General features: G+C 38.4%; 50 protein-coding genes and 1 pseudogene (2 of these 51 running past the window's edge). 31 read left to right on the top strand and 20 right to left on the bottom strand.

The window, feature by feature from the left end:
* A protein-coding gene (locus BOD01S_RS16665; RefSeq protein WP_036152932.1) for an N-acetylmuramoyl-L-alanine amidase crosses the window boundary here: on the top strand, nt 1-376 show its 3' portion. 221 nt of this gene lie to the left of the window's left edge; the window shows 376 of its 597 coding nt (coding positions 222-597); the start codon falls outside the window, past its left edge; it ends in the stop codon at nt 374-376.
* 57 nt (nt 377-433) lie between these two features.
* Here the strand turns inward: BOD01S_RS16665 and BOD01S_RS16660 are convergent, their stop codons facing one another.
* Nucleotides 434-937: a hypothetical protein gene (locus BOD01S_RS16660; protein WP_036152930.1), complete on the bottom strand. Its 504-nt coding sequence runs from the start codon at nt 935-937 to the stop codon at nt 434-436.
* Between the two features lie 291 nt (nt 938-1,228).
* On the opposite strand from BOD01S_RS16660, the gene BOD01S_RS16655 reads away from it, so the two are divergent.
* The 7 genes from BOD01S_RS16655 (at nt 1,229) to BOD01S_RS16630 (ending at nt 5,763) form a co-directional block, all read left to right on the top strand.
* Nucleotides 1,229-1,771 carry a sigma factor-like helix-turn-helix DNA-binding protein gene (locus tag BOD01S_RS16655; protein WP_036152928.1) on the top strand — a complete coding sequence of 181 codons (543 nt, stop codon included), beginning with the start codon at nt 1,229-1,231 and terminating at the stop codon, nt 1,769-1,771.
* Entirely contained in the window at nt 1,768-1,923 is a 156-nt protein-coding gene (locus tag BOD01S_RS22675) for a YvrJ family protein (protein WP_081977905.1), read from the top strand. Before BOD01S_RS16655 ends, BOD01S_RS22675 begins: the two co-directional genes overlap by 4 nt.
* 11 nt (nt 1,924-1,934) lie before the next feature.
* Nucleotides 1,935-2,150, top strand: coding sequence for a hypothetical protein (locus BOD01S_RS16650; protein WP_036152926.1), 216 nt, complete (start codon nt 1,935-1,937; stop codon nt 2,148-2,150).
* A gap of 379 nt (nt 2,151-2,529) precedes the next feature.
* Nucleotides 2,530-2,961 carry an NUDIX hydrolase gene (locus tag BOD01S_RS16645; protein WP_036152924.1) on the top strand — a complete coding sequence of 144 codons (432 nt, stop codon included), beginning with the start codon at nt 2,530-2,532 and terminating at the stop codon, nt 2,959-2,961.
* Nucleotides 2,962-3,111: 150 nt separating this feature from the next.
* Nucleotides 3,112-3,621, top strand: coding sequence for a YfiT family bacillithiol transferase (locus BOD01S_RS16640; RefSeq protein WP_036152922.1), 510 nt, complete (start codon nt 3,112-3,114; stop codon nt 3,619-3,621).
* A 331-nt stretch (nt 3,622-3,952) separates the two neighbouring features.
* Entirely contained in the window at nt 3,953-4,819 is an 867-nt protein-coding gene (locus BOD01S_RS16635) for a hypothetical protein (RefSeq protein WP_036152920.1), read from the top strand.
* Between the two features lie 275 nt (nt 4,820-5,094).
* A complete protein-coding gene (locus BOD01S_RS16630) occupies nt 5,095-5,763 on the top strand; it encodes a class A sortase (protein WP_036152917.1) in 669 nt (222 codons plus the stop codon).
* 51 nt (nt 5,764-5,814) lie between these two features.
* On the opposite strand, the gene BOD01S_RS16625 is transcribed toward BOD01S_RS16630, so the two are convergent.
* Complete coding sequence (locus BOD01S_RS16625) at nt 5,815-11,649, bottom strand: collagen binding domain-containing protein (protein ID WP_143815062.1); 5,835 nt, start codon at nt 11,647-11,649, stop codon at nt 5,815-5,817.
* Nucleotides 11,650-12,351: 702 nt separating this feature from the next.
* Here BOD01S_RS16625 and BOD01S_RS16620 point away from each other — a divergent pair.
* From BOD01S_RS16620 to BOD01S_RS16605, 4 genes are all read left to right on the top strand, one after another.
* The gene (locus BOD01S_RS16620; protein WP_052124774.1) at nt 12,352-17,364 is read left to right on the top strand and encodes an S-layer homology domain-containing protein; all 5,013 of its coding nucleotides are present in this window, start codon (nt 12,352-12,354) and stop codon (nt 17,362-17,364) included.
* A gap of 267 nt (nt 17,365-17,631) precedes the next feature.
* On the top strand, nt 17,632-20,700 hold the full coding sequence (locus BOD01S_RS16615; RefSeq protein WP_036152913.1) for an ATP-binding protein: 3,069 nt from the start codon (nt 17,632-17,634) through the stop codon (nt 20,698-20,700).
* On the top strand, nt 20,681-21,787 hold the full coding sequence (locus BOD01S_RS16610) for a response regulator (protein WP_036152910.1): 1,107 nt from the start codon (nt 20,681-20,683) through the stop codon (nt 21,785-21,787). Before BOD01S_RS16615 ends, BOD01S_RS16610 begins: the two co-directional genes overlap by 20 nt.
* A 369-nt stretch (nt 21,788-22,156) precedes the next feature.
* Entirely contained in the window at nt 22,157-22,618 is a 462-nt protein-coding gene (locus BOD01S_RS16605; protein WP_036152907.1) for an acyl-CoA thioesterase, read from the top strand.
* 98 nt (nt 22,619-22,716) lie between these two features.
* Here the strand turns inward: BOD01S_RS16605 and BOD01S_RS16600 are convergent, their stop codons facing one another.
* The 3 genes from BOD01S_RS16600 to BOD01S_RS16590 all read right to left on the bottom strand — a co-directional run bounded on the left by BOD01S_RS16600 (nt 22,717) and on the right by BOD01S_RS16590 (nt 23,940).
* Complete coding sequence (locus tag BOD01S_RS16600; protein ID WP_036152904.1) at nt 22,717-23,418, bottom strand: Dph6-related ATP pyrophosphatase; 702 nt, start codon at nt 23,416-23,418, stop codon at nt 22,717-22,719.
* Nucleotides 23,419-23,548: 130 nt separating this feature from the next.
* Entirely contained in the window at nt 23,549-23,746 is a 198-nt protein-coding gene (locus BOD01S_RS16595; RefSeq protein WP_036152900.1) for a YwbE family protein, read from the bottom strand.
* Entirely contained in the window at nt 23,746-23,940 is a 195-nt protein-coding gene (locus tag BOD01S_RS16590; RefSeq protein WP_036152897.1) for a hypothetical protein, read from the bottom strand. The genes BOD01S_RS16595 and BOD01S_RS16590 overlap by 1 nt, the downstream gene beginning before the upstream one ends.
* A 207-nt stretch (nt 23,941-24,147) precedes the next feature.
* Here BOD01S_RS16590 and BOD01S_RS16585 point away from each other — a divergent pair, with 207 nt between their 5' ends.
* The 5 genes from BOD01S_RS16585 (at nt 24,148) to BOD01S_RS16565 (ending at nt 31,481) form a co-directional block, all read left to right on the top strand.
* Nucleotides 24,148-25,008 carry an AraC family transcriptional regulator gene (locus BOD01S_RS16585; protein ID WP_036152894.1) on the top strand — a complete coding sequence of 287 codons (861 nt, stop codon included), beginning with the start codon at nt 24,148-24,150 and terminating at the stop codon, nt 25,006-25,008.
* Nucleotides 25,009-25,588: 580 nt separating this feature from the next.
* Nucleotides 25,589-26,944 carry a TraB/GumN family protein gene (locus BOD01S_RS16580; protein ID WP_036152891.1) on the top strand — a complete coding sequence of 452 codons (1,356 nt, stop codon included), beginning with the start codon at nt 25,589-25,591 and terminating at the stop codon, nt 26,942-26,944.
* A 386-nt stretch (nt 26,945-27,330) separates the two neighbouring features.
* Nucleotides 27,331-28,116 (top strand): ABC transporter ATP-binding protein, encoded by a 786-nt coding sequence (locus BOD01S_RS16575; RefSeq protein WP_036152888.1) that lies wholly within the window; start codon nt 27,331-27,333, stop codon nt 28,114-28,116.
* Complete coding sequence (locus BOD01S_RS16570; RefSeq protein ID WP_036152885.1) at nt 28,116-29,747, top strand: hypothetical protein; 1,632 nt, start codon at nt 28,116-28,118, stop codon at nt 29,745-29,747. The genes BOD01S_RS16575 and BOD01S_RS16570 overlap by 1 nt, the downstream gene beginning before the upstream one ends.
* Before the next feature lie 189 nt (nt 29,748-29,936).
* A complete protein-coding gene (locus tag BOD01S_RS16565) occupies nt 29,937-31,481 on the top strand; it encodes a histidine kinase N-terminal 7TM domain-containing diguanylate cyclase (protein WP_036152881.1) in 1,545 nt (514 codons plus the stop codon).
* A 108-nt stretch (nt 31,482-31,589) separates the two neighbouring features.
* On the opposite strand, the gene BOD01S_RS16560 is transcribed toward BOD01S_RS16565, so the two are convergent.
* The 3 genes from BOD01S_RS16560 to BOD01S_RS16550 all read right to left on the bottom strand — a co-directional run bounded on the left by BOD01S_RS16560 (nt 31,590) and on the right by BOD01S_RS16550 (nt 36,042).
* A complete protein-coding gene (locus tag BOD01S_RS16560; RefSeq protein ID WP_036152878.1) occupies nt 31,590-32,705 on the bottom strand; it encodes an S-layer homology domain-containing protein in 1,116 nt (371 codons plus the stop codon).
* Nucleotides 32,706-33,103: 398 nt separating this feature from the next.
* Nucleotides 33,104-35,014 (bottom strand): iron ABC transporter permease, encoded by a 1,911-nt coding sequence (locus tag BOD01S_RS16555; protein ID WP_244887326.1) that lies wholly within the window; start codon nt 35,012-35,014, stop codon nt 33,104-33,106.
* A gap of 44 nt (nt 35,015-35,058) precedes the next feature.
* Complete coding sequence (locus BOD01S_RS16550) at nt 35,059-36,042, bottom strand: ABC transporter substrate-binding protein (protein WP_052124773.1); 984 nt, start codon at nt 36,040-36,042, stop codon at nt 35,059-35,061.
* 119 nt (nt 36,043-36,161) lie between these two features.
* Between BOD01S_RS16550 and BOD01S_RS16545 the strand changes: the two genes are divergently transcribed.
* The 5 genes and pseudogenes from BOD01S_RS16545 (at nt 36,162) to BOD01S_RS16525 (ending at nt 40,130) form a co-directional block, all read left to right on the top strand.
* On the top strand, nt 36,162-36,986 hold the full coding sequence (locus BOD01S_RS16545; RefSeq protein ID WP_036152872.1) for an ABC transporter ATP-binding protein: 825 nt from the start codon (nt 36,162-36,164) through the stop codon (nt 36,984-36,986).
* 254 nt (nt 36,987-37,240) lie between these two features.
* Nucleotides 37,241-37,720: a DUF2975 domain-containing protein gene (locus BOD01S_RS16540; RefSeq protein WP_036152870.1), complete on the top strand. Its 480-nt coding sequence runs from the start codon at nt 37,241-37,243 to the stop codon at nt 37,718-37,720.
* A gap of 9 nt (nt 37,721-37,729) precedes the next feature.
* Entirely contained in the window at nt 37,730-37,945 is a 216-nt protein-coding gene (locus BOD01S_RS16535) for a helix-turn-helix domain-containing protein (RefSeq protein ID WP_036152867.1), read from the top strand.
* Nucleotides 37,946-38,156: 211 nt separating this feature from the next.
* Nucleotides 38,157-38,555 (top strand): annotated as a pseudogene (locus tag BOD01S_RS16530) (enoyl-CoA hydratase).
* 528 nt (nt 38,556-39,083) lie between these two features.
* Nucleotides 39,084-40,130: an S-layer homology domain-containing protein gene (locus tag BOD01S_RS16525; protein WP_052124772.1), complete on the top strand. Its 1,047-nt coding sequence runs from the start codon at nt 39,084-39,086 to the stop codon at nt 40,128-40,130.
* 183 nt (nt 40,131-40,313) lie between these two features.
* Here BOD01S_RS16525 and BOD01S_RS16520 read toward each other — a convergent pair whose 3' ends face one another.
* The 4 genes from BOD01S_RS16520 to BOD01S_RS16505 all read right to left on the bottom strand — a co-directional run bounded on the left by BOD01S_RS16520 (nt 40,314) and on the right by BOD01S_RS16505 (nt 43,202).
* A complete protein-coding gene (locus BOD01S_RS16520) occupies nt 40,314-41,450 on the bottom strand; it encodes a zinc-dependent alcohol dehydrogenase (RefSeq protein ID WP_036152864.1) in 1,137 nt (378 codons plus the stop codon).
* Nucleotides 41,451-41,472: 22 nt separating this feature from the next.
* Complete coding sequence (locus BOD01S_RS16515; protein WP_036152861.1) at nt 41,473-41,835, bottom strand: spore coat protein; 363 nt, start codon at nt 41,833-41,835, stop codon at nt 41,473-41,475.
* Between the two features lie 14 nt (nt 41,836-41,849).
* Nucleotides 41,850-42,059: a hypothetical protein gene (locus BOD01S_RS16510; RefSeq protein ID WP_036152858.1), complete on the bottom strand. Its 210-nt coding sequence runs from the start codon at nt 42,057-42,059 to the stop codon at nt 41,850-41,852.
* Between the two features lie 222 nt (nt 42,060-42,281).
* Entirely contained in the window at nt 42,282-43,202 is a 921-nt protein-coding gene (locus BOD01S_RS16505; protein WP_036152855.1) for an EamA family transporter, read from the bottom strand.
* A gap of 124 nt (nt 43,203-43,326) precedes the next feature.
* On the opposite strand from BOD01S_RS16505, the gene BOD01S_RS16500 reads away from it, so the two are divergent.
* The 4 genes from BOD01S_RS16500 to BOD01S_RS16490 all read left to right on the top strand — a co-directional run bounded on the left by BOD01S_RS16500 (nt 43,327) and on the right by BOD01S_RS16490 (nt 45,926).
* The gene (locus BOD01S_RS16500) at nt 43,327-44,019 is read left to right on the top strand and encodes a Crp/Fnr family transcriptional regulator (protein ID WP_036152852.1); all 693 of its coding nucleotides are present in this window, start codon (nt 43,327-43,329) and stop codon (nt 44,017-44,019) included.
* A 978-nt stretch (nt 44,020-44,997) separates the two neighbouring features.
* On the top strand, nt 44,998-45,564 hold the full coding sequence (locus BOD01S_RS16495; protein WP_036152849.1) for a sigma-70 family RNA polymerase sigma factor: 567 nt from the start codon (nt 44,998-45,000) through the stop codon (nt 45,562-45,564).
* Nucleotides 45,551-45,718 carry a YvrJ family protein gene (locus tag BOD01S_RS22670; RefSeq protein WP_081977903.1) on the top strand — a complete coding sequence of 56 codons (168 nt, stop codon included), beginning with the start codon at nt 45,551-45,553 and terminating at the stop codon, nt 45,716-45,718. The genes BOD01S_RS16495 and BOD01S_RS22670 overlap by 14 nt, the downstream gene beginning before the upstream one ends.
* A 4-nt stretch (nt 45,719-45,722) precedes the next feature.
* The gene (locus BOD01S_RS16490) at nt 45,723-45,926 is read left to right on the top strand and encodes a hypothetical protein (protein WP_036152847.1); all 204 of its coding nucleotides are present in this window, start codon (nt 45,723-45,725) and stop codon (nt 45,924-45,926) included.
* A gap of 570 nt (nt 45,927-46,496) precedes the next feature.
* Here the strand turns inward: BOD01S_RS16490 and BOD01S_RS16485 are convergent.
* The 7 genes from BOD01S_RS16485 to BOD01S_RS16455 all read right to left on the bottom strand — a co-directional run bounded on the left by BOD01S_RS16485 (nt 46,497) and on the right by BOD01S_RS16455 (nt 52,682).
* Nucleotides 46,497-47,096 carry an NADPH-dependent FMN reductase gene (locus BOD01S_RS16485; protein ID WP_052124770.1) on the bottom strand — a complete coding sequence of 200 codons (600 nt, stop codon included), beginning with the start codon at nt 47,094-47,096 and terminating at the stop codon, nt 46,497-46,499.
* Nucleotides 47,097-47,108: 12 nt separating this feature from the next.
* Nucleotides 47,109-48,092, bottom strand: coding sequence for a ring-cleaving dioxygenase (locus tag BOD01S_RS16480; RefSeq protein ID WP_036152844.1), 984 nt, complete (start codon nt 48,090-48,092; stop codon nt 47,109-47,111).
* Nucleotides 48,093-48,370: 278 nt separating this feature from the next.
* Nucleotides 48,371-48,811 (bottom strand): Hsp20/alpha crystallin family protein, encoded by a 441-nt coding sequence (locus BOD01S_RS16475; protein WP_036152841.1) that lies wholly within the window; start codon nt 48,809-48,811, stop codon nt 48,371-48,373.
* A 304-nt stretch (nt 48,812-49,115) separates the two neighbouring features.
* A complete protein-coding gene (locus BOD01S_RS16470) occupies nt 49,116-49,700 on the bottom strand; it encodes a YdhK family protein (RefSeq protein WP_036152839.1) in 585 nt (194 codons plus the stop codon).
* A 117-nt stretch (nt 49,701-49,817) separates the two neighbouring features.
* On the bottom strand, nt 49,818-50,552 hold the full coding sequence (locus BOD01S_RS16465; RefSeq protein WP_036152837.1) for an urease accessory protein UreH domain-containing protein: 735 nt from the start codon (nt 50,550-50,552) through the stop codon (nt 49,818-49,820).
* 79 nt (nt 50,553-50,631) lie between these two features.
* On the bottom strand, nt 50,632-51,309 hold the full coding sequence (locus BOD01S_RS16460; protein ID WP_036152835.1) for a response regulator transcription factor: 678 nt from the start codon (nt 51,307-51,309) through the stop codon (nt 50,632-50,634).
* Between the two features lie 17 nt (nt 51,310-51,326).
* Nucleotides 51,327-52,682: a sensor histidine kinase gene (locus BOD01S_RS16455; RefSeq protein ID WP_244887324.1), complete on the bottom strand. Its 1,356-nt coding sequence runs from the start codon at nt 52,680-52,682 to the stop codon at nt 51,327-51,329.
* Between the two features lie 316 nt (nt 52,683-52,998).
* On the opposite strand from BOD01S_RS16455, the gene BOD01S_RS16450 reads away from it, so the two are divergent.
* The 3 genes from BOD01S_RS16450 (at nt 52,999) to BOD01S_RS16440 (ending at nt 55,157) form a co-directional block, all read left to right on the top strand.
* Complete coding sequence (locus tag BOD01S_RS16450; protein WP_036152833.1) at nt 52,999-53,496, top strand: GNAT family N-acetyltransferase; 498 nt, start codon at nt 52,999-53,001, stop codon at nt 53,494-53,496.
* Nucleotides 53,497-53,676: 180 nt separating this feature from the next.
* Entirely contained in the window at nt 53,677-54,294 is a 618-nt protein-coding gene (locus BOD01S_RS16445; protein WP_036152831.1) for an HD domain-containing protein, read from the top strand.
* A 110-nt stretch (nt 54,295-54,404) separates the two neighbouring features.
* Nucleotides 54,405-55,157, top strand: a complete 753-nt coding sequence (locus tag BOD01S_RS16440; RefSeq protein ID WP_052124775.1) for a hypothetical protein — start codon at nt 54,405-54,407, stop codon at nt 55,155-55,157.
* Between the two features lie 224 nt (nt 55,158-55,381).
* On the opposite strand, the gene BOD01S_RS16435 is transcribed toward BOD01S_RS16440, so the two are convergent.
* Nucleotides 55,382-55,819 carry a YiaA/YiaB family inner membrane protein gene (locus BOD01S_RS16435; protein ID WP_036152829.1) on the bottom strand — a complete coding sequence of 146 codons (438 nt, stop codon included), beginning with the start codon at nt 55,817-55,819 and terminating at the stop codon, nt 55,382-55,384.
* Between the two features lie 372 nt (nt 55,820-56,191).
* Between BOD01S_RS16435 and BOD01S_RS16430 the strand changes: the two genes are divergently transcribed.
* Together BOD01S_RS16430 and BOD01S_RS16425 are read left to right on the top strand one after the other, a co-directional pair.
* A complete protein-coding gene (locus BOD01S_RS16430) occupies nt 56,192-57,019 on the top strand; it encodes a manganese catalase family protein (RefSeq protein ID WP_036152825.1) in 828 nt (275 codons plus the stop codon).
* An 84-nt stretch (nt 57,020-57,103) separates the two neighbouring features.
* Nucleotides 57,104-57,671, top strand: the 5' portion of a protein-coding gene (locus BOD01S_RS16425; protein ID WP_036152823.1) for a glycosyltransferase. 644 nt of this gene lie beyond the right edge of the window; 568 of the gene's 1,212 nt are visible here — the first part of the coding sequence; the start codon lies at nt 57,104-57,106; its stop codon lies beyond the right edge, outside the window.

The raw sequence follows: 57,671 nt of genomic DNA, 5'->3' as shown, positions 1-57,671 counted from the left end.
TAACGGATCTAATTCTTTTGGGGCTAATGTCTTCGTAAGTATTCACAACAACTCTGCTACGAGTACGTCGGCTAACGGAGTAGAGACACTTGTTCATCCAGAAGCAAGCAGCCACAATAAAGCCCTAGCTGCAAAGGTTAACCAAATTGTAGCGTCACGTACAGGAATGAATCAACGCTCAACACCAGTTGTAGATCGAGATAATTTACGAGTCCTATACCGGGATAATAAAGCTTGGGCCATTCTAGTAGAAGTTGGATTTTTAAGCAATACTGCGGATGCTGGCAAATTAAATACCGATGCTAAATGCACTACAGCTGGAAAGGCTATTGCAGAAGGTATTAAAAACTATGTAGATAGCCTGCCTTTAATGTAATAAAACCTAAAACACCGAGTATTAGCTGTAATCTAATACTCGGTGTTTTCTTATTTACTAAACGTCTCCCACATAGATATATTGGAAGTTTCCGTCCAGGTCATATACAAAAGTAATTAAAAATCTTTCATCACTGTTTAGGTCGTCTAAATAATATCCAATTTCTACATTTTCAGGTTGGACGTTAAAGTTTGAAATTGACATAGGGAAATTCGATTGCTCCAAAGGAAATCCAGCGCTATTTACATTCTCAGGTGCAGTAAATATTATTTCTCCATCTTTTATTTCGAATTCAGCGTTATAATCTGTTTTCAATTGATCATAGTTTTCTTCATTTATCAACCTCATCATATCCCGTGAGGTCTTATCAGCGTGCTGTAGATAAACACTGTAGTCGCTGTTCAATTTTTGAATTTCTTCTTTCAATTGCTCATTTTCTGTTTGAAGTTCATCAATTTGGGCTTCGTAATCCTTTATTGAAGAACTATTATCCTCATTATTTGAACAGCCAATTAAAAATAATGAGAAACAGATAATTACAGTAAAAATCATTTTTTTCATATTATTCCTCCTTAATATAAATATAGAATATCATTAATTATTTATAAATCCAAATTAAATTCAGACATTTTATAATATTTGAAACTTAGGATTTTAGAGGTATAGAATAATTTTCTTAATACGTTAAAATTAAATTACCTCACAAAAATTGCTGAATAAGTTGTGCTTTATTTACTTATTTTCCCTTATAAAATAGGAGGGAATAAAATTATCCAGAGAATTTCCTTTCTTTTTTTTAAATTCGAATAGAACATATGTTCCTTTTTGTTTTATTGTTAAGGGAGGGTAATTATGTATCAATTGAACAAATCCATTCTCAATAGTTCAATTTTTGAATCATTTGTTGCGGCTGAAGAAAATGAAAAAATTTATATGACTTTTATAAATGAACCTACGCTAGCCAATAAGGAGAAACTTGAAGCAGCTTTTACAACTCACACTAAGCTGATCCTAGCAATTAGTTACTTAAAAAAGGTTATTTATTTTGAATCACGCCGCTTTGATAAAAAAAGGCGGGAACTTGAAAATAAACAGCCTGTGATATTAAACGCTCCGACAGAGGAAAATATTACTTTACTCGATATGATTGCAGATGAAAATGCTGAATACCATTTCGACCTAGCCCTTGAAGTAAATATAGAGGAGGTTATTACGGATGGTTTGCTCATAAAGGCTGTACGGGGATTATCAGATAGACAAAAGGAGATTCTCTACTATCGTTACGTACTCAACTGTAACGATACGATGATTGCAGAAAAATACAATGTTTCACAACAAGCAATAACAAAAAGCCATAGGAAGGCTTTACAAAAGTTAAGGGAGGCATTGGAATGATGGATCAGGAATTCATACAAATTATAGGCAATTTTGGATTTCCGGTAGCGATTACAATATACTTGTTAGTTCGCTTTGAAAATCGGCTAGAGTTATTACGGGTCTCGATTGATAATTTAACAAAAATTATTGGAAACCTAGAAAAGAAATGAGGGGATGACAATTGAACCAAACTGGAGATTTTACTGAAAAGGAAATTCAGCAATTAATAAAAAAGATTGAACCAATCATTTATTACTCGTTGTTTCAAACAAAACCCGAATTACGTGATGATTTAAAACAGCATTTATATGAATTATCATTAAATACTTTGAAGAATGTTCGATTTAAGGAACCGAAAAGTCTCTTCTGCACAAATGAAGAGGAGCATGCAATATAAAAAGGACATGCAAGATTATGTTAAGCAGCTATATAACAGTAAAATGTTGATGTGGTGGATTACCTTTTTAAAGTAATTCACCACTATTTATTATGCCCTTACAAGGAGAAAAACAGAGACGGTTTCATAGGGTAATCAGTAGATTTCCCGCACTAGAAGAATTAATAGGGATACAGTTAAAAATGATTTTTGAAATACATAATTATTGAATGGGTGATTACAGGAAAGGTGTCTTTAGATGGGCACTACCCCTCCATTTTGTCTAATGGACGGATACCGCTTTCGAAGAAGGAAAAGCACTTTATTTGTTGAACTTATAATAATAGGGTAGATGTATAAAGCAGCAGGTTTGTATTTGAACAAATGGGGAGGGGGCTTATTGGAGCAAGGTACTCAAGCGGTTTATACACCACCAAAGCATATTGTTTCAGCAGCAACCATTGTACTAAATGATAAAAAGGAAATTCTGCTAATCAAGGGACCTTTAAGAGGCTGGGAGATGCCGGGCGGGCAGGTTGAAGAAGGAGAATCTCTAAAAGAGGCAGCCATTAGGGAAACAAAAGAGGAAACGGGGATAGATGTTGAAATCGTAAAATTTTGCGGGATATTCCAAAATGTAAAAAAATCAATTTGTAATACGCTTTTCCTGGCGAAGCCTATTGGAGGAAAACCGGCTACTTCGATAGAAAGTCTTGAAGTGGGTTATTTCCCCATTGAGGAGGCTTTGGTAATGGTGACGGCGGGGAATTTCCGCCAAAGAATCGAATACTGTCTGGATCAAAGCCTTCACCCGTTTTATATAGCCTTTTAGACTGATCATTTCTTAGCGGATTACTTCAATGTGAAAAACTTATTGCCGCATACTTAATACTTGCTAGTAGTAGTTTTCCATGCTGGAGTTTACAAGATTGATGTCCGGCAGGTAATACTCAAATAAAGGATAAGGAAGAGGGATTTGAAAATGGATGTAAAATACCCAATTGGCGAATTGCAGGTTCCTGAAAAAGTAACATTAGAAAATGTTCAGGACTGGCTGAAGAAAATCGAAACGTACACAACTCGATTAAGAGAGATAGTCGGATCATTAAGCGATGAGGAATTAAGCAAAACATATCGTGACGGCAGCTGGACCGTGCGTCAGCTTGTTCATCATATTATGGATTCCCAACTGAATATGTATTTGCGCCTTAAGATTGCTTTAACGGATGAAAATCCGACAGCACCAGCTTTTGATCAGGATAAATGGGCAGTTCTACCGGATACAGAGCTTCCCGTAGAGCCTTCTATAAAGATACTGGAAGGTATAAATGAGCATATCGTAGCTCTAGGGCATGCTTTAACTGAAGAACAATTAAAGCGAACTTTTATTCATCAGGTTAATGGTGAAATTACCGTAGCAGCTAAAGTGGCAAAATTAGCTTGGCATGAAGAGCATCACTTAGCCCACATAAAAATTGCCCTATCAAAGTAGGATTTTAAAAACATTTGGATAACGCTGACATGAATTTCATTGGTTTTAAACTAAAGAGCTTTAGATAATGAACCGCACTCTGATCATTAGATAGGGAATCTAATAATCAGGGTGTATTTTTTACGGCGAAATTACAGCTAAGCGGTCATTTTACTGCTGTAGTCTCACTTGGGAGCTGGTTGCAAATGAAGAGAAAATACGTAATAGCAAGGCTCCTTCTGTGCAGCAGTCTATGAGTAATAAATTTCATATGTTTAAAAAAACTGTACTTGATTAATATGATAGTCTGAAAAGAGAGTAACCAACTTGCAGCTGAACAGGGGGTGCAAAAATGAGGAAAATCAGCGGTATCGTTCTCATTATCTTTAGTTTGATAATAGCCTTTAGCTGTGCTTTGTCCTTTGGAGAGGATCTTATCTTTGCCAATATCATATTATGGATTATTGGTATTCCTCTTTATGTTTGGGGACAAATAAGCAGAACTTCAAAAACAGAATTTAAGCATCATGGGAAGCGTTGGGTAGCTATCTATATATTTTTCTTTTTTATCCTTCCTTTATTAATCTATTTGCATGGATATTATAACGATTTAAAGGAAAATACGTTTATAGATGAACAGTATATTATGTATGAGCCAGCATCAGGTATGCTGGGAGATTTGTCACTTGGTATTTTTATGCTGCTGGTCTTATTATGTGCTGGTCGTTTTCTTAATCCAGGATTAAAACGAAAAGGGTTATTAAATGCAGCAATTATTGGAACCATTATTATATTAATTGGATTCAATTATCTTATGTTTTCTGATTATAGAGGCATACATAAAGAAAGAGGATTGGTCTCAAGCAATTGGAAAGGGGAAAAGCATATTATTTCATATGAGGATATTGAAAGTGTGTATGTAAAACCCTATGTCCATTATGCAAGTTTGTCCAACACCTCTGATGAGACAAGGTTTGTTTGGAAAGTGATCTTTCAACTTAGCAATTCAAACAATGAAGTCGTCTATCATTTCTCGATGGTGACGAAGTCTAATTTGGAACGGACAATGGATATTAAGAAAATAGCGACGGAGAACGATCTGCCTTTTATTGTAGAAGAAATAGACCAAAAAATATTGAAATGGTTTGATCTTGATTTAGAACTAGAGGGGCTTGATAAAGACTGTTATTATAAGCTTTTCCAAGTAAAGAAAAAATGATAAAGCACAGGGCTGGCTGTGTTTGGTGAAACAGAAACGTATATTTATTGAAAAAGTCTTCTTCGACAGTTTTTGCCCGCTGCGAATTAGGGAGGAAGATTTGGAAACTGTAGTAAAAAGAGAATAAACGCCGATAAAAGGTATATAAGAGGATGTGGTAACTAAACGAATATACGAGTGTAAATAAATTGCATAAAAGGGTAAAAAATTACATAATGTAGCTTACCATATTGAACAGAGAACCTCATTTTCACTACTGGGATGTGATATATGAAATGAATAAACTTAAACTAATTTTAATTATTTGTGTGCTTCTTATTGGCCTTTTACTTATTTTTATAAATCCTATTCAAAATGCTATCATTGCTCATTTGAGTGACCAGTTAAACACTGCCGAATACAGTATAGAGGACATTGAAAAGAACAACCAGGCTAATACTGATTTTGAATTTGACGCTGTGCAATCTCTTTCGATTGCAGAGGTATTAAAAGCGCAAACAGTTACAGATGAAATTCCTGTTATAGGCAGTATTGCTGTGCCAAGTGTAGATATGCAGCTGCCCATCGTCAAAGGGGTTGGAAATACTGCCCTTGCTGTTGGAGCAGGTACAATGAAACCAACCCAGAAAATGGGGCAAGGAAACTATGCCCTGGCTGGTCATTATTTCGAAGAGAAAGATATTTTATTTAGTCCGTTGTATAAAACGAAAATCGGTGACACGATTTATATAACGGATATGACAACTATTTATGAATACAAATTAATAGCCAAAAATATCATTGCCCCAACGGATGTCTATATTATTGATGATATTCCGAATAAAACGTTGTTAACTCTTATTACTTGTGCTAGTAATGGAACAAAAAGGCTCGCTCTTCAAGCGGATTTTATCGCCCAATATCCATTCGATAATGCGCCGACAAAGCTTTTAAATGCCTTTTAAAAAAGAAGAAACCCCAAGATACCTTAGGTTCTTGGGGTTATCTTATTGCAACTATTTGAAAGACTCACGGCGGCGTAACGAGTAACATGCGACGAGAACAAGAATTACACCAAATAGTGTAAGAGCGGTTTGATCAGCTCCGTCTGTCTGTGGCAATTTTCCTGCTTGTTTCAACTGTGATTCTAACTGCTTAGCTGTTGCTTTAATCTTATCGATATCTAAAGACTTTGCTACTTCCGCATGTTCCTCTTTTGTTAGGGAATTAAATTTATCCAGGAAATCCTTATAAACATCTAGCGTATCTTTCGTTGCTGTAGAAGGATTATATGGAGGTAAATTTTTGCCTAGATCAATGATGTCATTAACAGATGGTTTAGTAGTCTCTGTTTTTCCAGGGTTTGTTGGGTTATTAGAGCCCGTAGTTGGTTTTTCTGAATTACCTGGTACTTCCGGTGTCGTCGATGGGTTTGTTGGATCCACTGGTTTCTCTGGGTCAGGAATCGGTTTGTTCGGATCTACCGGTTTTTCCGGATCAGGAGTTGGTTTGTTTGGATCTATCGGTTTTTCCGGATCAGGAGTTGGTTTGTTTGGATCTACCGGTTTTTCCGGATCAGGAGTTGGTTTGTTTGGATCTACTGGTTTTTCCGGATCAGGAGTTGGTTTATTTGGATCTACTGGTTTTTCCGGATCAGGGGTCCATCCACCGCCGCCACCTGAGTAAGAAGGCTTAGCCAATGCTGAACATCCGTCCGTTACAATAATTGTTGCTATTAATATATTTCCTTCATACACATAGTAAGCATCAGGTTTAACCGTATAAGGAATTGTCGCAATACCCTGTTCATTTGTTTTACCAGCAGCAATCGTGTTATTTTGTAAATCTTTAATCATGAATTCTACATGCGGACGATTAATACCGTATATATCTTGGATTGTCAGCGTGAAGATTGGACAAGCTTTATATGGAATTTGTACTGCTGCGCCGCAAATATTATCCACATAGCTTACCGTAATATCACCTAATTTAATGCCTGCCTCGTTATATACTGTATAACTTTGTCCTTGCTGAAGCTTGGTCTTATCTTCAAATGCAACTTTGCCTTCTGCATTTGTTAAACCAGACGTAACAACTTCTCCGGCTTGATTTTGAATTGTTACTTTGACATTTTTGCCAACTGGTTTTAAGTTATTGTCATTCACCGTTAAAGTATAAATTGGACAAGCATTTTTCTGAACCTCACCTTTACAATTATCTGTATAAGTGATTTTCACTTCTCCAATCTTATCACCTTTTGTATCACTATCTATTACCTCATAAACAGTGTACATACCTGGTTCCTGATTTTTTGGCAAATGAATCTCGCCATTCTCATCTGTCTGACCAGTAGTTGTCACGGCAGTTCCATTGCTGTCTACGATGATTACCTTTGTATTTTGTTTCAGGCTGCCATCTGAATCTTTTACGGTGATTGTGAAAATATCACATGCCCGTGGTTTTTCAACTATGTCAGCACATGAATTTGAATAGGTTACATTAAATTCACCAAGGGACTTTCCAGAAGCTGTAATACTAACTTCGTACTTTCCTGAAGGTGTTGTTGATGGGAATGTTACTTCACCGTTTTCGCCAACTTTGGCTGTAAACGAACTATCTGTGTCTGTATTCGTAACGGTTACTTCTGTTCCTGCTGGTAAAATACCATCCTCATCTTTCACTGTCAGCATGAATACTGAACATGCTGGTAATGGCTGAACCGTTGCTTCACAGTCAGTATCAACTATGAAATCACCGATTTTCTTATTGTTTTCATATACTTCATATTCACCTGGCGGAAGGTTAGTAATCGCTACTTTACCATCTGCATCAGTTACACCAGTAGGTTGTGGAACAGCAGCATCTGGCTTGTTTTTATCTTTAATTTCTACCATTACACCTTGATTCGGCTTGCCATCTACATTATTCACAGTTAATGTAAATGCCTCACATGTTGGCGCCTGTATAATTTCAGCATTACAATTTTCATTTTGATAGGTTACAGTTACAGTTCCCAAGAAAATTGTACCTTCATAAAGTTTATACGTACCTGCTGGAGGTGGTGTTGTCATCGTAAACACACCATCATTGTCTGTTTTTCCTGTAGCAATTTCAGTGTTGCTTGCGTTTTTTAATGTTACTATTACATTTGGCCGCGGATCTTTATTCTCATCCTTCACGGTAATAGTAAATACGGAGCAAGAATTTGTTGGTTGGATTTCATCATGACATTCATTTTGACCATATTTCACGATAACAGTACCTAATGTGTTACCATCGGCATCCAGCACTGTATACTCACCAGCTTGAACCGATGTACCTGGACCATTTGTGCCCGGACGTTTAATGTCTGATACTTTTCCTGAAGCATTTGTCGTACCTGAGTATGTTGGGACACCGTTGCTATCCACTAATGTAATTGCTTTATTAGCGACTGCATTGCCGTCAATGTCTTTCACTGTTAATATGAAATTTGGGCAGGCGTTTGCTGTATCAACTTGTTCATTATTCACAAGTTCAATGACTTTAGCAGTATTGGCATCCAACTTTGTATCAGTCGTTGCATCTAACTTAATTGCATAGTTCGTCATTAGTTCATAACCTGTCGGTGCAGCTTTTTCTCTCACAAGATAGTTCGCATAATTAACGTCCTCGAATAGTACATTACCATCTGTGTCAGATGTTGCTGTTGCTACAATATAAGGTGATCCCTTTACCATTTTGACTAATTCAAATTCTACATTTGCTAATGGTTGTTTAGCAGCCGTTAACGTATTTAGGCCAACCTTATTAAATTTCATATTTCCTTTTGTTAACGAGAAATCCGCATCTGATGCACTAAAGCTAAACTTGCCGTTATATTTTGCTTCTTTTTCTTGATTGTCAGCAGTTTCGAAACCAAAGTGAATTTTAGCTTCGTTATTATAAGGGTCACCCACTTTACCAAGTACTAATGTTTGGTATTGGATTTGATAGCCCTCTTTGTTCAACTCCCCAAAGTCGATTTCAAAACCGCCTGTTGCTGGAAACGTTACGGTAAATCCTAAATCAGCGGGATCTACCCATGCTCCACCAGGAACAGATGGACCATTACTTGCATTCACAGTATATTTTTTCACTTTAATTGTATCTTTTAATAATAGTTGATTTTCTGAAGGTACATCGCTGACTTTAGCAGCACCCAGTGTAGAAAGTGAATAATTAATATTCAGCGTCCATGTTAATCTCTCTGTAGTGGGGTTACTATTTGGAGCACCTTTTGTAATTAATTCGTTTGCATGACTTAGTGTCACAGGTGTGGCAGGTAAATTGTAAACTTTCGAGCTTCCACCTACATTTGTTGTAAATGTCGCCGTATTAGTATACGGTTTATTCTTGTCAGCTTTCGTAGTAGATTCAATCCCAACGATGTTGTCAGAATCCTTCGTTTGATATTTAACAATATATACTTTATTATTCGCAGTCCCTAAATCATCTGCAAATGTAACAGTAAAGCTTTTATTATCTGCCGCAATAGTTAATGTGTATAAACTAGAATCTAAAACGGCACCTTCAGTCCCGATTTCATCATCATTTGGTGTAGTTAATGTGAATTCTTTTATCTCGAAGGTATCCGGCACAATTTCATGACCTTCTCCAATTGTATCTTCTAAGACGGCATTATTAATATTTTGCTTGTTAATATTGACCTTAATATCCCAGTTGAAAACTTGATCAATGTAATCGTACGTCCCTTTTTTTCGTCCATTATTAACAGAGTTACTCTCTGGATGATAGTTGGCTGTTTTCGTAATAGAATATGATTTATCAGTCGTCCAGCTGGCTGCAGCTGTATTACCGTAGCCTTGCTCATAGATCGAGCCATCCGGCAGGATTTCGTACGCTGTCTTATAGGTAATAACCGCTGTTTGTCCTTTTGCCACTGTACCACCAGTAAGCGTAAAGCCATTAGCATCAATAGAAATAGTCTGCCCTGTCATATTCGCTACATTGATATCAGCAGCATCTATTGTACCGTCATTATTTGTATCTACTAATTCATGCGGCGCATTATAAGACTTATCTGCAAATATATCCTCAATTTTTAAGTCCTTGATATCTGTTCCAGTAATCGTCCCATTGTCTGCTCTTACAGTAATTGACCATGTAATCTCTTTTTTATCTGTGTCTACTGTTCGGGATTTTGATAAGATGCCTTCTGTCAATGTGTGTGTTGCTGTTTTTGCGGTTGATACAGTGCCGCTGATAACAGAGTTTGTCATTGTCTCTGAAGAGTTACTGTAAAAGTCACTCGGCAGCTTTGCATCATACGTAATGCGATATGCTTTAGTAATATCATTATTAAACGTTAATTTAAAGCCATTTTCTACATCAACGACACTATAGTCCGCCACATTAACCTCGGTACCGGCCCCTGTTGCTATGCCAGTATCATTCACCGTCATTTCATATACTTTAATAGTAGATGTATCAATGATATGGCCAGTTGGCAATGTATCTTCTATCCAAGCATCTGCTTGGTCAATAGCTGCTTGATTATAGTTGTAGCGGACTTCCCATGAAGATACATAGTTATTACTTATTTTTGAGCTGTCCTTACTTTTTTCTAATGCCTTACCATACGTAGTAGTAGCTGTTTTACTATCAGAGGACCCATAAGCAGGGTCAATTAATGTGAGGGTATTCGTAAATGTTTTTTGCCCTTCCTGCTCAGCGATTGGTAAGTTAACTTTTGTCTGATATGTGATTTTGTACGCATTTTTACCGTTGAGATTAATCTCTTCGAAGTTTAGACCAGATTGTGTGTCTATAGCGGTTGCTATTACACCATTTAAGCCAACTTCATATGTCTCAAGAGTAACAGAATTTGACACAATATCGTGTCCATTACTTGGTGTATCCTGTACTTTTGCATTTTCAAGATTTTTACCAGCTCTATTGATCCATACTTCCCAATCAATAATACGCTCACCATCATCTATTGTTACACCTTTACTTTCTTTGGAAACCATCTTCTCCCCGCTAGAAGACGGCAGGAATGTAAGCTTCACAGTGTCTGTTCCATTTCCGACAGTTGGAATTACTAGGTCCTGCTCTAAACTATTGCCATACAGGTTGAAACCTGATGTGAAATTCATTTCAAATCCAACATCGGTAGAACCAGCAATATCAGGAGAAGGATCTTCCGTTATCGTGACCGTTACTAAGTTTCCGACAGTGCTCCAACTAAATGCTGGAGAAGCCGGAGTTGAATCTTTTTGCCCATTAAATGCATTATTAAAATCAATTAATGAAGCTGGTAGTGAATAGGTGAAAAAGTCTCCTGCTTTCACATCCTCTGGTAAATCAGCTTTAAACACAAACTTTCCTTGTGCTTGCTGACTTTGTTCCAACTCTTTTTCAAATGCTGGGGGTACTACATCGATACCATTAATCTTTAATTCGAATAAATCTAATCGTATCGAAGGAGATAAATCCGTAGGAGGTAATGTGGATGTTATTATTGGCTCTGTTTTATCTTCCGAAGCCGGTACTTTATCTGAATTATCTGTCGTGCCTCCTGTATCTTCGTCCCCGTCACTAGTATCATTTTCCCCTTCTTCAGGTGCAGCTGGTGGTGTTCCAGGTGACTCATCCCCATCATCTGAACCGGTTCCTGCACTATCTTCAGGGATAGCTGGTGGTGAAGGTTCACCTGCATCACCAGGATTAGTCGTAGTTCCAGCATCGTCACTAGCTTCAGTTGAAGGCAGAGATATAGGATCGGCCACGTCTGCAAAAACTGAAATCGGCGATAAGATAGTTTGGAATACGAGTAGCAATGTAATAATTGCTAGATTGAATTTCTTCATGTTTCTCTCCTTTTCTAAGTCCAGAGAGATACCTAATGCTGTTTGCTGACGACGATTGCATCCTTTAAAGACTAAAGAAAGGAATGCTGCAAACAATCGGTTGCTCTCTCTTTCTTTCTATTGGCTTGTCGTCATAAGGGATACAAATGAGTGATACTCTACGATAGGTAATTAGAATTTCCTATAAAAGAATTTCTTCATTCAAATGTATCTTTGCTGCTTCCTAACTCTATGAATAATAGACCCACTCCTTTCAAATTTTAGCTTTATTATAATTTTCAGAACTGAACAAAATCTAAACAATTATATTATCTTTCTAAAAAAACCTTAAAATACCATTTATATGTATATAAAAACAAATAAAGAACTAAAAAGTCTCTCAAAGGGATGAGCTATTCTAAAATCCAACAAATTTAATTTTATTCCGGGGTAACCTTTGGGTAGCCAATTCATAATTCAATAGTCGGTGGAAGCGCTGACTATACAACAGCTCACTTCAAGAGAAGATGAAGTCTCATTTAGTTAAAGTTAGCCAAGTCACTGCTGATAGATTAAAGAGGCTTAGTAGTTAGTGAGATGAAAGAAAGTTGTATGTATAACATAAGAGATAGCGGATTTGTTCAGATTTTGTTTAGTCGCTATTTGTTAAGCTGTGTAAGGAATTTACTAAACCAATCTACCAAAAAGAGGAGAAAATACTAGATGGTAAAGAACACAGCACATTACGAAAAAGTATTTAAAACAGCGATGGCTACGGCAATGGCAGCGAGTGCAATTGCTGTTGTAGCACCCGAATCGACAAAAGCAAGTATAAGCGAGGGAGATTTTACGGATGTTAAAGCCTCTTCTGATTATTACGAATATGTGAATGAATTATTTGAGCGTGGCTTTGTTAGTGGGTATAAAGATGGTTCTTTCAAACCAACTGGATTATTAACACGGGCACAAGCCTCAAAAATTTTAGCACTTAATTTAGGGTTAGATGTCAATAAAACATTTAATCATACATTTACGGATGTTCCGAAGAGTGACTGGGCCTACCCATATATAGCAGCATTAAAGGAAGCAGGCATTATTGATGGATATCAGGATGGTACATTTAAGCCTGGCTCACCTATTACACGCAATCAAATGGCGAAAATTCTTGTAAATGGATATGGACTGGAGCCGGCAACTGACATTACTTTACCATTTACAGATGCGCAGAAAGACAATTGGGCAGCGCCATATATTCAAACATTATTCGATTTAGGTATTACAATAGGTCAAACGGCAACAACGTATGGTGGGAATTCAACAGTAACCCGGGCTAATATGGCCGCTTTTGCCATTCGTTCAGAAATCAAAACAGATTACCGTGAAAACCGTCGACCAGATGAAAATGTTATTTCATCCATTAATGACAATACAATTACCCTTGATGGCAAAGTCTATTATATTAAGAAAGAGTTGCAGCCGTTACTTCATAAACGGAATCTAGATGTATTAAATGAAGCCAATTTAGATTTCATCAAAATAGGTACAAAGATTGTAGGAATTCGTAATCTTGAGTTACTTAATGATGGAACGGCAGATAAACAATTGACATTAGATTTAGCGGGCGGCACTGTTGATGCAAACATTACGATTGCCGGTGACTATATCAAGATAGTGAATGCAAATATAACAGGCGATATTACGATTAAAAAAGGAAATCAAAAAGACATTGAGCTAAGCGGTCTTGATTTGAATGGCCGTCTAATTGTTGAAGGGGAAGCCAAACGTGACCAGGAATCGGCTATCAAGCTAACTGACACAAATGTCGACGAAATTGTTGTAAACCGTGATAAAACAAAAATCATTACAAATCATGCGACACCAGCTATTAAGGTAGGAAGCAATGTGTCGGGAATTGAAATTGATGGAAAAATTAATTCGATTGATTTCATTGGTAATCAAGATGTACTTGTTAGAGGTGTACTAGAAACAAATGAATTAACTATCGAAACGCCAATTAAAGTAACACTTGAAAATAAGGCACATTTACCGGTAGTAGAGACACAACAATATGGAAGTCAACTAATTGTCCCGAATGATAGCACAATTGGGACGCTGATTAAGCCAAATAATATAAAAAAAGAAGAGGCTGTGAAATTCCCAAATGGTGGTCAGCCTAGTATCGGAAATATAAAGGATACATCAGATGTTGATCGGCCAACAGTTCCTCCAACAACTCCACCTTCAACAGGTGGTGGATCAACAGGTGGAGGGAATTCTGGCGGTATTACCAATCCATTTGTATCACAAACACTAACGGCGAATAATACCGAGGATGCGGATCATAAGGATCCACTTGCTGTAGGTATGATTGGTACAACAGTTACATCCAGTAATCTAAATGTTGCAACAGCTACAATAACGGATGGAAAAATTAGCATTACATCAAAAGGACCAGGTACAGCCATTATTTCGATAAAAGAAGCTGCTCCATCCTTAAAAGAAGCACAAATCATTGTAACGGTGGATGCCTATGGCAAAATGAAACATACAATTAAACGCCCTGTTGAGGTAGCACAAGAGAAAATCACTGCCACTCCAGCACCAGATGCGGCTGATTTAGTAAAGCTATTTGAAGGCATTGATATTAAGGGTATTACCCCGGAAAATGTCACAGATGTAACGGCCGCGGTGAAAAAAGCCATCACAGACAAAGGAACACCTTTAACAGGAGAAGAGTTAAAGTTAGTAGTCGATACGGCATTGCTCCCAACGCTTATTAAAAATGACAACCCAAGCTTAGAGCAGGTGTCAACACCACTTGACTTAGTTACAGCGGGTCCTAATGGCACAAGCTTTGAATGGAAGTCGGTAACAAAAGTGGGCGACCATAACGCAAGCATCGATCTTTCAACAGGTAATGTAACGCAAGATGATGCAGATGATGAAAATGATAAATTTATGTTAAATGTTACAGCAACAAATGGTACCTCAATAAAAGCTAAAACAATTGAAACAACCATTTTAGAATCGAGAAATCCATACTTAGTAAGTGCCGTCCTAAATGACTTAGATGGTGATGGAGATACATCTGCTAATGACACTATTACATTTACGTTTAGTGAGCCGATTGTATACACAGGAAATCCGGAAGATATTGCCGAACAATATTTTGGGAATCCGAACGCATTTGGAAATGAGCCAATTGAGGTAATATGGTCTGAAGATAAAACAAAATTAACTGTCAAAATTGGCGGCGGTGACCTTTCAAATGCCTTTAAGCTTGACTCTGACATCACGTTAATTGCAAATGCCGTAAAAGATTCAAATGGCGTAACAAATGAGGCAAAGACAATAAAATTACAGCAAGCACTATATGACTATGAAATTATTCAAAATAATTTAACAGGCGACTTCATTTGGCAGAACAATACAGTTATAAGTGAAGCTGCTGGAAAAATTAAAGATTCGATCACTTTCTCACGTAATGGGAAACAAGTAGAGGATGTAGACATCTCATATACAGCTGAAGATATTTTAATAGATAGCGGCAGCATTGAATCGGGGACATTTAAGTTAAAGTCAGTAAACGTAATGAAAAATGGAAAAACGGAAAAAGTGACCTTTAAAAATGGGGAAACACTCAATGTTACCACTTTATCTGTATTACGTGTGAAAAATACTAATGAGTTTATTAATAGTGTAAATAATCAATATGTAGTAGATAAGAGAGTAAAGACGGTAAAAGTAGATAGCACTATTACCACACCAATCGAACTTACATCATACATTGATATTAAGTATCCTGTTAGTATCGATGGACAAAATCAACTAGTGCTACAAGGGGTACAAATTTCTGCTAATGATGAAAAGGTTAAACTTGAGAAATTAAGAGTAGAAGGTGCCTATACTAATTCAAGCTATCGTAGTTCGGTATTAGTTTGGGGAAATGCGAAAGTTGAACTTGATGAAGTTGAAATTAACCAGATTAATACAGGTGGCTATTCCTATGCTGGTGTTCTGTTACGAAATGATAATGCAGAACTCGATGTCAACAACTCAAAAATTCTAGCAACCTTAGTACGTAGTGGCAGCAATGGGCAACATGGTTCAGGAATTAGAGCAGATGGTGCCAATGTAATGATTAATATAAAGAATTCAACAGTTTCAGGAAAAACTAAAAAGCAAATTCTCAATAATGGCAATCTTGATTATGGGTATAATGCTTTTGGGATACAGACAAAGGAAAATGCAATAGTAAATATTGAAAATAGTACAGTGACTGCAGGAGCAGAAGAGGAAGTAGTGAATACAATTAAATCATATGGTATTTACTTAGGCCAAGGCTCTAGTTTAACAATGACAGGAACTAATAAAATTCATGTGATTGGACCAAATTCAAACGCTTATGGTATTGGTAATAATGACAAATACAATAAGCTTGATGTATCAACTGACTTCGAAGCAGATAGAGAAGCATATCCTGAAACGATAAAGGAATTGTATGAATATGATATTAATACTGTAGTAGCACTTAATAGTGCATGGTCAAAAATTGATGAAAATTTAATTAAAGCCAATAATCCATCCATACAGGAAGTAACAGAGAGTTTAAATCTACCAGTTGAGGTAGGTGGTGTTTCAGTTTCATGGGCTGCTGATACAGTTGATGGTGCCACAGTTAATACCAATGGTACAGTTACTAGGAGCAGCAATGATGATGAAGATGATGTAGTGACATTAACAGCAACACTTACACATAATGGGATGACAAAAACGAAAGAATTCCAAGTAGCTATTAAGGAAAATAAAGTACCGGAAATTGCTTCAGCAACATTAATAGATGGCAATGCCGATGGAAAAGCTACTATGGGCGAAAGTGTTGAGCTGGCATTTAGTGAACCAGTAACATTCGGTCAATTATTTATTGGTGACCAAGAAATCAGTACAGAAATGGGATTTTGGTCAGAAGACAAGAAGAAGTTAACTGTTACTTTACAAGATGACATTACAGCAGCTGATACAATAAATGTGAAGGTTAATAAATTAAAAGATGCAGCCAACAATTCTATAGTTGAAAGGACAGTAGAATTAACAGTGCCAAGTGCAACCGAAGCATTTAAAATTTCTAATGTGAATATTACACAAAATGGTGCTGAGCCCGTAACAATAACACAACAAGGAATTTATAAATTCTCTGTTGATATAAACCTTACTACAGATGGAGAGGGATTTACTGTAGGAGGCGTAGATGTTGCTAAGGTAAGTGGCCAAGTTATAAAGAAAATTGAAACTGAAAAATATGATGTTACCTTAGAACTTGGTGGAAATCCATATACGGTTGTAACGGCAACGGAAAAGATTGCAAGTGGAGAAAATCCAAAATTAACAACTTATATACGCTATCCAGGAAATACGTATAAAGCGGAAGTAATTCAGCCAAGTCTAATCCCATCACCAGGTTCAGAGCAAATTGCATCCTTTACGGTATCTGATGCTATCCAGTTGGCAGGAGAAAATACACGCAATCAAACCGTTGCAATTACTATCGGTGAAGAGGAAGTTGAAAAAGAAATCACATTATCAAGTGAAACAACGAATTCAACTCTTGCTGCAGCTATTGCTACAGCCTTTGCAGATGTATTTTCAGACTATACGATCACGGCTGAAAATAATAAAGTAATTATTGCTGCCAACACAAAAGCTCGAAATTTGACAATTTCAGCGAGATTAAAATAATAACTTGATTTAAGTATGAAGAAAAATTAATAGATAAATATTGGCTGTATCAAGCAGCTGCCAAATTAAGAATGCCTCGTTAAGGTCAGTATGTTCCTTTACGGGGTGTTTTTGATGGATAGGGTTTTTTAGGGAAATGTGCTACCCGTTCAAGGTTTATTCCCGTTCTTAACATGGTGTTCCAATCGGAGTTGCCATAAGGAAAGGAAAGAAATAAGATAAAACCATAAAAATAACAATAAAGTTGGGAAAATGGGAGGCATGATAATGAAAAAGAGCATATTAATCATCATAGGTATTATCATGCTATTTATCGCTGTCTTCTTTTTAGGGAACTGGCAATATCTTTCGAATGCAAACCCTGAAATTGTAGAAAATGGATCTGTAAGCGTTAATAGCAGGCAATTGGAGAAGCCAGTCAAGCTAGATGGGAAGTGGGCCTTTTATCCAAATGTGCTGATTCCTGCAGAGGAATCATTAGATGAATATAAAGATAAAAGGGTGACCATCGACGTTCCATCGATTTGGCATGAATATGTTGAGCCAAATGAAGAAAAGCTTTATGTGGGGACTTATCATGTGAATGTTCGAGTACCTGTAGAAGGAACATACGGGTTATATATTCGAACAATTCGTCAAGCAAACCGTGTTTTTATTAACGGTGTTGAAGTGGGCGCAAAAGGGAATCCAAGTTCTACTCTAAGGGATTATGGTTCTGAAAATGATGATAAATACACAGTATTTGCAAGAAGTGAAAATAAAGAGCTGAACATTGTTATTCATGTTACTAATTACAATTATCCGCAGGCGGGAATTATTTACCCTGTCGAGTTTGGCACAATGGAGACTATTCAGCATCATTATCGTTGGAAAGTGTTTATTGAGGCCTTTGTAAGTATTGGATATATTGTTTTCGGCGCAATATATGTACTAGCATATGCACAAAACCGTAGAAGCAAGGAAGAACTGTTCTTTGGCCTTTTTGCAATATTCCTAGGACTTTATATATCTTTCGTAAATCATAAAGTATTTTTCCTATTATTCCCTAACATTCCTCCTGTGCATCAACTCCGTTTACAAATAGGGATAATACCGCTCGCAATTATGTGTTTAACACTTTTTATTTATGCTATGTACCCGCAATTCCAGAAAAAAAGAACGATCTATTTCATTATGATTTTATTAAGTGTCGTTTTCGTTCTCTACGGTATTTATAATCCCATTACACAAAATCAGAGAGCCTCATCTATGCTTATGACTGTTGTTAGGAAGGTAACTTATATAAGTGTTACAGCTCCCGTAATTTTATATAATGTATGGATTCTTATACGTGTTACATTGAAGCGGTTCGAGGAAACTCGTTATATCTTAATAATTTTAGCAGCTGTTTGCTGTTATGGATTTTTGTTAAGCGTTAACTTTTTAATAGAAGTACCGATTGATTATGTTGGATTTGTCTTATTTTTATTTATGTTATTAGGTTTTACTTCATTATTAAATTACCGGTCCAATGAAGCCTTCGTAAAAATTCAGATGTTATCAGAAGAATTAATTATACACAACCAAATGAAGGATGAATTCCTAATCAAAACTGCCCATGAATTACGTACGCCCTTAAATGGCATTCTCAATTTATCGCGAGCACTAATGGAAGGCGCACAGGAACCGTTAAAACGGACACAGCAAGAACATGTTATTTTAATCCATAATGTCTCACAACGCCTAAGTCATTTAGTGGAAGATTTATTATTTTCATCGAATCAAATGACACGAGAAATAAGAGTCTCACCGCGTGCGGTATCGATAGGTATTATAAATGATGTAGTAGCAGAAATTCATAGTCTGATAAATACAAACAGTCCTGTACGTTTAATTTCAAAAGTGGACTTATCCATGCCGCCTATGTTTACAGATGAATTAAGGTTTAAGCAAGTTCTCTATAATTTATTGAACAATGCTATACAACATACAGAAACAGGGGAAATTATCGTTGAGGCCACTATTCAAGATGAATATATGGTTATTCAATTAAGTGATACAGGCACTGGTATTCCTTCACAGGACTTAGATCGTATCTTCAATGCTTTTTATCAAGTAAATTATCATTCTAAAAAGGAAGGGCTCGGTTTAGGTTTGAGTATTGCTAAAAATATTGTAGAAAAATTAAATGGCGAAATCTATGTTAAAAGTTCACTAGGGGAAGGAACGACATTTACATTTACAATGCCGCTTGCAACAGAAGAACAGTTGAGCAATGAACCGTCATTACAAATTGCTGCAGACTCAACTATAGAAGAAGTAAGACTTGATTTACCACTCATCCATAAAAGAGATGGTAAAAGGATACTTGTAGTGGATGATAACCACATTAATATTAAAGTTCTAGCTGACGCATTAGCGCTAAAGGAGTATACAGTAATAGCTGTTGATAATGGTTATGATGCAGTAGATTATATTAAAAATAATCAAGTGGATTGTATGCTAATTGATTTAATGATGAATGGTATGTCAGGGTATGAATTATGCAAGCAGGTGCGTAAACAATATGACATGCTGGAAATGCCGATTATTGTTTTAACTGCAATTATGAAGCATTCGGATTTAATACTATCATTGCAGGTGGGTGCTAATGATTATTTACAAAAGCCGATTGACATGGATGAATTGCTTTTGCGTATCGAATCCCTTTTAGCAGTTCGTCAATCTTCCATAGATGCCATTGAAGTTGAAATGAATTATCTGTATTCACAGGTAACACCTCATTTTGTCTATAATACTCTTAATACGATTATTGGGTTGAGCTATACAGATATGGACAATACAAGAGAGGCGCTTTACTGCCTGGCTACATATTTCCGAGCAAAACTGAATGTTCATTACCGGAACAGCATGGTTCCCATTGAAGAAGAGATGGAACTAGTAAAGGCATATCTTTATATTGAAAAAATGCGTTTTGCTGATCGATTAACTATTAAATATGACATTGATGAATCGATACAGCTAATGATCCCGGCACTTTCGATACAGCCATTTGTAGAAAATGCTGTTTTCCATGGGATTTCAAAAAAGCAGGAAGGCGGCACGATTGAAGTAAGTGTTCAGCGGGAGGGACAGTTCGTTCGTATCAAAATACATGATAATGGTGTAGGGATAGCAGAAGAAAAACTTCAACAACTGCTAAACGAAGAAAGTTCTCGCATTGGATTTACAAATCCTTTAAAGAAGTTCAAACTAATGAAAAATGCTAGTCTGCGTTTATATAGTAAGGAAGGAAAGGGGACAACCGTTCTAATACTACTGCCGGAGGAGGGGGAGTATGAATATAATCATAGTTGATGATGAAAAGATGGCTATAGACGTTTTAAGTATGATGTTAAAGCGACTGACACAATTTCAGATTGCTATTAAGGGGGCATTTACGAATGCAGCAGATGCTCTCATCTTTCTAAAAGAAGAAGATGTAGATTTAATTTTCTTAGATTTTGAAATGATTGATATGCATGGTTTACAAGTAGCAAAAGAATTATCAAAAAGTCGGCCATCCTTACAGATTATCTTTGTGACGGCACATGCTCAATTTGCGGTAGATGCATTTGAAGTAGAAGCAACGGATTATTTATTAAAGCCAGTCCATGAAAAAAGGCTCGTGAAGGCCTTGGCAAAAGCACAGCAAAAATTATTATTAGAAGCACCTAAACAAAAGAAAGAAAATCACTTATACGCGCACACATTAGGCAGCTTTTATTTACTCGATGCTCACCAAGAAGTCGTGAAATGGCGTACCAGAAAGGTAAGAGAACTTTTTTTATATTTATGGCTTCATCAAAAAAAGCCCATGTTAAATGCTGTTATAATAGAGGAGCTGTGGCCGGATCTGGATGTTGAGAAGGCGACAAGTAACTTACACACAACCGTTTATCAATTACGAAAACTTCTTAAAGAAAACAGTATTAAGGATCCGATACAGTTAATGAATAACCACTATCAATTAAATATAGAAATTAGTAGTGATTTTAATGAGCTCAATCAACTATTACATCAGGAACAGCATGATGAAACGTCCATTCAGCGGCTATTAAATTGCTACGTAGGTGACTTTTTAGCAGAAGAGGAATATCTTTGGGCCATTCAAATAAGGCTGCGCTTGAAGCAGAGCGTTTTACACGTTTTGGAGAAATACATTGCAAATAATCCTTTAAGTAATTCTTTGTTAAAGTATAACTGTCTGCAAAAGCTGCTGGAACTAGATGAGTTCAATGAACAATACATGCTTTTATTATTAGAGTTTTTAATTAAAAAAAATAATAAACAAAAAAGTATAGAACACTTTGAATACATAGAGGCAAAATTGCGGGAAATAGATATGCCAGTACCAGACAAGATTCAAAATATGTATAACGATTATATAATCGGTTCTACTTAGTTTATTAATGATAAGGTTTCTGAAAGTATGTAGCCGTTGTTATTACAGATCCGTTTAAAGCAAATGATATAAGCCCTTCCTCATTAAGGAAGGGCTTAAACTTATTTCAAGGGTTTTTTGTAAGTTTATTAAAATTGCTGAAAAACAAATAGGACTATTTGAAAATTGGCATCTTTTATTCAGCAGGCCTTTATTATCGGAATCAGGAGAGGTAAAGATGTATGTGACTGCACCAGATGGGGCATGATGAGAAGCATATTGGCGTATTGGAAAACGAAATGGTTAGAAAGTGATGGATTGGGTAAATATCAGAGCGAGAAAGAAGAATAAGTTAGTGTTAGTGAACATAAAAACCAAACAGGAGGAACTATGAAAACAGTTCAGCATTCAAAGACGATTCAATCACATTTGATTTTGCCCCCTGATACGAATCATCATGGTTCGATTTTTGGTGGGACAGTACTGGCTTATATCGATGAAATGGCAGCCATTACTTCCATGAAGCATGCGGGTTATAATACGGTAACGGCATCCATCGATTCTGTTGATTTTCTGTCACCAGCCCGGGTAGGTGATGTTTTGGAACTGGAAAGCATTGTTGTTTATACAGGCAGAACATCCATTACAGTGTTTGTACGGGTTACTTCTTTTCGAGTAAAGACAGGGGAACGGACATTAACGACAGAATCGTTTGTGACGATGGTGGCTGTTGATGAAAATGGACAACCACAACCGGTACCTCCAATTGTCTTAGAAACTGATGAAGAAAAAGCCCTTCATGAACAAGTAAAGCTTCGCCGGGAGCTGCATGCAAAACATAAGAAGAAATAATAAAATTATTAATGGAAATGAAAAGCTTAAATAATGAGGGAAACTGCCCGCGAATGGCGTTACTTGTGTAAGTAACTGCCATGTGGAGGGCAGTTTTCTTATTGATTAGAATCTGTATCAAGCACTAGAGGAAGGAAGGCATATTCACCGTCTTGGATGATGTCCAGCGAGCGTACACGGATTGGTGAGGTAAAGAGCGGTCCATCAATGACGGTTGTATGGAACTCGCCGCCTTCTCCGCAAGGATCAATGCCTCGTGCTTCCAGGCCTTTTATGTAGTCAGGTGTTAATATTTTTCCTAAGTCATCCGTTCGCATGCCTAATGTTAAATTAACAGTGACGATCATAGTTATGAAACCTAAACTCATAAATTCCTCCACAATGCCATGGTGGTTCTCTTCCCATAGAGGCATACAAAGCTGGAGTCCGGCTTTTTTCGTTATTTTATCATGCCAGCAGCCATGTTCAGGCATATCTAAATCGCCTGTAACCAATACTTCGGCACCTGCCATTTTCGCCTTTTCTAAAAGTCCTATAAACTCCTCCTCATAATTAGACCAGCTTGAAGCGGCTGTATAGACAGGAAGTCCGATGGAGGCTGCCTGCGCTTGAATCAGTTCCGGCGGCATGCCGTGAGAGCGGGAGCGTTTGCCTTCTTCTTCAAGCATGACAAGTAAGCCCACTGCTTCACCTAATTGCTTTGCTTTGTATAAGGCAAGCACACTGTCTTTCCCGCCGCTAAAAGAGGCAATAAACTTTCGATTGTATGCGTTATGTTTCCAGTTGTTTGATTCACTCATATATATTTGCCCCTTCGTAAACGATGCTACCTTTACCGTACAGATTTTTTACATAGATTTCAATTGGCTTTATTGATTCGGAATTAATAAAAGTAAAAGAAGTACCATAGCCGGTACTTCTTTCTCGATTCTATGGAGTATGAATTTCCTTTACCCGTCCTATCTGACCATCCGTTAACCTTACTTTAATGCCGTGAGGATGAGTACCTGATTTCGTAAGGATATCCTTCACGATCCCTCTTGTAAGCTTCCCTGTTTTTTGATCCTTCTTTAAAACAATATCCACTGTCGTACCTGGTACTACATGTTTTCGATTCTGTCCGTCCATCACACACCCATTTTTCTGCGTGTATTGCTTGTTTTTTTCGCTTGCTGACTTTTCATTTTTTGAGGTGAAAGGTCGGCCTTCATTTTGCCATTGCCAGCAGAAGCTTTGTTTTTCTTGTTTTCAAGCTGCTGTTTTACAGCCTCCTGCAGACTCATTTTTTTCTTCGGTGTTTCTGATTGGTGATTATCCGTCATGGAAAATTCCTCCTTTTGAAGATGGTAGTGAGTCCAGTATAATCTATTTTTACTTGTTTGGGAAAGAATCCAATAAATTTATCGATATCAAAGTTAATTTGTCCGGTGTAAAATTAATAATAATGGTGACCTGTCACAAAAGAGCACGGATTAACAGGAATGACTAAAGCGATGTTGTTAGACTGAGTGCAGAGAGGAGAGTTTTATATGGAGGGACTTCAACGGATGCTAGGTGCTATTGATTATATAGAAAGAAATCTGGATAATAATCTTTTCATCGAAGATATTGCGGATGTTGCCTGTATGTCTAAATTTCATTTTCAGCGGATGTTCAGTATGCTGACCGGCTATACAGTGAGTGAATATATCCGCAATCGTCGAATTACACTAGCGGCACAAGAATTAGTCAATTCAAAGTTAAAGGTAATTGATGTTGCTATGAAGTACGGTTATGAAAGTCCGGAGTCCTTTACAAAAGCATTTCGAAAGATTCATGGAATCAGTCCGTCAGCTGCAAAGAAAAACAGCCAATCCTTGAAGGCTTATCCAAAGCTCTCCTTTCAAATTCAATTAAAGGGTGATGTAGAAATGGATTATAAGATTGTAGAAAAGGAAGCATTTCAGGTTGTTGGTAAAAGTATACGTACAACGACGATGGAAGGAGAAAACAATCGAAAGATCGCCGCTTTCTGGAATGAAGTAAATCATAATGGGTTTGCAGGAGAACTTGCGAAAAACAGCGGACCACTTGGATTATTGGGGATCTGCATGGACTTTGATAAAGAACAGGAACATTTAACGTATTTAATTGGTGCTGAAAAGAATATCAAGAAAATCCCAAATGATTGGGAGGAAAGGGAGATTCCAGCAGCGACTTGGGCGACTTTCCCGGTACGCGGTGCGATGCCTGATGCAATGCCTAAAGTGTGGGACCGGATTTTCTCAGAGTGGTTTCCGGCAACTGGCTATGAGCATGCAGGCGGACCAGAGATGGAAGTTTACCTAAGTAATGCTGATCCATCTTCAGAAGACTATTATTGTGAGATATGGATACCGATAAAAAAGTAATGGCGCTGCCTGTGAACTAATCAATGGGAATATCGCTTTCATCACAGCTTTGTGGTGAAAGTGATATTGGCGCCTTGCCCCTTTAAAATCATCGGTGTAGTTGCCTGCTGTCATTTAATTTAATTAAATTAAATCTTTAGCTTTACAAGTACTTTACTCTATTATTTCTGTTAGACTCCCCCGATTCATATTTCTCTTCCTTTCAAAAGTCTTAATAATTTCCGGCATAAAAAGCTTTCCGCCCTACCCAAATAAATTTCACTCAGTGCCTCATCTAAACTACATAAGACCAATCAATTGGACAAGTTGATAACTTCTGAAGTTTCAAGAGTAACTTACATTAAAAAACAAAATAACCATTTATATGGTATAATTATCGGGTTGTTTTACCTTATATAGAATGGAAATGACTTGATCCATTATGTTTTTTAATATGCATGATGGATATTCCGTTTTTGGGTGATGGAGGAGGAGTAGAGCGGATGAAGCCTGCTGAATACGGGCATTCCTTCGTACTTTTATTTTCTCCTTAACTTGTTTCAAAAATTTTACTTTTTTAAAGTGAGAAGGAGAGTGTAGAATGAAAAACATATGGAAACGGACAGGTGCTATACTGCTTGGCGCATCACTGATGCTGACAACGGTAGTACCGGCGATCCAGGCAGAAGAACAAGCACCATTAATGCCATCGATTAGCGAATGGGCTGTTGGGACATTAAACGAGGGCGAAAAATATGGCATCTATCCGGTGGAATGGTATTATGATGGCTTTTTAGAAGAAATCCCGGTAGAGAAAGCGAATGAACTGCTGACGTTAACGGAAAAGAAAATTGCAGCACTAGGTCTGGCTGAAAATAAAACATATAAGCCGGTGAAGGTAAAAAACGACAACACACGCGGTGATATCGTAAAACGTCTTTATAACATTGCAGCACGTTATGATCTGCCTGTTGGCAAAGATCCCGTTAAGTACATGCAGGAGCGCCATATATTACAGGGCTCTTCAAAGGGATTACAGTTAGAGAAAAAGGCAACAACGCAACAGGCTGTTTTACTTGCCGTTCGATTCATCAAGGATACATATGCACTTGCACAGCAAGGAGCGAAGGGATTGGCCTGGGTAGTGGAGGATGAGGATACAACTGTTTATTTATTGGGCTCCATTCACGTAGGAACACCTGATTTATATCCGTTCGATGAAAAGCTTACTACAGCCTTTGATGAGTCGGATGCGCTCGTAGTAGAGGCAAATGTTCTGGATATGGAAGGGCTTGAATATTATACAGAAAAGGCAATGTATGCGGATGGCATTACAGTGAAGGATGCTGTGGCACAGGAAACATATGCGAAGCTTGAGCAAGTAGCAAATCTATATGATCTTCCAATGGAGCAGCTTGAACTGCAAAAGCCTTGGATGTTGTCCAACACGCTGTCATTGCTTGGAATGGAAGGTTCTTTTGAGATCGCTCCAGAAGTAATGGCGATGCACGGGATTGATAATTACTTCCTGGTAAGTGCGCTGTTGCAAGAAAAGCCGGTTATTGAACTAGAAGGTACAAAGGCACAGGTTGATATGTTTGAAGCGTTATCAAAAGAAGCACAGGAACAGGGGCTAGTTGATGTACTGGACAGCATTCTTCAACCTTCCGGGGAAAATGAGCATGATATGATGCAAGAATGGTTTGCAAGCTGGAAGCAAGGGGATGCCGAGGCATTTACAAAAAGCTATCTAGCACAGGCGGCAGATCCATCAGAATTCAATCAAATGTTATTTGGTGTACGGGATGAAAAAATGGCAAAGAAAATTGTAAATATGCTTGAAGAGAAAGAAGGAACGTACTTTGTTGTTGTAGGTGCGGGCCACTTTACAGTTGATAAAAATATTCGCTACCATTTAGAGCAAAACGGGTATGATGTAGAGCCATTTTATCAATAAGAAAGCTTGTAATAAAGTTATACTGCGCTGAAAAAGTTTAATCGTTTATAAAAACATAAACCGGAATTTCCTAGCTTTATAAAGAAGGTGTTTCGGTTTTCGTGTGGATTAATAATATTCTCCAATTTATTAGCTGCAGTAAACGTGTTTAATTGCTGAGTAATACTATTAGAAAATGAGCAAACCCTATTCTAAGCCACACTGAAGCCAGTTCATTATGAACTGGCTTTTTCAATTTCCAGCAAAAAAGGCATCTCTAAAAGTGATTGTGTCATTAAATACATTCCTTGATTTGGAAATTACTTGCCATTATTTACCCTGAAATTGGAACTATTTCATTTCCTATCCGTATAAGAGATAGATAGAAATTAAAGGAGGGAGCCAAAATGAATGAGCGGGAATTGTTAACAATTGCAAACCTAACGAAAAGCTATGGCAATAAGGAAATATTAAAAGGGGTTAATTTACATGTTGTACAGGGAGAAATCATCGGCTATATCGGTCCGAATGGAGCAGGGAAAAGTACAACTATCAAAATTATTTTAGGAATGGAAGGTGATTATGGCGGAGAGGTGAGGCTGTTTGGGGAAAATATCAGGCAGGACAGCGTTGAATATAAACGAAGAATTGGCTATGTACCGGAAATAGCGGATGTATATGATAATCTGACCGGCTATGAATATCTGACATTTATCGGACAGCTTTACGGGGTGGATTTAGACATAGCTGCAAATAAGTCACAAACCTTAATGGAACTGTTTGGAGTTGGGGAAGCGTATCATGCAAGAATTTCTTCTTATTCGAAAGGAATGCGCCAAAAGCTGTTGATTATTTCAAGTCTCCTACATAATCCTGATATTTTATTCTTGGACGAACCGATTAATGGACTGGATGCAAACAGTGTGATGATTTTTAAGGAAATATTGGCACAGCTCGCTGCACAGGGAAAGACAATCTTTTATTCCTCCCACCTGATGGATGTAGTGGAGAAAATCAGCAGCCGTATTATTTTACTGCATGATGGAAAAGTAGCCGCGGATGGCACGTTTGAGCAGCTGCAGGCGGAAAGTGCTGGGGGAACATTGGAGGCGATTTTCACCCAATTGACAGACTTCCATGATTACAGGGAAATCGGTGAACAATTTGTTGCCGTTGTCCAAGGGGGGCAGTGATGCAGGATTTTAAAGTACTGCGGCTGCTGGATAAGATTCAATTTGTTTATAGGGGAATGGGAATCGATTATGGACTCATGAGGAAAATCCTTCAGGCCAAGCTGACAATGGATGAGCGAAGGGTTCCGACTTTTTTCAACCAGTCTGCACAGAAAAAAGAGGAAGACCAAAAATATGGCTACATTAAATCTTTATGGATTTATGTGTTGATTAGTCTTGTATTTATCCCACTTATGGGCTTTGGAGAGAATTATATTTTCCAGATGAGCATTGCGTATGCCATCCTTATTTTTATGATTATGACAACCATGATTTCTGATTTCTCCACTGTCCTGTTAGATATACGGGATAGAAGTATTCTATCAACAAAACCGATTCATCCAAGAACAGTAAATGCCGCGAAATTCATGCATATTCTTATTTATTTAACTTATTTAACGATTGCTTTGACGGCGATTCCTCTTGCTGTTGGATTATTTAGACAGGGGATTATGTTTTTCCTTATTACGGTCTTGGAGCTAATATTGATTAATATCTTTATTGTGGTGCTCACAGCGTTGTTATATATCGCTATTTTGCGGTTCTTCGATGGGGAAAAGTTAAAAGATGCGATCAATTATGTACAGATAGGGCTATCTCTATCTTTGATGATCGGCTATCAAGTTTTAATCCGCTCTTTTGATTTGGTTGATTTCAATATGGTGGTGGAATTTCACTGGTGGAGTGTATTTCTCATCCCAATGTGGTTTGCCGCCCCTTATGAGCTGCTGCTAAATGGGAATCAGGCTTTATTCACGATCGGGTTCAGCCTACTGGCCATTATTATGCCGGTTATCTCGATATGGCTTTATATAAAGCTGATTCCAGCCTTTGAACGGAACCTGCAAAAATTGCTAGGTACAAGTAAGTCGAAGCGTGAAAAACAATCTCGTCTAAAAGGTATGTTACTGAGTCTTATTTGTAGAACGAATGAGGAGCGGGCCTTCTATCGTTTCTCGTCTCTTATGATGAAGCAAGAGCGGGATTTTAAATTGAAGGTTTATCCATCTTTAGGATTTGCCTTTGTCGCTCCATTTCTTTTTATTTTTAATAGCATGAGAATAGAGGATATAGACTTTTCCGTGAGCATGAGTTATATAAATATTTATTTCAGTATGCTGATTATACCGACCGCTGTGTTAATGCTCAGCCACTCTGCAAAATATAAAGCAGCATGGGTCTATACAGTATTTCCACTTACGGATTATACAAATTTAAAAAAAGGAAGCTTAAAAGCATTTTTATGTAAGCTTTATCTTCCTCTGTATATCCTATTAAGTATTATTTTTTGTTTTATTTATGGGATAAGGATCATTCCCGATTTAGCAGCTGTTTTAGTGGCCAGTTGTTTGTATACGCTCGTTTGTTATAGATTCTTTGGAAGCAGTATTCCTTTTACTAAACCAATTAGTAAAATGGGGGATGGCCATAGCTTCGAAATAGTTGTCTTACTATTTTTTGCCACGCTCATGGCAGGTATCCATTATTTCATGGCCGCAAAAATTACCTATGGTTCAGTCATTTACTTAGTGGTGCTCATCCTGCTGAATTTTACAGCTTGGAGACTTACCTTCCGGCATAGAACAAACTAAATAACTAGTTTTACAGTGGCATGGACGAAAAGCTTCATGCCATTTTTTATCGTAATTAAATAAACTGAAAATATGAAAAGGACTCGTTTTTAGAATGGCGGATTAAATATTAGAATATTAAGTATAACTTACTAGTCATATGTAAAAAGAGAGTTATATAATAATAGAAAATTACTACGGGAGAAATTCATGGCTGAAGAGTTGTTTGTATATGTTGTAATGATTGTCGCTGCCGGGGTGTTAAGCCTCCTTTTAAGCCTGTTTTCATATGTAAAACTAAGAAATGCCCCTGGTGGCAGCCAGTATATGGTTGTAACCTTGCTGTCAGCTGTTTTCTCTTTTTCTTATGCGTTTGAATTGATGAGTACGACATTGAAGGAAATTAAATTTTGGTTAGGAATTGAGTATTTGGTCATGCCGTTTCTTCCTGGTTTTATTCTATTCATGTGTGTTGAGTACATCGGCCGTAAAATAAAGCGGCCGTTTTTATATGTATTGTTCGGCATCCCGCTGGTTACAGTATTTACCCATCACACAAATGAGCTTCACCATCTATATTATGCATCTGTGGGACTGCGGAAAGATACGCCTTTTCCGGTAGTGGATTTTGAATATGGCCCTTTTTTTTACGTTCATGCCCTTTATCTTTTCCTATGCCTATCGATAAGTATAGTTATTTTATTATTACAGTTAAGAAAATCACTGCTGCGATTCAGGCTTCAAATTTTGACGATGGTAGCAGGGTTGCTTATGCCGATTGTGGCAAATCATTTTTATTTAAACGATTTGAGTCCTTACGGAATTGATCTGGGCCCGGTGTCTATGAGTATTTCTTTTATTCTTCATGGTTTGGCGCTGTTTTCCTTTCAGATGTTCCACGTTGCACCGATTGCGAGGGAAAAGGTGTTTGAAAGTATGCTTGAAGGAGTTGTCGTGCTAAATCAGCATGGAGAAATTATTGACTACAACAAGGCGATGCTGGAGGTAATACCGATGCTGAACTCATTTTCCATAGGCAGGCAAATAGAAAAGATATTGTCCGAAGATCAAAAGCTTGCCGCATTAATCCGTCGTGGCGAGGAATGCGACTATGAACGGATAGAAGAGAACCGCAATACCTATTATCAAGTTCGTTTTTCTCCAGTATTAAAGAATGCAAGTAATATAGGTACCATTATTACGTTTGTTAATATAACGGAAAGAGTGGAAATGCAGAAGAAACTTCATCAGCTTGCAAGCTACGACGGCTTGACGAACATTTATAATAGAACATTTTTTATGCATCAATCAGTTAATAAACTAAAATTCATTAAACAAAAGGGAGGGTATGCTTCCTTAATAATGTTTGATATTGACCATTTTAAACAGATCAATGATACGTATGGACATGAAGCAGGGGATATCGTGCTGGCAAATGTCGCCCAACTGGCTAAGAGCAGCTTAGAACCGCAAGATATAATTGGACGCTATGGCGGGGAAGAGTTTATTATTCTTTTGCCCGGAAAGAATGTAAAGGAAGCCTCTGAACTAGCCAATATAATCAGGATTAGTATTGCTGAAAGCTTAGCACATATTCATGGCCAGACGATTTATGTGACATCCAGCTTTGGCATCTCGCCCGTCCTGCTTGCACAGTCGGATCAAAAAGAAGCAATAAAACTTGCGATCAGAAAGGCAGACCATGCACTGTATACTGCAAAGAACAACGGAAGAAATAATGTTCAGTCATTTTAAAAAGGCTTCCAAATGATAGGGAAAGCTGATAAATAATGACTGAATACTTTTTCGAGTATGTAAATCAAAAAAATTCCCGCCTCTTCAAGAGATGGGAATCTTTTTTGATTAATTAACAGCCAAAGCCGTATCTAACATATTTTCATAATCATCTTCATCATAGACCATGTTATAAATTTTCCATGTTCCATCTTCTGTTTTCTTTAAATAGGCAGTTCCTGATAAATCGATTGTCATATTAAAATTCATATCAGGCTCATTCATAGAAACCTGCACTTTTAGGTTGTCTACTTTTACTTCTGCGAAACGTTTATTTAAAGAAATAATGTGACTTTTATGCTCACCCATTTGTTTCATTGTCATGGACTCACCGGCATATTCAGGATCATCTAATAGAACGAGGCTATCAAGTGAGTAGGCTAGATAGTAACCCATTGTTGTTTCATGGTAAAGGGCTTCCAGTGCTTCAGTATCTTGCTGGTCGGAGTATAAAAACTCTTCTGTCACATTGCGGTCTACTGTTTGAATTACTGCTGTTTCATCTTCTACCGTACCGGCTTCTTGATGTAATGCCCGGTCAATCATTAATATAGCCTGGGAACGCTTCGCAAAATCATTCGGTTTAAAATTATCTCCATATCCTTTAATGATCCCAACCCCTGCTGTTTTAACAACAGCTTCAAAAGCAAAGTTGCGCTCTGTTACGTCTTTGAAAGTTTTACCTGTTGCTGAAAAATCTACAGTCGGATGGAATGCACGATAAATCATGACAGCCATTTGAGCACGAGTGATTTTATCATTCGGTTTAAATGTACCATCTACTTTCCCTGTAATAATCCCTCTGCTGCTGGCAATCTGCACATAGTCGTAATACCATTGTGAAGACTTTACATCAGGAAATGATTTTTGAATCTCTCCAGGTGTTAAATTCATTGCGTTCACTAAAATTTTTGTGAATTGTGCACGCGTGATACTATTTTCCGGTTTTAAAAGAACGGATGTATATTCATATTGTTCCCCGTCTTCTTCATAAACCCCTGTCTCTTTATAGCCATCGATAATGTCTGCGTATAAGAAGCGTTCTAATTCCTCATATGCCCCGTGGTCGTAATCGACATCATCAAGGAAATAATCATCAATCGTTTTTTCTGCTGCCAAAGCAGGTGTTGTTGCTAAAAGTCCAAACATCAAAAGTAAAGCAAATAAAATACGGATTGCCTTCAAAAATGTAACCTCTCTTCATAAAAATATATTGTACAGGAAGATATTACTCTATTTATATCAAAAAGAATATAGTGAAAAATATGGGAATATAGTTTTAATTTTTCCAGAGCAGAAAGTGTAAAAGCAATATCTATTCTTCTAAATCGAGGAGAATTTGTTTTACCTAAAGCAAATGGTTCATTCAGAATGCTTCTTTTATATTGGCAATAAATAAACTTCTTGAGAGCCTATAAGTAGGTTTAGTAAAGGGGAAATTGCATTAAAAAGGGAAGACGTTCCCTTAATAGAATCAAGCTATCATAGCCGATCCCAAAGAGAAGATCCCCCTTATGATTTATAACAGGTATTTATCAGTATAAATGTAGAGTTATATAGTACACCCATTCCACTGCTGTTTATTATTTCATCTTGTACATTAAGTATAGTAAATAAGGCGCACCAATGAGAGAAACAACTAGACCGCTTGGCATTTCACTTGGCATAATGATTGTCCTACCTATAAAGTCAGCAAGGACGAGTAGAAAGGCACCTATCATACTTGCCAGCAGCCAAACTGCTCTTGTTTTATTACCAACGATTCGGCGGGCGATATGTGGTGCGACAAGGCCAACGAAACCAATCACACCAACTATTGTAATTGTGAATGTAGTTAAGATTACTACAAATAGTAATGTAATAATTCGAATCTTTGATAAATTCACACCCATACTTTGGGCTGTATCCTCCCCGAATTGCAGCATATCTATATACCGGCTAAGCAATATCGAGGGAGCGGCTATAAGGATTAATACAAGAAGTGCCAGCTTAAAATCTAACCAGTTTGTTGCATAGGTAGAACCCGATAAAAAAACGAGTGCATTGGTAACAGTAAGCTTCGCTTTAATGGTTAGTACTTGAATAATTGATGAGCCAAATGCAGATAGACCGATACCGATCAACGTGACAAGGACAGGGTTGAACTTGGTTTTTTTTGCCATAAAATAGATAGCAACAAAAGCAAAAATTGTCCCTATTGCAATTCCGATTGGTAAAAAGGCAAGGCTCACAGAAGGTAGAGCTACAAGAAAAATCATCCCTCCTGCACCACCAAGCGAAGTTAAGCCGATTACACTTGTATCTGCTAATGGGTTACGTAATATCCCCTGTAATAATAGACCACTGATGGCAAGTAATATACCGATTAGAGCAGCTGTCAACACACGGGGTAGACGAAATTCAGTAATAATAAAAGAAGACCAATCTAATATCCACACGTCTCCATTATAAGCAATAGCTATGAATAGCAAAGCAATGAAGAGAATACTTACAACTAACAGGCTAAAGGAAAGTCTCATTGGAGTTGCAGTGTTACCCAGCTTTGACTGTCCGTTTGACATGAATTGTGCTTTTTTCCATGCTAAATACAGCAGGCATGGAGCACCAACGAGAGCAGTTAATGCGCCGACGGGAATTTCAGAATGAGGACTAATAAAACGCCCTGCAACATCGGCCCCTACGAGTAAAATAGCGCCCCACACCATAGAAAAGATAAACAAAAGACCATGCTTTTTTACGCCCAAAAGCTTGACCAAATGGGGTGCCATTAACCCAATAAAACCAATCGGCCCGACAACACTGACAACGGTACTCGCTAATATAATTGCCACTATCCATGAAATTAATTTCATGAGTGGCACATTTTGTCCAAGTGATGTTGCTAAGTCTTCGCCTAGCTGGAATAGATCCAACTGTTTTGCTAAAAGCAACGCAATCATTAGAAATAGTACAATGACCGGCCAAGCAAATTGCACACCTGACCAATCCAGCTGAACAAGGGTACCTGATCCCCATAAAAATAAGCCGCCTGTTTCATTCTCATAAAGAAGCTGGAGAGTACCTGTTAAAGAAGAAAAGAACAAGGTAATAATCATTCCGGTTAACGCCACACGAACAGGCTCCATTCGTCTGCCGGCCAGCAGTAGAATCATCAGAGCGGATATAATGGCACCAAATAGGGCGATGCCAAGGCGAAATTCGCTTAATAATGTGGGAAAGAATACAGCAAATAGCACAATAAAGAAAAATGCACCTGCATTAATGCCAAGTGTACTTGCAGATGCAAGCGGGTTTCTTGTAAGTGTTTGAAGCATGGCTCCTGCAACTGCAAGCGCCATGCCTCCAATAATCCCTATAGCAAGCCTTGGGAGCCGCAGTGTCAAAACGACATCTTGTATGCGGCCCGGAGTCCAAATTTCTGTCAGAAGCTGTGAAACTGTATAATCAGCCTGCCCTTGAATGAGGTGGATGACCGACAGTACCAGCAAAATCATTATAGAAAGAATAAAATAATTCGCTTTTTTCATAGCCTGTGTCCTTATTTACTAAGAGAGCCAGCTAAACGATCTAATACAGTTAAAGCTGAAAGAGGACCGCCGAATAACCAGGCATCCCCGCCTAAAGAGTACAGCTGATCATTTTTTACAAAGCTGAGTCCCTGCCAGACTTGGTTTGTCTCTAATGTTTGCAGGAGAGGGTCATCCTCTTGAATGACATAAATGAAGTTTGCATCTTCGAGATTTGTTAGTCCCTCCATATTTAGCGTAGAATATCCATACGCTTCAAATTGAGGTGCTTCATAAGCATTTGCTAACCCTGTTTTTTCTAAAAGTTCTGATGCCATACTGTTTTTTGTGAACACACGGAACTCAGGGGCTTCTGCGCCAGTAAACGCCTGAACAAGCGAAAACTCTTTTGTAGTCAGCTCTGCAGCAGAAACCGCTGATGCAGCTTCTTCTATTTTTGCATCTACATCTTCTTTTAATTGTTCAGCCTTTGCTTCAGTTCCTGTAGCCTTCGCGATCACATCAAGCGTTTGGAACATTTCATCATACTGTGAGAGGTTCTGTTCTTCGGCTGGGTAGGGGTTAAATAATAGAGTTGGAGCAATTTTTTCTAAGTCCGCTAAAATTCCTTCATGACGGAATGAGATTCCGATAATTAAATCAGGCTGTAAAGATGCAATTTGCTCTAGATTAGGTTCGTTACGCGTGCCAACATCTACTACAGTATTATCAAGCTTTTCGTTAATATTTACCCATTTATTAAAACCTTCTATATCTGCTACACCTACTGGCTGCATCCCTAAAGCGAGCATGTCCTCAGCATATGTGTACTCTAATACAACTACTTTTTTTGCAGCTTTCGGCAAAGTGACTTTACCATTCACACCTGAGACAGTAATAGATTCATTGTCTGTACTTTCTTTTTTATTTTTACTTGTATTAACTTCAGTATTTCCACACGCTGCCAATGCCAATACTACTAAAGCGCATAGAAACATATACAATCCTTTTTTCAACTTAAGTCCCTCCAAATAGTGGATTAGAAAAATGATAATGATTATCATTATCCTTTACAATTAGTAATATTATAATATAAAATATGTTCTGTAAATACTTAAAAAATGAGGTAAATTTTATGCGCGATATAAAAATAGATCATGTCAAAATTCAATATGATGATCATCAGATTTTTGATGACTTACAGTTGTCTATTCCTTTAGGGAAAGTGACTATTTTTCTTGGCCCAAACGGCTGCGGTAAATCTACATTATTAAAAGCAATTGCACGACTATTAAAGCCGACAGCAGGCGGGATTTATATTGATCAAGAAGACGTTCATAAGATTCCCACAAAGGTGTTAGCAAAGCAACTGGGCATATTACCTCAATCTCCAATTACACCTGAAGGCATTACTGTGTTTGATTTAGTTAAGCAAGGGCGTTTTCCGCATCATTCATTATTTTCTTCCTGGACGAAAGAAGATACAGAAATTGTAGAGCAAGCTTTGCATTTAGCAAATGTTTGGGATCTAAAGGACCGAAATGTTGATTCATTATCAGGCGGACAGCGGCAGCGCGTATGGGTAGCTATGTGTTTGGCCCAAAATACAGATATCATTTTACTAGATGAGGTTACGACGTATTTAGATATGACTCATCAAATTGAAGTGCTTGATTTAGTCTATAAATTAAATCAGGAGCAGCAAAAAACATTTATTTTAGTCTTACATGATATTAATATGGCTGTGCGTTATGCAGAGCATTTAATTGTATTAAAGGATGGGGAAGTATATGCCCAAGGAGCACCGGAAGATATTATGACAAAGCAACTGTTGTTTGATGTGTTTGAGATGGATTGTGAAGTAATTGATAATCCGTTAGATGCCACTCCGCTGATTATTCCTGCGGTATTGGGTAGAAAACCTATAGGTAAGAAAGTCAGCCCATCCGTTTTAGTGTGATAAAAGCATTTTATTTCATAGGTTGAATGAGGCGGCTGATTTTTAAGATAGCCGTCCTTTTCAATTAGAGCATTGCCTGCAAACATGAATAATGTTGATTTCTTATAAAGCATTTCGATGTAATGAGGAATGCTTTTTTATGTTGTTATAAAATCACTTCTTCATATTTTTCATTTAAAAGAATAAAAATTTATTGTAAAACGATAAATGGTGTGTTACATTCAAAGTGATCCGAAATAAGTGAGGTGCCTTTTATGAAAAGGGAAACAGTTTTTTTGAAGTTTGTTATTGTTCTTATGAGTCTTCCAGTCCTGGCAGCGTGCATATTTTTATTACCGAAGATAGCTGAGTTTTTCGCCGAACTAAACCCGGAGTTTGCTTATTTGCAATATCCCTTTTTAATTGGGTTATATATAACAGCAATCGTATTTTTCTGTGCACTGTACCATTCTTTAAAATTGTTAAGCTATATTGATAAGAACGAGGCATTTTCGGAGTTGTCGGTAAAGGCTTTAAAAAATATCAAATATTGTGCTATTACAATCGGGGCTCTATATGTAGTATTTATGCCGCTCTTATATCTCATGGCAGAGATGGATGATGCGCCGGGTATTATCGTCATTGGTATGGTTATTATTTTTGGCTGTATGGCAGTGGGGGTTTTTGCGGCTGTTTTACAAAAGCTATTAAAAAATGCCATCGATATAAAATCAGAAAATGATCTAACGGTCTGAGGTGAAATAATGGCGATTATTATTAACATTGACGTGATGCTGGCTAAAAGAAAAATGAGTGTAACAGAACTCACAGAGAAGGTTGGTATTACAATGGCCAATCTTTCTATATTGAAAAATGGAAAGGCAAAAGCAATCCGTTTCTCAACGTTGGAGGCAATTTGCAAAGCATTAGAATGCCAACCTGGAGACATTTTAGAATACAAGTCTGAAGAAGATGCATAATTTAATACATGACATTATTACATGAATAAGGAGACTTGCCTTCAGTAAAGTTGGAGGCAGGTTTTTTCTTGATTGGCGATATACAAAGCAGTTTCTCTTCTTTTCTGCCTAACTATGTATTTTCATTAAATACCTTTGAAAGCAAAGGATTATGATAAGTAAATTCCGAATATTTAGTTAATTTGTTTTAATAATCGGAGGAGAATTTTATATGACGTTACAAGTAGAGGAAGTCATCACGTTTCAAAGGACGTTTACTCAAAAAGACGTTGAGCTATTTACAAAGATTTCAGGGGATGAGGGGATTCACCACATAGCACCGGATGAACAGGAACGGCTTGTTGTTTAGGGACTGTTAACGGCGACTTTTCCAACGAAGGTAGGGGGCGGCAATAATGTACTGGGGAGGAAGATGGACTTCGAATTTTTAAGATCCATTTTTACTGGCGACCCGATTATTTGTAATACGGAAATTAAACAATATGAAAGATAAGATAGAAAGAGGACGGCGATCACAGCAGTGTTTTTATGTGATAACCAGCATGGAAAGAAAGTATGGCAGGGAAGCTTTTCGGGCATTATCCGTCAGACAGATGAGGGGAGGGGATAATATCCTATCATTCGCTCGCTTGAAAAATGATATGTTCTTATAACCACTTATCATCATAGCGGCTATATAGGACATTTTTCAACGTAAGAGCAGCACCTGATGATATTGTTATAACTTTAATAATGATTTTCTGACTTTATTAAGTAAGGACTATTTATAAGCTTATTTTACTCCCTCCTTTTATTTTTTATTAATTCCTCTTCATTTAGCGGACTAACCAAGGTTTTCGTAAAGAACCTTTTCATTTTTCAGCAAGACGGTTTATCGTTCAAGCTATACCTATAGACTTACGAATAAAATGGTAATTTATCCTGTTGTTTTATTTATGTATAATATTTACATTTATATGAGGCATAAATTATTCTCTTCATCGATAATGTTAAGCAGTCATATATTGATGTTTTTACTAATATATCGTAAAGGTTGGGATGAAGGGAAGGAAGCTTAGGATAATCGGCCCCGTCTGCCTGTGAGAGAAAAAGGTCTCAAGATTAAGAGGGGCATTAATAAAAGAAAAGGGGATATTTCATGGTAAAGAAAAGACTATATACAGTGTCACTTGCTACGGCAATTTTATTTGGATCATTTAGCGGAGCTGCCGCGGCTAAGGAAGAAACGTTCACACCACCTGTATTTGCTGCAGAAACAGTAGCACAAGTACATCAGGCATCATTTGAAGAGCAGTATAAGTTATTTAACTTAGCGGAGTTTTTTAATGATCAGCCTGGATATGAGGTCACGGCTGTTACAGTAAATCAATTTATCTTAAAAGCGAGTGTAGATACCATTATTGAGAGCTATAAAAATGATGAGAACCTCTACGCAGAAGGAAAAGAAGAATTCCTGAAAAATGAGAAACAAATTCGCGATACTTTTGGTGATAGTATCGAAATAAGAATTACGAAACAAGGTAATAGTTCGAAAAAAGAAGTGAAATACTTAAAGAAGTGGGAAATGCTATCTGCGGCTGATGAAGCAATCTTTTTCGATGTGTTTAGCCGAGGAGTAAAGCTGGAGCGTGATGGAGGGTACTTTCACGATACACTGAACCATTGGGATGAAGGCCACATCCAATTCCTCTATGAGCTTGGCGTAATTAACGGGCAATCACAGACGAAGTTCAATCCAAACGGACATATTACACGTGCACAGCTGGCTGTAATGATTTTCCGCGCTGCGGGGCTTACGTTAGATGAGTTTGAAGGCTATACGTATTATAATGATATTGAAAAACATTGGGCTGGAAAAGAAATCTCCATTCTGGATGATTACGGCCTGCTTGATATTTTTGATGATGCCGATTTCAATCCAGGCAAGCCGGCTACCCGTGAGGAAGTAGCAGCAGTCACATATGCGTTAATGCAAGGATACGGCTATGAAGCTACTGCGGCTGGAACGGCCTTTAAAGATAAAAACAATATTGACCCAATTGCCCTAGAAGGTATTGCTGCGCTTCAACAAGCGGGTATCGTAGGTGGATACGCGGATGGCACATTCAAGCCGAAAGCAAATGTAACACGTGCACAATTCGCGAAAATGTTGACGATGGCACTTTTAGAAAGCTCTGAGGAATAGATTACACATAATTATAATATGGATGATAGGAGAAAGAGGACGTCTGTTTGTATATAGAGACGTCCTCTTTGTGATAGGGATAGAGATATTTGCTAGAGAGCAGACAGGTAATGATTCTTCTGATAACTGTACGCCTCTTTCCTATTTTCCGATTAACTTTAAAAGAGCAATTTTCCCTCTTTTCTAGGGCTTTAAAAGTACCTTGATACAATCATCCTGTTTCGTGTCGAAAATTTCATATCCATGTTTAGCCTGTTCGAGAGGAAGTACGTGTGTAATAATATCACTCGGGTCTACTTTCCCTTCAGCAATCAAATTATAAATATGAGGCATATAATGGATGACAGGTGCTTGTCCGGTACGAAGAGTTACATTGCGCTGGAAAATATCACCCAGCGGGAAAGCATTGTAACGTGCCCCGTACACTCCTGTCACCTGGATAGTGCCGCCTTTTCGAACGGCCTGACTTGCTGTAACAATCGCTCCCATAGCCCCACCCTGCAGCTTTAATCCGGTTGCAAGAAACTCCATTGGTGTCATCTTGCCACTCATACCTACACAGTCAATGACAACATCGGCGCCGCCCTTTGTCATTTCTTTTAAATATTCACCACAATTTTCATGATCCTCAAAATTTACGATCTCTACATTATTTGTACGCTTCGCATGTTTCAGCCGGTAACCAATATAATCGACTGCAATCACTCTTTTTGCGCCCTTTAGCCAGGAGAATTTCTGGGCCAATAACCCGACTGGTCCACATCCAAGGACGATGACTGTATCTCCCGGTTTCACACCGGCATTGTCTACGCTCCAAAAGGCAGTTGTAGCAGCATCAGCAAGCAGCACAAGACTTTCATCCGGAACCTCGCTGTTTTCCGGAATTTTAAACGGAGTAAAATTGGCGTAGGGCACACGCATAAGCTCCGCCTGGCCACCCGGGAATCCGCCTGCTGTATCCGAATACCCGAAATAGGCGCCCATTTCTCCATTTTCGTTCGCATTGTCACATTGGCTTTCTAAATCATGGCTGCAGTACCAGCACTGCCCGCATGCGACGTTAAAAGGAATAATGACACGATCGCCTTTTTTTACCTTTGTGACATCCTTGCCGACTTCCTCTACAACTCCCATTGGTTCATGGCCGATGATATAATCTTCACCGATATTTGGAATCATTCCATGCAATAAATGCAAATCTGAACCGCAGATCGCAGTAGTCGTTAATCTAATAATAATGTCATCGGATTTTTTTATTTCTGGATCCTTCACATTTTTAACCTGAATATTTTTGATTCCTTGATAAGTGACGGCTTTCATTAAAAAATCCCTCTCTTCATCTTTATTCTTTAGGCGGGGTTGGGAACAATCCCTTTCGGTTCATGTCTTCCGGGAATAAGTCCAGGCTGGCAATATCAATAGCATTTTGGGCAGATTTTATATCGAGCTCCCTTTGCTGGTGAAGATCGTATGGTTTTAGCCATTCTTTTTTCATCATCAGCTCCGATGTCTCAAAATATAGTTCAATCATGGCATCAAGCTGCAGCTTGATTAGTTTGCGCAGTGCGGGTGAAGCAGTTTCTGTCAAAGAAATAGATAGTGTTCGAACACCTGTTTTTAGTGACAGCAAAAGCTCAAGGGCGATACCTGAATCTGTTAGTTCAGGCATATGGATAGAATTGATAGGATCTAAGTAGTCTTCCATATCCTTACCTCCGATTAATATTCCAGTTCTGATTTTTCATAGAGCTTCAGCAATGCCTGCAAGGCGGGAGCTGTTAATTTCACATTCTTGTCTAATAGTTTACGCAAGTCCTGATCAAACACGACCCCTTGTCTTAATTTGGATTTGAGTAGAGAGGTCGTCATAAAGTTAATCACTTCATGAAACTCCATCATTTCATGAAGTGCCAATTTCTTTTCGAACATATAGAGCATCTCCTTCATTTTTTCCTTACAAGGCTTCCCTATATAGAAATAATTTATGCTTTAAATAGCGCATGATTTTTTATGAGGAAGAAAAGCGATGGATTTATTTGGGAAAAGGGGAAAATATGCAGAGGAATGTGTGAAGTTTAAATAGAAAAACCCCCGAATAATGGACACATCGGAAAGTGCCATTTTCAGGGGTTTTTCTTATCTTTTGATATTCTATTCTTTTGAAGAAGCATTCTCCAGCTTGCCTGCCTGTTTACGGTTATGAAGCAGCGTAGGTAACGTCATGCCGAAGAGCACAAGAACGATACCGAAGATTTGTAGGCTTGTCAGCATTTCATGCAATACAATGACGGATGCTAAAATTGCTACAGGCAGCTCTACTGCACTTAGTATAGAGGCTACCCCCCCGCCGACTTTTGGTACGGCCACCGTAAATAAAAGGATAGGCAGGATAATACCGAACAGCCCAAGTGCCACTCCGAAGTACAGCAGTTCTGTAGTAAATAGCTTACCATTTGTTACTACTTCGGGTGCTTGGAATAAAAGGACGAGTAGCATGGAGAAAAGAGACATAATCGTCATACGCCCGATTGTAGAAATGCCTTCGACTTGCTTTGAGTTAAACTGCATGAAGCAGGCAAAGCTAAATGCTGCTGCCATGCCGAATGCCCAGCCGCGCCAGTCCAGTCCGCTCAAATCGACATCTAAGATACCAGCAGCCAGAATTGTACCGCTGATTAAAAAGACAAGAGAAATTAACTCTGGTCTTGTCGGACGGCGGCGATGGACTATACAATCCAAAAATAGTCCGATCCATGTAAATTGGAACAGCATGACAACTGCAAGTGACGCTGGCAAATAGTGAACGGATTGTCCATATACAATCCCTGTTGTCCCAGTCAATAAGCCGGAAATCATAATAATTAAAAAACCTTTACCAGATATTTTAGGTAAAGAACGTTGTGTCGCGATTAAAATAATGACAGCTAATAAAAAACCTATCACATATTGACTCGTTACTGCTTCTTCGGTCGTAAAACCATGACTCATGGCCACTTTAATCATAGTAGATAAAATTCCGTAAGAGCTTGAACCAATCACAATGAGTAGGGGATATAGTAAATTCTTGTTCATCATTGCACCTCTACCTCTCCCATAAAAAAGAAGTCACAAACAATTGTTTGGACTTATTACTACTATCATCATAACAATTCTTTCTATAATGAAAAGGACATATGTCCAAAAAGGGGTTTATTATATGAAAATAATTGAAAATCCTTCTCTTCTACACAAGAAATTAGCAGAATATGAACTGACACAAATTTTTGATGATAACAAGCAGCGTCCTTTTACGCTGCAGGCTTATATGGAAGGGGAAATCATATTACGGGAAGGGGAGGAGATGAAGCAGCTGCTCTACTTAGTTGAGGGGAGATTAAAAGCGACATCAAGTGTGGAGACAGGTAAATCACTGCTTCTTCGGTTTAATCATCCCTTGGCTCTTATTGGCGATTTAGAGCTTGTTCGTCATATACCGGTGCAATCCCAAATTACGGCCGTGACAGCGTGCCTTTTTATCGCATTGCCGTTTGATTATATTTATAAGCATGAAATGACGAATCCCGCATTTCTGCAGGAATTGTTACAACATTTGAGTTATAAACTGCAAACGCTCACAACAGCTTCCCGTGTAAACTTACTATCCTCCGTAGAAAATAGATTAGCGAGCTACTTATTATCGATTTCAACACCCGGAAATGAATTCGGGACAGAGCTGCAGACGGGTAATATTGGGGAAATGGCTGATTTACTTGGTACGACACATCGGCATTTGAACCGTATATTGCATGATTTGACGGAGAAGGGAGTTATTGATAAATCACGGAGGAATATTCGCATTATAGATTACGAAAAACTGGAGGAGATGTCGCAAGGAATTCGATATGAATGAAAAGAGAAGGATATTTTAAAGACGCCAAGCAGACGCTTTGAAAGAAGGAGGTATAAGCATTTTCCGAAATGGAGCATTCCATATCCAAACGGCAGAGGTGGTAATTCATTCTTCTAGTATTCCATGAGTACCAGGCTTGCTGCTTTTCCTTCTGATTGACTATTTTAAGCAGCTTGAAAGATTTTACAAAAAGGCAAGGCTAAATTTTCTCCCTCAAAGAAATTTCCATAAATAATATAGGGCGGGGCTAATTGCCGTATGAAGTAAATGCCCTAAGTACATATATATTCCTCGGCGGCAGGCTTCCATCGGGGCTGCCGCTGCGATTTTATAGTATCATTTCAGATCTCTTTGCTTCTTTAAACAACTTCAAGTATTCAAACGCTGTCACATAGATATAAGTAAGAAGAAAGAAATATACATCAGCTGTTTTACCAATTTATAAAAGTGGAATTCTGCTGATAAGAGTTTTTCTGTACCGCTGTAACCAAAGGTGAATTTTTGCGTCTTATTGTAAAAAGACAGGATGTAATCAGCCTTCCCTCTTACGTTGATTTCTCTATGTATTTATTGGTTCAAAAGTATTTCGCGTTGGAAAATGAAAAATGACTTATAAGTACTATTTTTTCATTATTCGTATGTCTATTCTCCTTTTGTTTGGATATTTGGGTTGTTTATTCTTCCTTTCATATTACTTTAATTAGTACATAAACCTTCAACGGGATGACTAATAAGTTGTTAGCAATAGATGCTCCATGGCTTTTAGGTAGTTTTTGAAAAAGCTCTTTAAAAATATTCAATTTCCCCTCATAAAATGCAGCATAAGCGCTTCTTTAGTCATTCATAAAATCCTAAAATTGTATTATTTTACTATTCTAATGATCGAATTTAGTATTTATACTCTTATTAATTAAGTCAAAGTAGTTTATAATGATAATAATACAGAACATATGTTCTGTTAAAGGAGGTAAAGTTAAGATGAAAATTAGAGAGATTCAAAATCCGATTTTAAAGGCTTTTTTGGCAAATGAGGAGCATCTGGAGCTTTACAAACAATATAATCAGACCCAACAAGAGCATCTCAAAACGAAAATCGATCAACATTTTTCACAATTTTACGCTCAGGTTCGTGCAGTCTCTTATTTTTCTAAAACGATCCACTTTACCGCTCTTCATTATGATAAAAAGAGAAGATTATTTGAACATAGAAATATACTGTTTCTTGATCGGCCGGCAAATGAGGGACATGAAGGCGGGGGATATAGCTCGGTATCATTAAAGGAGCTGATTGAGGATGAATCTGCGTCAACGATGTTTGAGGAAAAAATCGAAAAGGAGCTTGGTGATTTTATTCAAAATCCGGCGATTTACAATGCAATTCTTACATTAAATGAGCGGCAGAAGCAAATTTTTTACCTTTCTTTTATTAAGGAAATGTCTGATACCGAAATAGCCAAAAGGCTGCATGTATCCCAGCAGGCCATTACGAAATCTAAAAATAATGCTTTAAAGAAAGTGAGGCGAATGCTTGATGGCTGGTTATGAAAATCTAGTTGATTTTATCAGTAATATCGGCTTCCCCATTGTTGTGTCCTTATATCTTTTGCACAGAATGGAGCAAAGGGTGGAAGGGTTGGAACGTACGATACAAGAATTGGCAAGCGAATTGGCCGGCGCTAAATCTAATGGTAAGGAGTAAATAGATGAACGATTCAATTTCGCCTTTAGAGTTGCTGGAATTGCTCAGGCCGAAAATTCAGAAAGAACTCCAACAGACAGATTTACAGAATAGAGCAGACCTCGAGCAGGAAATTATTTTAAAAATCCTAGAAGATCTGAAGCTGAAAAATTTTCAGGAGTTGCCATCCTTTTTTGAGCTATTGGAGAAGGAGCGTTCTCAAAAGTAGCGGGACGTTCCTCCAGCCAGTAAATAGCCTGGGCAGTTTAGTTAATGGAATGTGTATTGAAAGCGAATAATCAAGCGGCCTGTATCAGCCGTTTATAATTTTTTCAGGAAGCAGGGCCCTATTAGGTAAAATGACAGGAAATATTCGTATTTGTTAGTACAAAGTAAGCGTAGAAAAAATAGAGGGCAGGAGTATGCTTAACTTCCTTCCCTCTGTCCAAAAAGAAATACCTCAGCCTTCTGGGCAGCTCTGCACAGTAAGGGAGGGTATGGTAATGAGGTGTACGAAATACTGACAGCTGCTTACTTATCTAGGGAAATTTATTAACGTTACGGTTACTAAAGGGGGAAGAAGTCTGAAGATAACAACCCTATTTGTAAAAAAGCTCCGAACTTTTGTTGTTCACTTGGAAAACTTGTCAAAATTGTTCCAGCAGGAGCGGTGGTTAAACTTTGGTAAATAAGTGAAAAGGCGGCATGAAAAAGCATGCCGCCTTTTTGGATAGAAAAAGATATCAGCCATTCGCTGACGCTTGTTGCTGTGATGCTAACGAATGAATTTTCGATATAATTAACGTATTGTAGATAAGGCTTTTGTCCAAGGCAGTAATTGATCCAGCATTTGATTTACTGAATCCGCTTGAACAGGTGCCGGTTTAAAGACAGTGCCGTTTTCAAAATCTGTAAATAGGGACAGCGCAGGATGTACTCGAACATCTGCTATTAACAATTCACCTAAGATACCGCGAAGGTGCTCTGCTGCACGAGCTCCGCCTACAGAACCGTAAGAGACGATACCTGCTGCTTTATTGTTCCATTCTGCACGAAGGTAATCCAGAGCATTTTTCAGCGCTCCTGTAATAGAGTGATTGTATTCCTGAACGACGAAGATAAAGCCGTCTTGCTTCGCAATGATTTCCGACCATGCCGCTGCCCCAGATGCATCAGCTCCTGGTTCACCTAAAAGCGGCAATTTATAATCTGCAATATCAATAATTGTATAGTTCGCGTCACCGCGTTTGTCTGCTAATTCTTTTACCCACGCTGCTACTTGTGGACTTACACGTCCTTCACGAGTTGAGCCAATGATAATACCTATGTTCAATTGTTCCATTTTATCTACCTCCGGATTATTTGTTTCTGTTCCAAAAAGTTTATTAAAAAAGCCCATCTTTTTACTCCCTTACAAATATTCTTTTTCAAATTCCCGTGTACTTCTTACCGTATCGATTGGGCGCACCATGCTTTCGATTTGTTCGCGTTTTGCTTCAAGGAAAGGTGGCAATGATAGGATTTCTCCAACTGTTTCATAAGGCTCATCTCCCATGAAACCTGGACCATCTGTTGCCCATTCAAACAAAATACCTGGTGCTACACGTGCATAAAGGGATTCAAAGAAGAAGCGGTCTACGTAACCGGATGTATTGAATCCAAAGCCCTGCATACGCTCGATCCACTTATGCAATACATCTGTATCATGTACACGGAAAGCAGCATGATGTACTGTGCCGAAGCCTTGGCGGCCAACTGGAAGGATAGTATTATGCTCAACAATTACTTGAGCTCCATTTCCTCCTTCTCCCATTTCGAATAGATGGAGAGAGCCTTCCTGTGCAATTTCCTGCATCTCCATTACTTTTTCTAAGACTTCTTTAAAATAATCAAATTGTGCGATACGAACATGAATCGGTCCTAATCCTGTAATCGCAAATTCGAGTGGCACAGGTCCTTTTTGCCAAGGTGTGCCAGATGCTACACCGTTATTGTACTCATCTGAAATGAGCATATATTGCTGATTATCAAAATCAACAAATGAGAGTGTGTTTTTGCCAAATAACTCTTTAATTCCGGTATGTTCTACCTTATATTTATCAAAACGTTTTACCCAATATTCCAGTGCAGCGTCTGTCGGTACACGGAAAGCTGTTTTGTAAATTTCATTTGTACCATGAGAACCTTTCGGAATGCCCGGAAAATCGAAGAACGTCATATCTGTCCCGGCTGAGCCTTTGTCATCTGCAAAAAACAAATGATATGTTTGAATGTCATCTTGGTTCACCGTTTTCTTTACAAGACGCATGCCTAGAATATAAGTGAAAAATTCATAATTTTTTTCAGCGCTGCTCGTAATGGCAGTAACATGGTGAATGCCTTTTAAATGATCCATAGTTTTAGCTCCTTTACATTTATCTCGATTTCGAGGTAAATGTGTAAAATTTTTTATAATACAAAGAAATTTAATTAACGATTATTGTGAAACGAGATATTATCTCAAAAAGATATATCTCGAATTCGAGATAATAATACCATGGACGTTTGCTATCCGTCAACTATAATACTTAAAACTGAAAAGTAACGATTTTCTTCGTTTCTTGCAGGACACGAAAAAGAAAACGTGTCCTGCCCAGCTGAGAGATGTGAATGTCAGCGAGTAGCCGAATTCTGTTAATTAAAGTCTATATCAATACGGCGTTTTTTCTTTTTTGACGTCTTTACCATTCTGACCTCTAAAACACCATTTTTATACACCGCTTTTATATTTTCCCCGGAAACAGGACTAGGCAAAGTGACTGTTCGATGGAAACTGCCTGAATAACGTTCCTGACGATACATGCTTTCTTTTTTTACTTCATGCATTGTATGAATGGTGCCGCCGATGCTCAGCAGTTCATCTTCCACATGAATATGCAAATCTTCCTTATTTTCTATTCCGGGAAGATCGCAGATGGCAATAACTTCCGTATCCGATTCATGGATATCAATATTGATCTGATGGAAAGGACTGTTCTCCCAATTGAAAGCAACTGGTAATGTAGAAAATAAACGTTCAAATTCTTTTCTTATATTAGCTAATTGTCTAAACGGGTCGTACGGAACTAAAGACATACTATCAGCCTCCGATTTTTTTTACAATTTATTGTATGTCCTTGTTCTTGTCCAATAGCCGGATAAATGTCTCCCTGCTTACTATGCAAAAGGCTGAGTCTCTTTTGATGTTTTTTACAACCGTATGGAGTGCCGGAGATTTAAGTAATGCAGTTCGGCTGTATTTTAACGGCCTTTACAATATGGTTTACAGGAAATAAAGGTAAGAGAGGGAATCTTTAATGTATGAAAAATGCCGCGTTCTTCCTCAAAATAAAAGGAAGAGCGCGGCACTGCTATAACAGAAAAGCTTTTCCAGGAGCTATTATTCCGATGCAAGCTCACTCTCTGTTACCCATTTATGGTTTGTTACTTTTTCTCCATTTGCTGAAGTGTAGTCAACCATGTATACAGTTGTTTTTTCTGCCGAGTCAATCACAGCATGTGCTCCTTCCATGCCTTCCATATGATCTGCCTGCAGTGTCACTTCAGTGCCTGGTTTAAGAGGAGCATCGCCGGGATTTTCAAGCTCTTCATGTATAACCCACTTGTGATTCTCCATTTTTTCCCCAGAAACCGTAGAAGTATATGATACAGCGTAGACTGTTGTATCATAAGCACCGACGATTGTCGCTTCTACATCATTCATACCTTCCATATGATCTGCGTGCATGATTGCTTTACTGCCTATTGGATAAGCAGGGTTGGTTGCCTCTGCCAGACCTTCTGGTACTTCCCCGGACCCTGAATGATCCATAGTGGAATGCTCCATATCCGAATGACCACTTTTCTGCTGTTCACTTTGCTCATCAGCCGCTGTGGGCTCTTTTTCTTTCTCTTCCTCACCACAGGCAGCAAGTGTAAAGGCTAAGGTGAATGTTAGAAATCCCAATGCTGCTTTTTTCTTCATAGTTTTCCCTCCTCAATTAGGCGTTACACTCTATATATTAGCCATTATGTTTGCAAATACTGTGCAGAAAATAATTGAAGGAAATACACCTTTTACGTTCACCTATTAGTGGTTTTCCTATATTCCCCAATACATGATAGTATCTAGAATGCCGAATAAAATAATAAGTATACCTGCAACCTTTTGGACAGCTTTCCCGATAGCCATGCTTTTTTGCATAATACTCTTCCTTTTCTTGAATTGTGCCAGCAGCCACAATATCAAAAGCAGCGGAAGAGAGGTAGCGATAGCAAAAATACCCGGCAGTACGAGACCCGCTGGGGAGGAAATGACTAGGGGCATGAGCCATACAAAATAAAGAACAAACATCGTTGGGCAAAATGCGATAGAAAAACAGATCCCAAGCAAAAACGAATTAGCTTTTCCTTTATTTGTGAAGTATTTTTCAAAAACTGAAAAACTAGTTAGAAATCTAAGTTTTATAAACCCAAGCATAACAAGACCTGTAAGAATAAGAAGCGGTCCAATCGCTTTACGAAATAGGGGGAAATAGGCAGTAATTACCGTTTCAAAAGCTTGTCCGAACATCCAGGCAAAAAAGCCAATTAGACTATAGGTAATCACTTTTCCTAAAAGAAAGGCGAGTACCTCCCCCTTTATTTCCTTCAACTGAACTGTTCGGCTTCCGTAAAGTGTAATGGTGCTAATATTTCCCGTTAACTGGCAAGGTGCCATAGAACCGATCAACCCTAGAAGAAAGGCAGAGATTAAGGGAGAATGATTAAAATTATGTAAGTATACGGATAAAGGGTTACTCACCAATTGGCTGAATTCGGATAATAGGCTGTACATAGCAATTCCTTTCGTATTGACTAGCGAGTAGATATTATTTAAAACTCATAAAATACATGGCAAGAGGGGGAGCATTTATCTATGACCATTTATAACCGATTCCCCAAACGGTTTTAATGAACTTTTCCATCGGAAAGCCAGCCTTCCGCAATTTTTCCCGTAGATTCCGAATGTGGGAATCTACTGTACGTATATCGATAAATGCATCAAATTCCCAGGCAATATTCATAAGTTCCTCCCTTGTGAATGTCTTTAATGGACGAGATAATAAGGCTTCAATAATTAGAAATTCTTTTAATGTCAGCTGGGCGGTGGATTTCTGATGGTGAAGGGAAAACGTTTCTTTATTCAGTTCGAAATCTTCGTATAGTAGTTTCTCGTCCTGCGGCTGCATGAGACCACTGCGTCTTAACAGAGCATTGACTCTCGCTACCAGCTCTTCTTCATCAAACGGCTTGGTGATATAATCATCGGCTCCTGTGTTTAGTCCCTTAACCAAATCAGCCTTTTCGGCCCTTGCTGTCAGCATGATAATAGGAACAGCAGAAAATTCCCGAATTTTTTTGCATGTCTCCCATCCATCCATGATTGGCATCATCAAATCTAAAATAATGAGGTGGACGACCTGTTTTTGCAAGACGCTGATGGCATCCTGGCCGTTTGTCTTTTTGATGCATCTAAAACCAGTCGGGGTGAGGAAGAGCTCTATTAAATCCAGCATCCGCTGTTCATCATCTACTAATAGAATAGTTTTCATTATTCATAACACTCTCCTTACAACGTAATAGTGAAGGTGCTACCCCGTCCCAGTGTACTGCTTACTTGTATTTCCCCACCGTGTGCCTCTACTAATTCCTTTACCACGGATAAACCGATACCAGAGCCGCCGAGAGAACGTGACCGCGACTTTTCGACCCGATATAACTTATCGAATATAAAGGGGATTTCATCAGGTGGGATACCGATCCCCTGATCTGTAATAGCGATAATGGTGTTGTTTCCTTTTTGTAAAACAGCTACGGTTACCTCAGTATGGACAGGAGAATATTTTTTTGCATTATCCAGCAAGTTTAATACAATTTGTTCAAGACGTAAGGGGTCGGCGTAAATTTGGAAGTCCGTTGGGCATTTTAACGCAACAGTCATATCCTTCAGCTGGAAAGAGGGACGGATAAGGTTCAAAATATTTAGGAAGTATGCCTTTGCCCAAAAGGTTTCCTGCATAATAGAAAATGAGTTTTCATCCATTTTGGCTAAATCCAGCAGGTTCTTCACCAATTCCTTCATCCGCTCTGACTCTTCCGTCAGAATGCTCAAGTAATGCTTTCTTTCATCCTCGCTAATATCGCTTCTGGAAGCTACTTTTGTATAGCCGATTAGGTAGGTTAATGGCGTGCTCAGCTCATGGGCGACGGAAGCCAGAAATTCATTACGCTCTTTTTTCAGACGGGCTAAATCATTTGCAAGTGTCTGTATGGCGGACGAAAGCTCCCCTAATTCATCGTGTTTAAGCTTTGGCAATTCAACCTGGAAGTCCCCCTTATTGATCTTTTCTGTTGCTTCTTTCATACGAATAAGCGGTCGTGTTAAAAACCTGGATAATGCGAGATAAGCAAGGAATAACACAAATATACTCGTAATCCCGGCAATACCGAAGTGAAAGTTCAACTGTTCTACCAAGCGTTCAATCGGATAGGTGCTTTGAAACATAACGACATAGCCCTGCTGCCCGTTGGATTGTAAAGTAAACGGATGCGCGCTGATAAGGTAGGGGGTCTCCCTCCAATCGGCATTCAATATTTCATCTTTTTTCAGAAAAGCTTTCGGCAAAACAGATGTAAGGGCCTGTACAAGGGTCGGGTTTTTCTCAGAAGACTTCATTACATTTCCCTTGTTGTCTGTAATGATTACTTCCCGGTCTGTATTGGCTTCCATTAAAACAATATGGTCCATTGTAGCATCTGAATAGTGTTCAACGAGTACATTTCTATGATTGGCGCCGTTTGCCAACAATCGTTCGAATTCTTCATTGATTTTAGTAGTAAGAATGCTCTGGTGTAAATAGAGCATGAGAAAGGCCTCCATAATGAACACCGTAAGGAAAAAGTAGACAGCTAGCTTTGTTGACATCCGCTTCATCAAAAAAAGACACCTCTTTCAACTGTTAGTATAAAAAATATTTATGAAAAAAATATGCAGATCATCGGGCTAAATGGAATATAAGAAAGCTATGGAAATAGTTTCTTATTCATTGTACCTATTTCTTGGTAGCAATGAAAAACTAAAGAGTGTTTATTCTATAGGCATAGAAGGCTTTTGCGAGGGTAGCTTTGTCCGTTAGACCGCGGCAAGCTAGATAGTTTTAATGTAGTAGGGGCTAATCATCTGGATAAAGGAATATTTTGTAAGTTATCATAAGAGTAAATAAGGAAAGGGAGGCTACAAAATGATTCGCATGCTCAATAAACAGGATGCCGAGGCATATCAAACGATAAGGCTTGAGGCACTGCGTGTAAACCCAGAGGCATTTGGGTCTACTTATGAGAGAGAGGCGGCTTTTACAGTAGAGGAAATAGGCCGGCGAATAGCGCCGGAGGCAGGGAAATTCACGTTAGGGGCTTTTGAAGAAGACAGGTTGATAGGAATCGTAACCTTCGTTCGAGATAATGGGCCGAAGACAAAGCATAAAGCAAATCTATACGGTATGTACGTATCCGCAGAGTGTAGAGGAAAGGGAATCGGCGGCAAGCTTCTTGATACCCTTATAAAAGAAGCGCGGCAGCTTGATGGTGTTGAGCAGATTACTCTTACAGTTGTTCAGGATAATGAAAGAGCGAAGGCACTATATGTTACTAGTGGTTTTGTAGTATTCGGCATAGAAAAGAATGCTTTAAAGGTAGAGGAAATATATTACGATGAGGCATGGATGGTATATTTCTTATAATGAAGTGGGCAAGAGTGACTTGGACAAAAGACGTGTACATGAGAAAATAATTGCCCCTGTTTATCAGAGTATTCTGGTCAGCAGGGGCTTTTCCTGTTAGGTTGCCTAGTATCCGCTATTAGAATTCTGAAATTCAACCCATACTCTTAATTATAAAACATTGGAAGAGGGATGTTTCGGATGGAAAAGATATTAGAGCTGATGAAACTCGGACAACGGCTAAAGGAGGAACTGCGGCATAGCTGGCTTCCTACCGGGCGGCGGGAAAGTGTGGCTGAACATACGTGGAGCGTTGCGCTTATGGCGATAGCCCTGGAGCCATATCTTTCAAAAGAGGTGAAGATGGAGCGGCTGTTAAAGATGGTGGTCATTCATGATTTGGTGGAAGCGTATGCAAAAGACGTTCCACTTTTCTATACAATCGATGATCAGGAAGCAAGAGCAGTAAAATATGAAAATGAAAGTAAAGCAATCAAGCAAATTCGAGATCTGCTTGGCGGGAATGGCGGGCAGGAACTTTATGATATATGGATGGAGTTTGAACAAAAGGAAACATATGAAGCAAGGATAGTATATGCACTTGATAAGCTGGAAGCTCAGATTCAGCAAAACGAAGCAGATATCCGTACGTGGCTGCCGATTGAGCACGAGATGGTATTCATGCTTGGCCAGTATACAGCTTTTGATCCAGCGCTTGATGAACTGCGAAAACAAGTCGAGGCTGAAGGAGAGAAAAAGCTGGAAGCAGCAAATATTAATACGAATATACTTAAGAATCCAAAAGAACAAAGAGAGTAAGAAGTAATTATATGATAGTGGATTCGAAAGGTATCATTTTGCTTATTTAACAGGAGCGAGGAGACTGAAGCGGTCTTTAAATGGGAAAAGAATTAAAAGGGGGTGAGATGATGGCAATAGTTCGTCATGCAATGTTTCCGTATTTTCAAAAATATATTAAGCTGCTGCCGGCTGCCTATACAGATCATACGCTGCTTGCCGATCCTTTTTTGTTAGAGGAGGACAGAGAGCGGCACCTGAAAATTTACTATACACCTTTTGAATATGTGAACCCAGCAGCAAAAATTATTATTGCCGGTATTACGCCGGGCCTTCATCAGATGAAACGTGCTTATTCTACGGCTATGGAGACTTCCGGCACGTATGAAGAGGTATTGAGAACGGTGAAAAGGGAATCGAGCTTCCACGGTACGATGAGAAAAAACCTTGTAGCGATGATGGACGAATTGAAAATTGCTGATCACCTGGGAATAGAAACATGCAGCCAGCTTTTTAGTACGTATCATCATCTGCTGCACAGTACCTCGATTCTGCCTCATGCCGTATTTTATAAAGGGCGAAACTACAATGGAAGCACGCCAAAAATCATGAAAACGCCGTTACTCAGGAAATATGCAGAAAATTATTTCCCAGGGAACGTTGAAGGGATTCAGGAGACACTTATCGTTCCGCTTGGTGTAAATGTTCAAGCTGTCCTAGGAGAATTGATAGAAAAAGGACTGATACCTAAACACCGTCTACTACGAGGTTTCCCCCATCCTTCTGGAGGCAACGGACACCGCATCCGGCAATTTGAAGAGCATAAAGAACAAATGATGGAAGAGATAAGAGAGTTTTTTAGCTCCATCCCTATAAAAAGATAGATAAACATGAGGAAATCCATGCTTCAGAGTGAAGACAAAGTCTTTTTACGACTTTGTCTTCAGGTAATTTTAGAGTAGAAGGCAAAAAGAAAGCTCACCTAGCCTGTCTTGAAAACGTTTGCTAGAAGACGCAGTTTTGCGATAAAAGTGCGGCGTCAGGAGCAAAGGTGCATAGACGAGCGAGGCAAGCAAAGCGAGATGAAAGCGTTTGTCAACAGGCTGTTTTAATCCTCTGTTTTATGAAGATAAGAGTCGGTGGAAAAGGATTCCTGATAAGTTTGTTCAGCTTGGCTGCCTTCGCGCTTTCGATATTCGATAGACAATACATAAATGACAAAGCAAATAAACAATGTCATACCCCAGAAGTAGCCTTTTAAATATAATTCCCATGTAGTGTTGTAGACAGATACCATTCCCCATCCGATGGCAAGTAAGGAAGAAGTCCATCCTCCAACTATATAGGCAGAACCGATCTGCTTACCATCTTCACGGTCAAAGGAAAATTTAATCGCAAAGAAGATAGAAAAGCCAGCCCACAAAATTACCATTATATAATAGCCTTTCTCCATACGTACCCAGTCGGAGTTGAGAACGCCCACCACGAAAAAGCTTACCGATACAATGAGGGCGAGCCAAGAGATAAGATATAAGCGGTTTTGCATGTGATTTCCTCCATTTTGTTATTTATTCTCCCATTACTGAAAATGATGCTTTCTCCTTTCAAGTAGTGTAAGAATACATTATATTCAAGAAATTACATTAAATTATACATATCATACCACATGCAATATAACACTCAAAGGTATTTATTTAAGCGGTTTCCTACTAAAAAATGAAACAGCGAACAAAAGGCAGAAAGTACTGTTTTACAAATAGAATTTACGGGGAATAGAGTTGCTACCTGCAAAAAACAACGAAAATCAAGGCTGATTTTACTAGATAAATAGACCCTTTTTGATAGATTTTCGTTTATTTTGAAAATTGCAGGGAACAGGATTAGGGAGTCATTTAATACCTTGAGGAGGAATAGATGCATGTTTGAACATCGTAAAGGATTACAGTTTGAAGTAAAAGTAGAACGACCAGATCCAATGTTAGCCAGACAAATTCAAGAAGTGTTGGGCGGACAATTTGGTGAGATGAGTGTAATGATGCAATACCTATTTCAAGGATGGAATTGCCGCGGAGAAGAGAAGTACAAGGATATGCTGATGGCAATTGGGACGGAAGAAATAGGACACGTAGAAATGTTGTGTTCTTTAATTTCCCAATTGCTGGATGGAGCAACTCCAAGTGCTCAGGACGAGGCGGCTAAAAACCCAACAATGGCAGCGATCATGGGAGGCGTGAACCCACAACACTTGATCGTAAGTGGTCTGGGCGCTACACCAAAGGACTCTAACGGTGTGCCTTGGAATGCCGGCTACATTATTGCGAGCGGGAACTTGCTTGCCGATTTCCGTGCAAATTTAAATGCAGAATCTCAAGGGCGACTACAGGTTGCTAGACTTTATCATATGACTTCTGACGAAGGAGTACGAAAAGTATTCCGGAAAATGTTGGCTCGTGACCGTTATCACCAATATCAATGGATGGCGGCTATTAAAGAGCTAGAGGAGAAAAAAGGAGTTGTAGTACCAGCCAGCTTCACACCAGAGGATGAGCTGGAAGCACAGCCTCATGCGTATGAGTTTTATAACTTAGAGGAAGGAAATGGAGCAAAGAATGGTCTATGGGCAGAAGGTATGGCACCGGATGGAACAGGTGAATTTGTATTCCTAGATAATCCGGAGCCAATGGGACAAGCCCCAAAACCGGCAGTACCTCCAACTTCCCTTCATAACGATATCGATATGCCATAAGCCACGTGACTGTATTTGGCCTGTAAGTAAATGTCTACTTATAGGCTTTTCATTTAATAAAGAATGAGAAAGGATGCGTGCATAATGAAACAAAAAATACTATTTATCTCAGACCACGGCGATCCCCTTATGCCGCTCGGAAGCAAGCAGGCAGGTGGCCAAAATAACTATGTAAAACATTTAGCCTTATCTTTAGATAAACTCGGCTATACAGTTGATGTCATTACACATTGGTGTAATCAAGATGCACCGGCTGTGGAAGCAATCGGTGATCATGGAAAAGTATATCGCTTCAATGCAGGTAGACCAGGCTTAGTAGAGAAGGATGAAATGTTCGGTATACTACCTGCCTTCTATGCAGAAATTAAAGAGAAAATAGATCTCGAATCCTATGACGTCATCCATACTCATTATTGGTTATCCGGTGTGCTTGGTCTTATGTTACAAAAGGAGTATGGAATTTACTGGGTGCATACAAACCATTCCTTAGCCATTGCCAAAGAGCAGGGTACAGGTAAGATAGATCCGAAACGTAAGCATTATGAAGAACGCATAATGCAGCATGCGGATATCGTATTAGCAACAACACCGACAGAGAAAGAGCTAATTGCTAAATTCACAAAAAATGTGAGTGATATATCTGTTGTACCAA

Origin of the sequence: Lysinibacillus odysseyi 34hs-1 = NBRC 100172 (assembly GCF_001591965.1) — a bacterium.
GTDB lineage: Bacteria > Bacillota > Bacilli > Bacillales_A > Planococcaceae > Lysinibacillus_B > Lysinibacillus_B odysseyi.
Note: the sequence above shows the minus strand (reverse complement) of the source record. Positions and strands in the feature narration are given on the sequence as shown.

Coding starts and splice junctions, on each gene's coding strand:
- BOD01S_RS16660 (WP_036152930.1), bottom strand. CDS start 937: ATGAAAAAAATGATTTTTACTGTAATTATCTGTTTCTCATTATTTTTA.
- BOD01S_RS16655 (WP_036152928.1), top strand. CDS start 1,229: ATGTATCAATTGAACAAATCCATTCTCAATAGTTCAATTTTTGAATCA.
- BOD01S_RS22675 (WP_081977905.1), top strand. CDS start 1,768: ATGATGGATCAGGAATTCATACAAATTATAGGCAATTTTGGATTTCCG.
- BOD01S_RS16640 (WP_036152922.1), top strand. CDS start 3,112: ATGGATGTAAAATACCCAATTGGCGAATTGCAGGTTCCTGAAAAAGTA.
- BOD01S_RS16635 (WP_036152920.1), top strand. CDS start 3,953: ATGAGGAAAATCAGCGGTATCGTTCTCATTATCTTTAGTTTGATAATA.
- BOD01S_RS16630 (WP_036152917.1), top strand. CDS start 5,095: ATGAATAAACTTAAACTAATTTTAATTATTTGTGTGCTTCTTATTGGC.
- BOD01S_RS16625 (WP_143815062.1), bottom strand. CDS start 11,649: ATGAAGAAATTCAATCTAGCAATTATTACATTGCTACTCGTATTCCAA.
- BOD01S_RS16620 (WP_052124774.1), top strand. CDS start 12,352: ATGGTAAAGAACACAGCACATTACGAAAAAGTATTTAAAACAGCGATG.
- BOD01S_RS16615 (WP_036152913.1), top strand. CDS start 17,632: ATGAAAAAGAGCATATTAATCATCATAGGTATTATCATGCTATTTATC.
- BOD01S_RS16610 (WP_036152910.1), top strand. CDS start 20,681: ATGAATATAATCATAGTTGATGATGAAAAGATGGCTATAGACGTTTTA.
- BOD01S_RS16605 (WP_036152907.1), top strand. CDS start 22,157: ATGAAAACAGTTCAGCATTCAAAGACGATTCAATCACATTTGATTTTG.
- BOD01S_RS16600 (WP_036152904.1), bottom strand. CDS start 23,418: ATGAGTGAATCAAACAACTGGAAACATAACGCATACAATCGAAAGTTT.
- BOD01S_RS16595 (WP_036152900.1), bottom strand. CDS start 23,746: ATGGACGGACAGAATCGAAAACATGTAGTACCAGGTACGACAGTGGAT.
- BOD01S_RS16590 (WP_036152897.1), bottom strand. CDS start 23,940: ATGACGGATAATCACCAATCAGAAACACCGAAGAAAAAAATGAGTCTG.
- BOD01S_RS16585 (WP_036152894.1), top strand. CDS start 24,148: ATGGAGGGACTTCAACGGATGCTAGGTGCTATTGATTATATAGAAAGA.
- BOD01S_RS16580 (WP_036152891.1), top strand. CDS start 25,589: ATGAAAAACATATGGAAACGGACAGGTGCTATACTGCTTGGCGCATCA.
- BOD01S_RS16575 (WP_036152888.1), top strand. CDS start 27,331: ATGAATGAGCGGGAATTGTTAACAATTGCAAACCTAACGAAAAGCTAT.
- BOD01S_RS16570 (WP_036152885.1), top strand. CDS start 28,116: ATGCAGGATTTTAAAGTACTGCGGCTGCTGGATAAGATTCAATTTGTT.
- BOD01S_RS16565 (WP_036152881.1), top strand. CDS start 29,937: ATGGCTGAAGAGTTGTTTGTATATGTTGTAATGATTGTCGCTGCCGGG.
- BOD01S_RS16555 (WP_244887326.1), bottom strand. CDS start 35,014: ATGATTTTGCTGGTACTGTCGGTCATCCACCTCATTCAAGGGCAGGCT.
- BOD01S_RS16545 (WP_036152872.1), top strand. CDS start 36,162: ATGCGCGATATAAAAATAGATCATGTCAAAATTCAATATGATGATCAT.
- BOD01S_RS16540 (WP_036152870.1), top strand. CDS start 37,241: ATGAAAAGGGAAACAGTTTTTTTGAAGTTTGTTATTGTTCTTATGAGT.
- BOD01S_RS16535 (WP_036152867.1), top strand. CDS start 37,730: ATGGCGATTATTATTAACATTGACGTGATGCTGGCTAAAAGAAAAATG.
- BOD01S_RS16525 (WP_052124772.1), top strand. CDS start 39,084: ATGGTAAAGAAAAGACTATATACAGTGTCACTTGCTACGGCAATTTTA.
- BOD01S_RS16520 (WP_036152864.1), bottom strand. CDS start 41,450: ATGAAAGCCGTCACTTATCAAGGAATCAAAAATATTCAGGTTAAAAAT.
- BOD01S_RS16515 (WP_036152861.1), bottom strand. CDS start 41,835: ATGGAAGACTACTTAGATCCTATCAATTCTATCCATATGCCTGAACTA.
- BOD01S_RS16510 (WP_036152858.1), bottom strand. CDS start 42,059: ATGTTCGAAAAGAAATTGGCACTTCATGAAATGATGGAGTTTCATGAA.
- BOD01S_RS16505 (WP_036152855.1), bottom strand. CDS start 43,202: ATGAACAAGAATTTACTATATCCCCTACTCATTGTGATTGGTTCAAGC.
- BOD01S_RS16500 (WP_036152852.1), top strand. CDS start 43,327: ATGAAAATAATTGAAAATCCTTCTCTTCTACACAAGAAATTAGCAGAA.
- BOD01S_RS16495 (WP_036152849.1), top strand. CDS start 44,998: ATGAAAATTAGAGAGATTCAAAATCCGATTTTAAAGGCTTTTTTGGCA.
- BOD01S_RS22670 (WP_081977903.1), top strand. CDS start 45,551: ATGGCTGGTTATGAAAATCTAGTTGATTTTATCAGTAATATCGGCTTC.
- BOD01S_RS16490 (WP_036152847.1), top strand. CDS start 45,723: ATGAACGATTCAATTTCGCCTTTAGAGTTGCTGGAATTGCTCAGGCCG.
- BOD01S_RS16485 (WP_052124770.1), bottom strand. CDS start 47,096: ATGGGCTTTTTTAATAAACTTTTTGGAACAGAAACAAATAATCCGGAG.
- BOD01S_RS16480 (WP_036152844.1), bottom strand. CDS start 48,092: ATGGATCATTTAAAAGGCATTCACCATGTTACTGCCATTACGAGCAGC.
- BOD01S_RS16475 (WP_036152841.1), bottom strand. CDS start 48,811: ATGTCTTTAGTTCCGTACGACCCGTTTAGACAATTAGCTAATATAAGA.
- BOD01S_RS16470 (WP_036152839.1), bottom strand. CDS start 49,700: ATGAAGAAAAAAGCAGCATTGGGATTTCTAACATTCACCTTAGCCTTT.
- BOD01S_RS16465 (WP_036152837.1), bottom strand. CDS start 50,552: ATGTACAGCCTATTATCCGAATTCAGCCAATTGGTGAGTAACCCTTTA.
- BOD01S_RS16460 (WP_036152835.1), bottom strand. CDS start 51,309: ATGAAAACTATTCTATTAGTAGATGATGAACAGCGGATGCTGGATTTA.
- BOD01S_RS16455 (WP_244887324.1), bottom strand. CDS start 52,682: ATGTCAACAAAGCTAGCTGTCTACTTTTTCCTTACGGTGTTCATTATG.
- BOD01S_RS16450 (WP_036152833.1), top strand. CDS start 52,999: ATGATTCGCATGCTCAATAAACAGGATGCCGAGGCATATCAAACGATA.
- BOD01S_RS16445 (WP_036152831.1), top strand. CDS start 53,677: ATGGAAAAGATATTAGAGCTGATGAAACTCGGACAACGGCTAAAGGAG.
- BOD01S_RS16440 (WP_052124775.1), top strand. CDS start 54,405: ATGGCAATAGTTCGTCATGCAATGTTTCCGTATTTTCAAAAATATATT.
- BOD01S_RS16435 (WP_036152829.1), bottom strand. CDS start 55,819: ATGCAAAACCGCTTATATCTTATCTCTTGGCTCGCCCTCATTGTATCG.
- BOD01S_RS16430 (WP_036152825.1), top strand. CDS start 56,192: ATGTTTGAACATCGTAAAGGATTACAGTTTGAAGTAAAAGTAGAACGA.